The sequence below is a fragment of the Bradyrhizobium sp. BRP22 genome, from assembly GCF_020194175.1.
Lineage (GTDB): Bacteria > Pseudomonadota > Alphaproteobacteria > Rhizobiales > Xanthobacteraceae > Bradyrhizobium.
This window is the reverse complement of the sequence record NZ_JADYVX010000008.1, coordinates 1-57,671: the sequence shown is the minus strand read 5'-3', so window position 1 is coordinate 57,671 and position 57,671 is coordinate 1. Positions and strand designations below refer to the sequence as shown.

Sequence of the window (57,671 nt, the reverse complement as noted above, 5' to 3'; positions counted from 1 at the left end):
CACGTGCCCGACCCGCCTGTGAATACTCGGCCCAGCGCGCAGGTTCGTCAACGAGGCTACGGATAGCGTGCACCCATTGCCTAGGATCCGTTGCAGCGGCGAACATAGCGGCCTCCCCCGCAACTTCAGTAAGCGCACCGCAAGGCGCGAGAATTGCCGGACAGCCAAGGGTCATCCCTTCCAGGGGCGGCAGTCCAAAACCCTCCGTTGTCGATGGACATGCAGTACACAAGGCCCACTCAAGCAACGCACGCAACTCGCCATCCGTTATGCGGCCGGCGAAAACAACGTTCGGTGAGACAACATGACCTAACTGCTCGAACTCCTCCCGGCGACAAGCTCCTACCAGCACGAGTTTAAGACCGCTGAGCTCCGAAGCAGCAAACGCCTTGAGCAATAAGCCGATATTCTTATGCGGTTGAACGTTTGCAAGTCCAACAACGAACCGTCGTGATCCCAGAGCGAGCCTACCGAGGATTTGCGGCTGTGACGTATGATCAAGTAGATGGTCGACGCCATTGGGGATCACCGAAATGTGGTCGCGCCGAGCAACGCCGAAGCGCGCGAGCTCATCCGCCGAAAATTCCGACACTGTCAATATACGCGCGTGTCTCCTTCCTAGCACAGGCAGGATGTTGCGGTACCATCTCACAAATCCCCACCGGTATGAGTCGGGTGTGACGAACACTTGGGCATCATGTACCATCGTGATTGCGGCCGCGCTTGCCATTGGCCCCAAGTTACATAGGTTCAGGAGTAGATCCTGCCGCGTCAGCCTTGGCAGATCGAGCTGTTCCCAAAGCTGCCCCCGGAATACGCCACCACATTCCACGTCAAAAGAACCGAATGAACGAAGGTGCAGATTGGGCGGTCCTATCAGCGTCGGCGGATTTTTAAACAAGTCCGAGAAGTCGTCATCCCGTCCTTCCAATTGATGTATAAGTTGCTCCGCGACACGGTGAACGCCCGTCGGTCCCGCGGTGAGAAATTTGCCGTTGATGGCCAAGCGGCGAAAGGTCAAGGATCCCTCTAGTCATTGTGCCCTGGCGCTCAACGCTTACTCGAGCGCCGCGCGAAGGGCTGCAATTGTAAAATCATGATCGGACACGCCGGCAACGCTTCGCAGCTTCGGCCAAGATGACAATGCAGCGCATTTCTGATATCCGTAATTCGGCGACCCCCTGCGCGCCGTATCTTTGCATGAGGCGCACTATGGAAACACTTTTCCGTAGCATCGTATCGGCCCCACATGGCCACAATTTGGTAACGTGGGCACCCCGAGATCGAAGAACTCGACGGCACCTTATGCGCCTGCTGGCGCTTCTTGTGCTCGGCCTGACCCTGCAAGCTCAGATCTTGTCCTCCGCGAATGCCCAAGCCTCCCCCGATAGGATCCGGGCGACCGACGATCCGCGGGTTGATGTCAGTCCTTGGGGCATTGCTTCCGGCGCCGAGTGGCTCTTTGATTTTCCAAAATTCAATCCCTTGCTTCGAACGGCCGGCGTGCAATGGCTGCGCGCTTTCTATGAATGGCAGGCCATACAGCCAGCGCCTGGACAATTTAGTTGGGCGGAGACGGACCGGCTCGTCGCGAATGCTCAGGCGAACGGGCTTCATCTTACTCACGTGTTCGCCTATCTCGCATCCTGGGCCTCGGCGGATGGAGGAACACGAAAGTTTCCAATTAAGGATATGCAGTTTTGGAGGGACTACGTCAGCGCTGTCGTCACGCGCTACCACAAGGATGTCAAATATTGGGAGGTGTGGAACGAATTTAACGGAAGCTTCGCCGAAAATGGCAATGCTGCTCTCTACGCTGAACTCGTCAAAGAAGCTTCCGTTGCAGCAAAGAAAATCGACCCTACGGCGCAGATCGGTATGAGCGTCGCCAATTTCGACGTAACTTTCTTGGACGCAGCGATCAAGGCCGGAGCGGCCGGCTATTTCGATTACATTTGCGTGCATCCGTACGAGAAACTGGGCGCGATCGCAAACAACGGCGAGGTTGATTTCCTCGCGATGGTCCCGACGCTACGGCACATGCTCGCTGCAAACAACTTGCGGAACGATATGCCACTCTGGATCACGGAGATTGGCGCGCGAGCGCCGACGAAACCGCAAAGACGAGCCGACATGCGACAAGCGGTGACGTTGGCCAAGGCGTATCTGCTCTCGCTCGCTTCAGGTTTTCAACGCGTATTCTGGTTTGAAGCGCGCGGCCCCACCTACGGTGATCAAACTGATCATGGGATTATTCGCGCCGATTTCACGCTGCGACCGTCATATCACGCGTTGAAGACGATCACGAGCCTGCTCGGTCCGAAGCCAGCGAGGATCGGCTGGCTGAAGTTGGGATCCGGCGGCTACGGCTTCATGTTCTCCGGAAGAGATCAGGCGGTATTGGCTGCATGGGCTCCGGCGGCAACATCAGTCAAATTCGATGCTGCCGTCCAGGTCGTCGGCTTGTCAGGAAATACGACACTGCTCCCCGCTGGTCAGGCGATGACGCTCACGGATGTGCCTCAGTTCGTCCTCAACGTTCCAAACGCACTGGTACAGAATGCCGCAGCCAATCAGGATCGACTGTCGCTCTGGGGGGATAACTATGCGGTAGCGGATCAGGTCACTGCACGTTTACAATCTACCAACGTCGAGAATGGGCTCCGGCAAATCAATCCTGATACAACAATCCCGATTGAGATTGGTAACGCGTCGTGGCGCCGCACGAACTTCGCGAAACCTGGCTCCGAGGGGCACTACGTCTATTTCGCCGTAACGCCGCAGTTTGTGCCGTTTGGTACCCGCGAACTGGAGATTACTGCAGTTGTTAAGCGCACAGAACCGGCGAGAGAGGCTGGCATGAGTTTGGATTATGAATCCAAAAGCGGCTACGTCAACGCCGGTTTCTTGACCGTTACGCAAAGCGACGAATGGCAAGAGCTGAGATGGAAAATTGCGGACGTCAACTTCGTCGGCCAATGGGGATGGCATTTTCGTCTAAACGCTATCGCCTCACCAAATGAATTCCTGGTCAAGGAAGTCAGAGTAAAAAAGAACGCATCGCGCTGATTTCGCTGAGCGAGAGCGTAAGATCTAGTAAGCAGCTTCGCGCGAAGCTAGCGGACCCTCGAAACTGTGCTGAATCTCGCGCCTTCAGCTTGCAAAGCGGAGGCGTGGGACCGTTGTCCAGGGCTCATTGCACCAAGCGGCTCTATGCTCCGCGAGCAGGCCAAGGCAGCAAAGGCGAAAAATGGCAAACCGAGATCGACGAGCGCGCCGGAAACCGTTGCCGCAACTAGCCATCCGAGGCAGGCGTACTTCGCCGCTTTTCGATATCCACTCCGGACGCGATCCTCACCTGTCGAGCGGCTCAAGAAAACAGAGACAAGAAACAGCGTCATCGTAACTGCACCAATGACACCCAGGCTCGCGAGGACACTAATGGGAAAACTGGAGGCCCGCATACTCCCATTCCCGACCCCAGCTCCAAACGTATCAACGAAATTTTGCACCCCCTGCGCGTTCCATAACGATCGCTCGACGCCCGAGGCGGTGGACATTTTGTTGAACACGAGCTCGTCGAACATTCCGCTCACATAGGCAGACGACGTCTCGTTCAGCGCAATGGCGATCACCACAATTGGGACCACAATCGGCATGGTGGCAAGAAGCCACATGCTTTGTCGCGTCGTAGCCCGCCGCGCCGCGTCGAATACCACATGAAGGAAGGCAATGATCATGAAGCCGGCCAGCCCGACATACGCAGTTGAAGACGTGGAAAGCAACAGAGCAAGAAATGAAAGACCCGCGAGTACCAATGTCAACGGGCTACGAATGTTCTCGAGCCAGAGCTTGCCTGCGAAGGCGAAGTACCCAAGCGTTGCAGCGCCGAAGGAAGACGCCTCAGTGAACGATCCGACGATACGCTTGATCCCCACCATCTCCGTGTCATTAAGCAATCCATAGTTGGCGTTGCGAATAATTGACATCAGCTCGGTTGCATTTGCGTAATAGGTCAGCAGGTCGAGAGCGGCGAACGCCAGATTCAACACGACGCACAATAGCGCCGCATTTTCCATTGCTCGTCGACCGCCGCACGTCGTTGCGTACGCATACAGTAAGATGAAACATCCAAAGTCACCGATGAGATAAATTGATTGTGTCAAGTTTGATGTCCCAGGCGCAAGCGGCAGACTGTAACCGGACGTTCGCGTCGGGAACACAAACGTTTGCCCTGCAAATAGTCTTGGCAAAAAGTAAGCGGAGATAGCGCTCCAAATGACAGCCAACATCAACCAAAGGCCCGGTCGGCCCATCACGAGTGCAGCGAGCACTCTCTTCTGATCCCCATTGCTAATCAGCTTGGCGGCCATAAATCCGAGCAATAGGTGAGCAGGCTGGATATTCGTGTCACCCAACGCTGGAAGAGTTAAAGCAGCAGCCGATCCGAGCAGGGTTGAGCAAAAGAAGGCCGTAACGATAAAGGCGGATGGACAGAAGATACCCACGAGTCCGGCGAGTAGCGTGATAATTCCGATCAATTCGACGGTCATAGGTCTCGCTCTCGCTGGTACCGAGTCCGTTTTCTACCTTTTCAAGACTTAACGCACGATCGCCGTTGGCGGGCCCAATCTTAGCCTAGCCTCAGCGCGCTGGATACAGTTCGCAGATCAGCCTGTTGGCCGCATCGAAAGTTGCCCGATCGATATCTCGGCACGAGCTTGGTTCAGGACAGGTACGAAATGGTGTACAATCCTCCTTGCCGTTTGTAATACAACTATTCAAGGTCCCTACACTTCAGCTGCCGAGCTGCGTAAATTTGGAGGGGGGCGCTTATCCATTGAATGGTCCCGACAATATCGCGCATTATATTGGACCAGGATTACCTATGAAAGTCGCTATTGTTCATTATTGGTTGGTCGGCATGCGCGGTGGCGAGAAGGTCCTCGAAGCGCTTTGCGAGATGTATCCGGACGCCGATATTTTCACCCATGTTTGCGTTCCGGAGATGATTTCCGAGAAGATTCGCCGGCACCGCATTACTCCAACGTTCATTAGTTCGTTGCCGCGCGCGTCACGTATGTACAAGATCTATCTTCCGTTGATGCCGCTTGCGCTGGAGCAACTCGATCTCCGTGGCTACGATCTTATCCTCAGCAGCGAATCCGGACCATCCAAGGGCGTTATTTCGCCGCCAGGCGCCCTCCACGTCTGCTATTGTCATACGCCGATGCGCTACATCTGGAACATGTATCACCACTATCGGAGCCGTGCCGGCCCATTGACGCGCCTTATGATGCCGCCATTAGCGCATTATCTGCGGATCTGGGACTTGGCGTCCGCTGCGCGCGTGGACAGTTTCGTTGCGAACTCAGCGACCGTCGCAAGGCGCATCCGCCAGTATTATGGAGTCGAGTCCGTCGTTATTCACCCACCTGTCGACACGGCCGCATTTGCGATAGCAGCTCCTTCCGAACTTGAAGACTACTATTTGATGGCCGGGGAGCTGGTGCCCTACAAACGACCTGACCTCGCAGTTCACGCCTTCAACAAGATGAAACTAAAGCTAGTCGTGATCGGCGGCGGCGAGATGCTCGAAGAGATTCGGCGGATCGCCGGCCCCACCGTTACGGTGATGGGTTCACAGCCATTTCAGGTCCTCAAGCGGCATTACGCGCGGTGCCGCGCCTTGATCTTTCCAGGCGAGGAAGACTTTGGAATGGTGCCGGTTGAGGCGATGGCGAGCGGGCGTCCTGTGATCGCCTTTGGCCGGGGCGGCGCTACCGAGACGGTGGCAGAGGGCTTGTCAGGTATCTTCTTTGCCGAACAGTCAGTTGAGGCGATCGCGTCGGCGGTCCGAAATCTCTCGCATCTACGAGTTGACCCGCAGAAGATCGCGGCGCACGCAAGGCAGTTCGGCCGCGAGAAATTTTTTGAAAAGATGAGCAAACACGTCGACGGTCTTCTCGCGAATAGTACGAACACGCCCTGATTAGAGTCCGCGGACTGACTGATGGCATTGATACAACGACGAGGCATCGATTACAGCCTGAATCGATGCTGGTCAGGCAGGAAGAAATTCTATCGTCAACTCGGCCTGGCACACGAGGCGGCAAGGCCCGCAGCTGGTTCCACATCCGCTATCTGTCAGCAATGCTCCCACAGCGCAGTTGCTACCTTGGACTGCGTAAGCTAGTCTATAAGGGCAATCAGAAACAATTAATCGGAGAATAGGCGCACCCGATTTTTCGGGGCATTAAATGCGTGTGTGGGTTTTGCTTGGCATCTCAGTGCCGGGGCAAGGGAGTTTTGTTTCATTCGTCAGCCAGCTCCCGCGGAGACGCAGGCAAGTTTCACCCAACCCAGATAGCTGTTCCTGGCACTTTCAGGACAAATACAACTGATACGTCAGTAAATTGGGCCAAACAGTATCAGTAAATTGGGCCAAACAGTAAGTGAGATCCGCTAAAGTAACTTCCTTATCGTCTTAAAAACCTGCGCGAGGTGGGCCGATTTGTTTGAGGCATGTGCATGAATATTGCTGGCCAATTCCGCCCCGACCAGACTTCCCAGGTCGACAACTCGGAAAACGGAACACAGCCGTTGCTGGAGATCCGTAACTTTCTCAGCCGGCAGTGGCGTCTTATTGCCGCAGTCACCGGTTGTGCGACGATCCTTGGGGCCACCTACATCGTCCTGACTCCTGTGAAGTATACCGCCCAGGCGGACATGATCATCGACACGAAACGGGTAACCTGGACCCAATCGGAAATGTCGACTGACAACCGCTCGATCGAAGATGCGGCCGTCGAGAGTGAAATCGAGACGACAAAATCGGATAAGGTTGCTCTCAGTGTTATCCAGCGATTGCACCTGGACGAAGATCCGGAATTCGTGGATACGGGAGCAGGACTTAAAGACCGGCTATTCTCTCTGCTCGGGTTCGTCGATCCGAAACAGGAGTTGTCGAAACAAGAATTAATTCGCCAGGCTCTGTCCAAGGTCAAAGCAAATCTGCGCGTCACCCGGCTCGGGCGCAGCTATCTCGAACAAATTTTTTATACTTCCCTCGATCCGGACAAAGCTGCGAAAATAGCCAACGCGTTCGCCGATGCGTACATCGAAGATCAGACGCAGGCTAGAATTGACGCAACCCGCCGCGCTAGCACCTGGCTACAGGAAGGCATAGGGGGGCTCCGGCAGCAGGCGAGTGATGGGTTTCAAGCAGTTCAGGACTTCAAGTCCCAAAACAGCATCATCATCGGCGTAGACGGCAAGTTGGCGAGCGAACTCGAACTCAATCAGCTCGGGATTGCCTTAGCTAAGGCGCGTGCGGATACAAGCCAGGCACGAGCCAGGCTCGATCGCATACACGGGGTTCTCGATCAACGGCGCGACACGGGAAACATTGATATTACCAGTCCCGTGGTCACGGACGCACTCAACAGTCAGGTCATAACCAAGCTCCGGCAACAATTTCTTGAAGATCAGAGCAAAGAATCAGAGGTGGCTCGGCGTTTCGGGGCGGATCACCAAACTGCCCGAAATCTGCGTGCCGAAATGGCAGCGCTGCAACGCGCAATTTGGGACGAGGTAGCGCGCATCGCCGAAAGCTACAAGAGCGAGCTGCAAATCACGAAAACGCAAGAAGATTCCATTGAAAGGCGTATGGCGGAGGTCTTCCAGCAGTCCAATGCGACGCGGCAGGCGCAGGTCCGTTTGCGGGAATTGGAAACTGCTGCGAACACATATCGCAATATCTACGAGACATTCCTGTCGCGGTTTACTCAAACCGTGAAGCAACAGTCGTTTCCGTCAACCGAGGCTCGTGTTGTTACGCCGGCGCTGCCTCCCGCACTGCCAAGCTGGCCCAAAGTCAGCTTAACGCTCGCGCTGGCGGGGCTGTGTGGACTAGGTTTGGGCACCATGCTGGCATTTGTCAGGGAGCAGATGAACCGCCAAATCCATACCCGAGCGCAAATCGGAAATCTCCTGGGAACGAACTGTCTTGCAGTTTTACCGATGTTTCCGAAGAAGATCGCTCTCGGTACGTCACGTGCTAAGCAGGAGGTGACAGCATTTCGGCAGATTAGCGAAGTCGCACCGTTTTCCGCCACTGCCGAAGCGCTACGCTACATAAAGGTAGCGATCGACCTTCACCCTGGAGATGGCAAGATCGTTGGAATCGTTTCTGCTCTGCCTGGGGAGGGAAAAACGACCGTCGCAGCAGGCTTTGCAGCCTTCGTGGCAAAAGCCGGTGGCCGCGTCCTGTTGATCGACGCGGATCTGCGGAATCCAGCGATGAGTAGGTCGCTTGGCTATGCGGACAGGCCTAACCTGCTCAATCTAGTCGCAGACGACCGCGCCCTCAAGGATCTGGTGATCACGGATCCCAGATACAAGTTCGACTTCTTACCGTGCTCGACGCAATTCGGACCTTTGAACAGCTCGGACCTCCTGAACTCGTATTCAATAAAGGCAATGCTCGAATCTGCGAAGAACACGTATGACTACGTGCTCGTCGATCTACCGCCGATTCTGCCAGTAGTAGATGTACAAGCGGTGGCTCATTTGTTCGATGCATTCGTTATGGTTGTGGAGTGGGGCAGCACGTCGGCCGACGAGATCCGCAAGGCGGTGACATCCTCTTCGGTTGTATCGGAGCGCTTGCTCGGTGCCGTTCTCAACAAGGCTGATGAGGCCAAGATGCGTCGCTTCGAGAATTATTCGGACCGGCGATATCTCTATTACAGGAAGGATAAAACCTCGGCGGAAACCGCGTAGATCTTGGCCGCATACTCCTATTCGTACCATTGGCAGAGGTGCTGCTTCTGGGAGAAGCCGGTTGGCATTCCTGGATCGGCGCTTAGGCGTGAGGGGTGGCAGCAGTGCGTGGAGAATGCGAGCCGCCCCTCCGACGAAATTCGCGTCCAGCGGGAAGCAACTGTGTTGTTAGACCGGCGATCGGCCGGAGGACCGCGCGCGCTCCGTCAGCTCATGGCAGAGAACGTCGGATCCCACGTCCGCCGGCGCGCAATCATGGTGTTGAGGATGACAATCAGCTTGCGCATGCAGGCGGTGAGCGCGACCTTCGGCTCCTTGCCCCTGGCGATCAGCCGATCATAGAAGGCCTTGAGCACGGGATTGTGCCGGGTCGCGGCCCCGAGACAGGCCATGTAGAAGAGATTGCGGACCTTGCGGCGTCCGCCCTTGATGTGGCGGTTGCCCCGCCGTTTTCCGCTATCGTCATCGTAAGGGGCCACATCCAGCAAGGCGGCGGCGACGACATTGTCGCTCACCTGGCCCAGTTCCGGCATTGCCGCGATCAGGCCGGCGGATGTGATCTTGCCAAGTCCCGGCACGCTCTCGATGATCTCGGCGAGTTCGGCAAAATGCGCCGTCGCCTTGACCATGGCTGCGATCGCGCTCTCGAGCTTGGCAACTTCACTGGCGATCTTCTTCAAAAGCCGCGCTTGCATTTTCTGCACGACCTCTGGTGCGGCGTGCTCGCTCCTGTTTTGCAGGCTGGTCTGCAGGTCGAGCAGGCTTTGACGCGCATTCACGATCTGCGCCAGCTGCTCGCGGGCTGCATCGCCGGCTTGGCCCGGCGCGTCGGTGAAGGTCTCGGCGAACCAGGCGATCATCTCCGCATCGATCGGATCATTCTTGGCGAACCGTCCCGCCGATCGGGCGAAGCTGCGCACCCGCTTCGGGTCGACGATCCGGACGTCGATGCCGGCCGCGCGCAGCGCCTTGACCCAGTCCCGCTCGTAGCCGCCGGAGGCCTCCATGGCGGCCTTGCCGACCTTGTGCTTGCGCAGCCAGCGGATCAGCGCGCGCCGTCCCTCCGCGGTGCTCGCAAACGTCTGCCGTTGAGACAACGCGCGAAGGCACGCGTCCACCTTGTCCTTGGCCACATCGATGCCGGCGATACCAACCTCATTCTGTGCCATCATCCACGCCCTTCCTCGCTCGGTCCGGGCTCGCAGCCCATACAACTGTTCGGGTTGAGGAAGACACCGGATCTGTCCCACGCTCCCCGACAGGCTCTCAGGGCCTTTGAGCACGATCGGGCTCAGATCCAGCGACGGGCGGTTGGTCGGAACCGCCCGTTCGCACATTCTGGCAGATTCTGCGGACACAAGAGCAGAAATTAGCTCCTGTCCCTTCCGAGAACAGGAAGGCGAAGCTGCCGTTCCGCGAGATGCATGACTCGACCTTCAGCAAGACTCGATCTTCAGTAAGGAGTTATCGTTTAAACAGAAGGCTTCGCTCGTTGGAGGCGGTGAGGAACATCGCGAGTTTTCTGCGGTGATGAAACTGAGCAATCGTGCAGGCCTCACTGCTTCACAGTCATCTACTAACTTGATTTTTCATAGGGATTCAGCGCGTCCCGTCTTCATTCACGCAGCGTAGTTCCGGCAACGGAGGAAGGTTTGGCGAACTGGGTGAATGCCTGCCTACCGAGAGCTTGCAGAATTGTACAACCGCCAAGACGCTGCTAAGATTAATAGACAGTTAAAGTTGGAAGGTCTCTGTTTTAAGGTTGGAAGGTCTCTGTTCCGGATATTAATTCTTGGAGTACCAAGATGAACAGCTTGGCCGACACGCGTAACAAGTTGCAATTTGCTTCAGTGCGTTCAGCAGGTCCCGTCGGATTAATTCCCAAAAGGATAGTCGATATTGTCTTAGCGCTTTTGGGAATCGTCTTGCTGGCGCCTCTGCTGATCATCTGCTTCGTCGCGGTTCATCTCAGTTCATCTGGGCCGGCGCTGTTTCGTCATCGACGCGTCGGATACAACGGTAGGCATTTCGAGTGTCTGAAATTCCGCACGATGGTCACCGATGCTCCGGAGCGGCTGCGCCAGCTACTCATATCTGATCCAATGACCGCTGCAGAGTGGGCAACCAATCACAAGCTGCGATTCGATCCACGCGTAACCGCCGTCGGGACGATATTGCGCAAATCCAGCCTCGATGAGTTACCTCAGTTGTTCAATGTGCTGAAAGGCGACATGAGCATTGTCGGACCCCGTCCTGTCACGGACGAGGAATTGATCCTATACTCGAGCCGCATGGAGGATTACATTGCATGCCGGCCGGGAATTACCGGCCTGTGGCAAGTTAGCGGTCGGAGTACGACGAGTTACAACAAACGCATCATGTGCGATGCGTTCTATGCGCGAAATTGGTCGATGACACTCGACGCCAAGATATTGGTAGTAACGATCCCATCGCTCCTATTGGCCCATAGCGCTTATTGAACAGGTGAGGAGCTGACCACTCACGGCGCAGGCGGACTAAACATGCGAGTCGGCGCCTCCTGCGTCGCCCGTCGGGATGAAGGTGCCCGAAGTCTGCGACCGGCTGGCCTCGCCCCTTCTCGCATCTCTGCACCCGTCCGCTCAGCTCCGCACGCGACATCCGCTGCTCCGACGTGACGAACGTCGATTTCCAGCGCATGATTTGCAGGTTTCGCGATATCCTGCCGCTCTCAGGCACGATTGCTGCACACCCGAAAACGTGAACTGCGCATTACAGGTCAGTTGGTCTTTCTCGTTGCCGGTAGTGCGCAATCCGTGAAACGCCTATAGATCCAACGGCGCCCGTCGTGGCGACGCCACACCAGGCCGCTCACCAACTCGCCCGTAGTTGATCGACGAGGGAGTAGAGCAAAACACAAATGCCAAATCTCGGCCCACGCCGGGACGGTCCCGCCACTCAAAAGATCGCGCTCATCTGGATCAAGTATCATCCAACCAAAAAGATCCCACCGAACGGAGTATGACCCGGCGGCAGGTTCGCCAGCTAAAAGCCCGACGAAAGGCAATCTCTAATCCGTTTCATGTTAGCACGTCGACGCGTGGCGGCAACGGCAACTTGCGGTAAGCTCCGGGTGACTTTCAAGCCAGCAACTAAGCGCGACGTCAACGGCCACGACAGCAGTATCGGATTCGACGACGATGACGAAGAAGCGCGTCATCTCGATGCGCGCGATGAGCATGTGGGCTACGGTACGGGAGCAGAGCAGCGTAATATGCGACGTCTTCGAGACGGTGTATGCGGTCCTTCACATCTCGAAGTTCGCCGGGCACGTCAGAAGGTTTGAGCTGCAAGGTCCGCCCGATGCCTGCAGCTACCAAGGGTGGCCGTCTTGACTATTAATGTTTAATAATCGAATTAGCCGGGCGACGGCGATGGCGAAAATTAAATGTATTAAATGGGATGTTTCCTTCCACAGCGCACCATGTTCGGACGCCCGGAGCGGCTCGGGTGTCCACCGCGCGTCCGCATCCAGGTGCCTTGGCAGCAAGGGTGCTATTTGCTGTCTCGGAAGAGCGGCGCGCGACTTGGTGTGTCCGAACTCGCGTGCGCCTCGAGCTAGATCTTCTCGCTGGAGATGATGCGCGTCGGCGGCGCGGACGCGCAACTAGGGAGCGGCTGCCCCGATAACCGGTTGGGGTGTCGTGGTAATCGGTGTCGTGGTAATCGGTTGGGGCGTCGTGATGATCGTGGTTGATCCGGTGCCCGCAGTGGCGGCCTTGAGTGCGTAGGCGTTGGTCGCGTAGATGATCGGATCGTTTACCGTGGCCATGATCGTTCGCAGGAAATTCAGGAACTTGGTGGTCTCGACCGCAGCAGAGTTGGATGTGTAGATGACATCCTTGTTCCGCATCTCAAAGGTTTGAGCGAGGAAATAACCCGAGGGATCGCGGAAATTGATCAGATAGATGATCGGAATGATCGGGCCCTTAAACGGCGTGCAGTCGACGCCCAGTTGCTTGGCCACTTCGCGCGTCTCGCCCCGATACAGGAACACCGACGACGGATCGGCCAATCCATCGTTCATGCCACCCTGTTTGCCGACCGCCTCGGCCAGCGAGATGCGCCACGCATCGAACTTGAATTGCCCCTGAAGGCCGGATGCACCGAACGCGACGAAGGTCTGCGGCTGGCTGTAAAGATAGATGACGTCGTTCGGCAGTACGTAGATGTTGTTGGAAGGCTCGTACATCAATGCGCCGAACGGGACGCTCGCGCGGAGCCCCTTGCGCTCGAGCGACACCCAGATGTCATAGCCGTGCGTGATAGGTCCGCCGGCGCGGGCGATGGCGTCGATGATGCGCTCGGGGGCCGGGCTCGCACGAAAGCGGCCGGCCGCGCGCACGTCGCCGAGGACGCTGACCAGGGACGTGTTCTGCTCGGCCACGGCCACGACGACCTGCGGTTCGAGGGCTCGGCCCTTGAGCCGGTCCACGATGTCATCCCGGATCTCCGAGGGGGTGCGGCCCAGCGCCCGGAGCGTGCCGGCGTACGGAACGGCGATATAGCCCTTGTCGTCCACCGCCTGGTTTGGAACCGTGACGAAGTTGCCAGCGCGGACGCCCGCGTCCGATGTAAACAGGCCGCCGGCTGCGGACTCGAATATGGTGATGCTGACCGTGTCGCCTATGCCGAAGCGGAACGCCTTCGTCGGCGCCCTGTCGGCAAAGGCCGACGACAGCCTCGGCGTATAGCGACCGAGGACTTCGACAACCTCCGGCGTCAGCTTGACCAGAGCATAGGGGAGAGCGGCAGGCTCAAGTCCTTCCGACGCCGTTCGAACATCTGTCGCTAACGGGCCGGATCCAGGCGTGATAATGCACCCGGCACAAGAGAGTGCCAGGAGACCAACAACGATCCTCCCGCATGTTTGCTGCGCGATAATGATTAATGTCCCCAAATCGTCCAGCATAGGTAAGGTACATTAATGCGCGATCCAGGCCACCGAATCATCGCATTAACCTGAACGCAACTGGTGCTTGTTGCCTATATGCAACACGGCGAAGTGGGACCCGCCAGGCGCCGATCCTGGACGGGCATCGAATCCGCTTCAGTTGGGGGCTGTGTGTACCGAAAACCTTGTCCGAGTTGATGATGTGACGGATTCGGCTAAGCGGGATGATCGGGCTTCTTGGTTTCGTGCTGGCCGTCGTGACCTCGCCGTTCAAGTCGAGGTTGCAGCGTGAAGCTGAGAACGCGGCGCTGCGACATCAGTTGATGGTCTTGCGGCGGAGACTGCAGGGTCGCGTCCGGCTCACGAACCATGACCGCTGGTTCTTTGTCCAGCTGTATCGTTGGTTTCCATCAATCTCGTCCGTCCTCACGATCGTCCGCCCCGAGACCCTCGGGCGTTGGCACAGGACTGGTTTTCGCTGCTACTGGCGTTGGAAGTCACGGTCTTCGGGAGGCCGACCGCAGATCGACACCGAACTGCGCGTGTTGATCCGGCGGATCAACATCGAAAATCCGCTTTGGGGCGCGCCGCGCATCCACGGCGAACTGCTGAAGCTCGGGTTTGAGGTCGCGCAGTCGAGCGTCGCTAAGTACATGGTCAGGCGACGCGGGCCGCCCAGCCAGGGATGGCGGACCTTTGCGCAGCCACGCGCCGGACATTGCCGCCATGGACTTGTTCGTCGTTCCAACGATCGTTTCGAGCTGCTCTATGCTCTCGTCATCGTCCGGCTCGATCGCAGAGCCCTCGTTTGGATCAACGTCACAGCACATCCGACGGCCGAATGGGTTGCACGTCAAATCACGGAGGCATTTCCCTGGGATGACGCTCCGCGCTACCTCATCCGGGATCACGACCGGATCTATAGCAGCGTCGTCACGCGCCGAATGCGCTCCATGGGCATCCGCGACAGGCCTACTGCACCGGCCTCGCCGTGGCAGAATGGAGTTGCCGAACGGTTGATCGGATCGATCCGCCGCGAGTGCTTAGATCACATCATCGTCTTTGGTGAGACGCATCTACGACGGATTTTGCGATCCCACGCACGCTATTACAACGACATCCGAACGCACCGGTCGTTGGACAAAGACGCGCCGGTTGCTCGCCCGGTTCAGCGGACCGGAAGCATTAAATCACACGCCATCCTTGGCGGACTTCACCACCACTACGCTCGAGCTTAGGTTTTCGGTATAGACACACCTTTGAATGGGTCAATGGCACTCCCTCCTGGTTGCCTGATATATCCGTCGCGTTCCGATAACGATCGAAGCGTAGCCCACTGATGACGAGGTACTAAGCACAAGGATGAGGGCACTTCTTCGTTGCGACCGCATGTCAGCCCGCATTCGGATCATTCTCGTATTCATAGGCGTCGCAGAAAAGATTGCCGTTGCGACCCCAATCTTCGCGCGAGACTTCCGTGAAGATGAAGTTGATTGTCTCGGGCCTGCACTTCGCGATGCGCGCGAATTCACGGGTCAAGACCTCCGCAAGCTCGCGCTTCTGTTCGATAGTCCGCCCCGGAAACCAGTCGATACGAATGAAAGGCATATCTTCTCCTACGTGTTGGTGGATGGATTTTACCGAGGGATCGCTGAACCAGACGCCAACACAATGAGCATATCGTGCGGTTTGGGATGGCCGAGCGCGACCCACGAGTGCGTTCGGATACCAGAGTGAGCCGCGCTCATGCGGAGCCGACCAGCATGCGATAGCGGAACTGGTCGATGATCACCGCCAGGATGAGCAACCCACCGAGCAGCACCATCTGCAGGTACGAGCCGATCTGGGCGATGTTCATGCCGTTCTGGACGAGGGAGATGAAGAACGCGCCGAGCACGACGCTGTCGACGCGGCCGATGCCCCCGCGGAGCGATACGCCGGCGATGACGCAAGCGGCAATCGACTCCAGCGCCATCGACCCACCCAAGTTGTTCTCTCCGGACTCGACGCGGGCTGTCAGCAGTAGACCGGTAATCGACGCGAGCATTGCGCTGAATACGTAAGCTAGGAACAACACCTTCTTAGTGTCGACGCCCGACAGATGGGCAGCCTTGATGTTGCCGCCGACCGCGTAGATGTGCGCACCAAGCCGGGTGCGGTTCATCATGACCCAGGTCACAAGAATAGCCGTCAACGCGACGACGACCGGAACCGGCACACCTACGATGCGGCCGAAGCCGAACGTGTTGCCGAATGCGACAGGCAGGCGCGACACCGGCACGCCGCCGGTCAGATAGAGCGCCAGCCCGGCGCCGACGGACTGTACGCCAAGCGTCATGATGAACGGCGAGACATTGAACTGCGCGATGCCGAGGCCATTGATACAGCCGATCGCCTGCGCGGCGCCCATTCCTGCGAGACTACCAAGGACGATCACCAGCCAGATGTGATCCGGCATCATTCCAGCCATCGCCACCATGGCGAGCGCACTAACGACGGAGGTGAGTGCGATGGCCGTACCAACCGCGAGATCGAACCCACCGGTGATCAGCACCACCATTTGTCCGAGTGATACCAAGATCAGATAGACCGATTGCCGCGCCACATTGGTCATATTGTTGACGGTCAGGAAATGACCCGAAACAAGCGAAAACACAATCAAGGCGACGGCCAAAAAGAACGGCAGCACGCCGACTCTGAGAAACAGAGTTCTTAAGGCCCCGATCGCGGACAGACCGGTCGCTGCGCTATTCACTGCGTCAGGCGCGTTCATTAGCTTGGCCCTTGAAATTCGTGAAAAAATGAGGAAGCACGACCTCCTCGACGAGGTCTCCTCCCTCGAGCTCGGCCGAAATCTTTCCGTTCGAAAACACGAGAAGCCGGTGCGCCAGATGCATCACCTCCGGCAGATCAGAGGAGATGACGACTACCGCCTTGCCGGCTTCGGCGAGATCGCGGATCAGGAGCTAGAGCTGGTGGCGCGTGCCCATATCGACGCCGATGGTCGGCTCATCGAATATGTAGATTCTGCGGTCCCGGCCGAGTCCCTTTCCGAACAGAACCTTCTGCTGATTGCTGTTCGCCCTCAAACGTGAGATCAACGGTCTGGCGTAGCAAGAGCGTCGGCGCGTGCGCCAGGACCGTAGTCGCCCCTTGATCACCGAGCTGCAGAGCTGGCTATGCGAGCAGCGCGCCCAACGACACGATCAAGGCGACCAATTACTGCCTCCGCCGCTGGGATGCATTCCTCCGCTTCCTCGATGCCGAGCGCCCTTGCATGTCGAACAATGCCGCCGAACGCGAGCTACGGACGGTCGCCATAGGAAGAAGAAACTGGAGCCTCGCCGGTTTTGATGAGGGCGGCCGGCCCTCCGAACGTCCGTCACGCTACTTAAGGACAACCAACCATCCGCCTAAGGCACCTAACCGGCGCCGTCGTCCGATGCATACGGCGAAGGTGAAGATTGAGCTGGCCGCCGATTGCTTCGTATTGCGGCAGCTCCGATCGAAGATACAGTGGGGCCCCAGGTTCAGCTGTCGTCGCACAGGATCGTCGGGTGACATCTGGCATCGCGTACTTGAATTGTTGTCAGCGCGTGGGCGGATCTGCCGGACATTCGCGAGCCATATCTACGCACCGCCAAGATAAGCGGCGACGATTTGCGGTGACTTCAGCAGGTCACCTGCCTTGCCTTCCGAATTGATCCTGCCGGACTCGAGTACATAGCCGTAGCTGGCGATCGAGAGCGCTTTGCGTGCGTTCTGCTCCACCAGCAGCACTGTCGTGCCGGCCGCGTTGATCTCGCGAATGGTACGAAAGATGTCGTTAACAATCTGCGGCGCGAGGCCCATTGACGGCTCGTCCAGCAGCAACAATCTCGGGCGCGCCATCAGCGCACGGCCGATCGCCAGCATCTGCTGCTCACCGCCGGACATCTGGCCGGCGAATTGCTTGCGCCGTTCACGCAGGCGGCCGAAGCGACGATACACGCTTTCGAGATCGACGCCGATCTTGTCGTCCCGTCGCGTATAGGCCCCAACCAGCAGATTGTCCTCGACACTCATGTTCGACACCACCCGGCGGCCTTCCGGCACCAGACTGACGCCCCGTCGGACAATGACGTCGGCGGCGACGCAGTGGATCGGCTGGCCTTCGAACAGGATGTCGCCCGATGATGCTGCGACCAGCCCACAGATCGCCGACAAGGTGGTGGTCTTGCCCGCGCCGTTGGCACCGATCAGGCAGACGCAGGATCCGGTGGGGACGGACAGCGAAATGCCTTTCAGGACGTCGATCGGGCCGTAGCCGACACAGAGCTTGCGAAGCTCAAGCATCCTCGTCGCGCCCCAGATAAGCTTCGATGACAGCCGGACTGCTGCGGACCTCCGCGGGGGTCCCCTCGGCGATCTCACGGCCGAAGTTCAGGCAGACGATGTGATCGCTCACCCTGGAAACGAGGTCGATGTCGTGTTCGATCAGCAGAACCGTGACGCCGGATGCGCTGATCTGCAGGATCAGATCACCGAGTTGTTCCTTCTCGGAATGATTCATGCCGGCCGCCGGCTCGTCGAGCAACAGCAGCCGCGGCCGTGCTGCCAGCGCGCGAGAGATCTCGACGCGGCGCCGGTCGCCATAGGAAAGAGCCCCGGCGGGCACCCTGGCAAGATGGCCAATGCCGACCTCATCGAGCAGCGAGAGGCAGCGGCCCTCCGCCTCTCTCTCCTCGCGCGCGACGCCCGGAAGGCGCGCCAGCACCGCCAGAATGCCCTGGCGATGACCGAGATGCGTTCCGAGCATCACATTGGCGAGCACCGACTGCCCGGCAAGGAGCCGGATGTTCTGAAACGTGCGCGCCACGCCGCGCGCGGCCACCTGATGCGGCGGCCGGCCGTTCAGCGGAACACCATCGAGCACAATCCGGCCTGCATCGGCCGGATACAGCCCGGTGATCATGTTCATCGTGGTGGTCTTGCCGGAGCCGTTCGGTCCGATCAGGCCGGTGACCCGCCCTGCTCCGGCGACAAAAGAGATGCTGTCGACCGCCACGATCCCCTGGAAGCGCTTCGCGATTTGCCAGACTTCGAGTTTGGCGCCGATCATGACTGCGCCTGCTCGGTCGCTGCCGCGAGCTTTGTCTCCCGCGCCGTCGCTCCGGGCCAGCGCAGCTTCAGGATCGACATCGCACCGCCCGGCAGATAGAGCACGATTGCTACGACCAGCGCACCCATCAGGATCTCGCGCAATTGATTCGAGAACCGCAGCACCTCCGGCAGCAGAGTCGTGAAGATGGCGCCGACCAGCGGACCGGCGAGCGCATTGACTCCACCGAGGATCGGATAGGTCAACGCATCAACGCTGCGCGCCAAACCGAAATCGCCCGGCCCAATAAAATAATTGAGGTGCGCGGCCAGCGCGCCTCCCGCACCGCAGATGAAGCCGCTGGCAATGAACAGGGCAAGGCGATGCGCGAACACGTTGACGCCCATTGACTGGGCGACCACGTCGTCCTGCTTGATGGCGGCGATCGCCCGGCCGAAATAGGAACGTCGCAGGGTGTGAGCGATGTAAACGACGACAGCGACTGCAAGCACGAGGTGCCACGTCTCGGTGTAGCGCGGAATGCTGAAGATGCCGATGGCGCCTCCCGTGACGCTTTCCCAATTCAATGCGACGACGCGTGTCACTTCGGTGAACGCGAATGTCGCCAGCATGAAGTAGTCGCCGCGCAGACGAAGTACTGGCACTCCGATCGCTGCGGCTGCGAGGGCAGCAAGCAGTGCGCCGGCGAACACCGCCGGTGCGAACGAGAGGCCGAGCACCATCGTGCAATAGACACTGCAATAGGCTCCCAATGCCATGAAGCCGCCAGTCGCCAGCGAGAACATGTTGGCACTCAGCGCCAGAAACAGGCCATAAGCGATCAGCGAATTGAGCAGGCAAAGATCGATGATATTCGAATAGCTCGCGAAAAACTGGGTGATCCAGGCATTCATGCGCGACGCTCTTCGAATCCGGAGAACAGTCCGTTTGGCTTGACCAGCAAGATGAAGAAGATCAACCCGAATCCGATCGCATCCCGGAAAGAGGACGACACATAGGCAACGCTGAACACCTCGATCAGTCCGAGCATGAAGCCGCCGGCGACTGCGCCCGGTACATTGCCGAGACCGCCGATAATGATGACGGTGAGGCCCTTCACCAGCATCTGCTCGCCCATGAACGGTGAAACCACGTTGAACAGATTGCCGAGCAGCATGCCCGCCGCACCGGCGAGCGCTCCGGCAAGAAAGAAGGTCGCCAGAATTGTTCGGCCGACCGGAACGCCGACGATCCGTGCGACATCCTCACTGAACGCCACGGTGCGGATCGCCCGCCCAGTTGAGCTCCGCTGCAATACGAACGCTAGCAACGCCATCAGCAGCAGCGAAACGACCAGGATCACGACCTGCAGCAACTGAATCCTGACATCGGCGATTTCCCAGGAGATCTGTAGAAGACCGTTCGCTGGATAACGCTGAACCTGGGTGCCGAAAATCTCCTGCGCCAATCCGACCATCATGCGCGCGAGAGCGAGACTGGCGACCAACCCCATCCATCGATGTCCGCCGCGCGCCCGCAACGTGCGGAAGATCACGAGCTCGCTCAGCATCCCGAGCAAACCGCCACCAAGCAGCGCAACCACCAGCGCCAGCGGCGTCGGCAGGCCCAGCCGTGCAGCCTCGAGGCCGAAATACGCTCCGGCCATGAAGAACGCGCCCTGCGCCATGTTAACGATGTTCAGCACGCCGAAAATCAGCGTGCATCCCATCGCGAACACGGCATAGGTGGATCCGAGCGAGATGCCGTTGACGAGCTGCTGGAAGAAGGTCGACATCGCAGATCGCGGCGGATCAGTCGGCGGCCAGGATGAACTTGCCGCCCTTCATCACCAGGACCTTCGGCGCCACCGCCGGCTCCCGATGGTCATCGAACGAGAAGCTACCGTTGTTGGCTTCGAGGTCCTTTGTCGCGGCGATGGCATCGCGCAGCTTCTTGAGGTCCGACACGCCGCCGGCACGCTTGAGCGCATCGGCAACGATATAGACCGATGTATAGGCCTGGGCCGCGAAGTTGTCGGGATCGGAATTGTACTTCTTGCGATAGGCCGCGACGAAGGCCTTGTTCTTCGGGCTGTCGTACTGAATGAACCAGCCGGAACCGACGGTGAAGCCGTCCGCCGCATCACCGGCGAGCTCGGCGAGCTTGTTGGAAATCGCAGCGTTGGCGCCAAGAATGCCTGTCGACGGCGGAATGCCGAGTTGCCGGGCCTGGCGGACGATGTTTGCGGTTTCCTCGGCGAGGCCGCCGATGACCAGAATGTCGGGGTTGGCGGCCTTAATCTTGGTGAGTTGCGCCGAATAGTCGACATCGCCCTTCTGGAAGGTCTCGGTCGCGACGATCTTGATGCCCTCGGACTCCAGCGCCTTCTTGTGGACTGCGTAGGCGGACTTCATCAGCGTGTCATCGATGCCGTAGATCTGCGCGGCCGTCTTCGGCGCGTACTTCCTCTTCACGTAAGCCAGCACGCCGGGGAACACCATCGATTCCGGCGGGCTGGTGCGGAAGATGTAGTCCCCCATGTCGGTGATGCCCGGTGCCGTGTTGGAGCTAGCGATGACGGGCACGCCGGCCTTTTGCGCCAGCGGATCGGCAGCGAACGCGGAGGTCGCAAGAGTCGGTCCGAGGATCACCGCGACCTTCTCCTGATTGATCAGGCGCTGAAAGATATTTACCGACTGACCGCGGTCTCCAGCGTCGTCCTGATGAATGCCGATGAGCTTGTAGTCACCCAACCTGCCTGACGCATTGATCTCCTCGATCGCAAGTTCCGCACCGTTCTTCTGCATCACGCCGTACAGCGCGGCCGAGCCACCCGATGTCGCTTGCACGATGCCGATATTGACCAGCGTTTCCGACATCGCCGCGCTGGAAAATGCCATCGCACCAACCGCGGAAAGCAACAACGCAAACACCGACCTCTTCATCGACACATCCCTTCAAGTATTGTCTTTCGCGGCAACGACGCGCGATCGACTACAAAACAAGCTACATGACTTTTGTTCGAGAGCGAGAACAAAGATCAGACATTCTCTGCTCACTTAATGGACCAATTTTCTATGCATCGCGCACGCAGCGCGCTGTTGTTTCCGCACTCGTGCTTGAATTGCAGGTCATCCAGAAACGCCGCGAGATTTGTCACGACGACATCGATGTGATTCGAGACGTAGCCCACGCTTAAGGGATCGCGATGAAGGATCGGATCGACGACGAGCACGGTCTTCATGCCGAGCTCGTGGGGGATGACGAGATTGCCTGGACGATCTTCGAACATCGCCGACGCTGCCGGATCGATCTCGTGGCTGATGAACAGCTTTTCAAAGGCACTCGGGTGCGGCTTTCCGACAAAACCGTTGTCTTCGATGCTGGCCACGACATCAAAAACGTCTGACAGACCCATCGCAGCGAGCGCCGCCAATGCGTGGTCACGTGATGCGTTCGTGAAGACGATGCGTTTTCCCGGTAGCGCTGCGAGCCGCGAGATCAGGCGCTCGTTTGGCACCAGCGCCGACAGGTCGATATCGTGCACGAACGCCAGGAATTCGTGCGGTGCCGCCCCGTGCCGCTCGGCCATCCCCTGAAGCGTCGAGCCGAAGCGCTCGTAATAGGCGAGGTGTATGGCCTCGGCAGCGACGGGGTCAACCTTTACATGATCGGCGATGAAGGCCACCACGCGCCGCTTGAGCTGCTCGTGCAGGCCGAGCGAGCGCGGATACAGTGTGTCGTCGAGGTCAAAGATCCAGTTCTCGACATGCGCGAAGGCCCCGCGCCTGTCGTCGTTTCGTTCAACCTCCCTCGTACTTGCCGAGACGATCATGAAATCACTCAGTGCAGGAAGTCGACGTGATCGCTGGTCCCCTCCCCTCAGGATACGACTTCTTTGAGCCGTTTGATCGTGCGATGGGCGCTCGGCTTGATGTCCTTGACATCAAGGCTGATATCCAGCGCGCGGATCGAATGGGTGAGATCACCCACCGAAATGATGTCGACGCCGGTCTCGGCGATCGGGACGATCGTCTGCTCGTTGATGCCCCCCGAGGCCTCAGTCATGGCGCGACCGTTGACGAGCTTCAGTCCATCGCGCATTTCGTCGATATCCATGTTGTCGAACATGATGATCTCGACGCCACATGACAGCGCTTCCTCGACCATCTCAAGCGTTTCGCATTCGACTTCGATCTTGAATGTGTGCTGGGCAGTGGCGCGCAGCGTCTCGATCGTGTTGGTGATCGAGCCGGCGATCTTGATGTGATTGTCCTTGACCAGGATGCAGTTGGCGAGGCTAAAGATGTGGTTGTGCGCGCCGCCGACGCGGACGGCGTATTTCATGATCATCCGCAGCCCTGGCCATCCCTTGCGCGTATCGGTCAGGCGGACCTTGGTGTGCTTGACCAGGTCGACGTAGCGGCGGGTCTTGGTCGCGATACCTGACATCTGCTGCAGCCAGTCGAGCGAATTGCGCTCGATGATGAAGAACGTTGAGGCTCGTGCCTGGATGCGCATCAACACGGTACCAGGGCTTACGCTGTCACCGTCCTGAACGACGTGTTCAACCCGCGCATCGGGATCGATCTGCTTGATCGTCTCATCGGCCAACAGCAGGCCGCAGACGATACCGTGGCCCTTGGCGTAGATCTGGGCGGTCTGGATCGGGTCTTCGCCGACCAGGAAGCCGCCGGTGGTGTCACCCGGCCCGAGCTCTTCGCGCAGCGCCTGCTCGACAAGCGGCCGGATCATAAAGCGGTTCAGTTTCATCGGATCGCCCCTCTGACTAGGAAGAAAGCTTGTTGGTGAAGGCCTTTCCGGCCTTCATGACGAGGTGCAGCCGCGAGCGATCCTCCATCACGCGGATGTCCGCGAGCGGATCGCCATCGACGACGAGGACATCGGCTATCCTGCCGGGAGCAAGCGCTCCAAGCTCGGGCCGCTCGATGCATTCCGCGGCCTTGCTGGTCGATGCGACGATCACGTCCATCGGGGCCATGCCAAGCCAGTCCACCATGAATTTCAGTTCCATCATGTTCTCGCCAACCAGCAGGCGATGCGACTGATCGGTACCCATGGCCACTTTGACGCCGCGCCGGACCGCTTCCTTCCAGATCGGGATCTGGTCCTGCATCAGGTTGTGGATCTCTTTGTCCTTCACGTCTTCCTGGCCCATCTGGTGCCCGGCCCAGGATTTGTCGTCGGCCCGCTTCTTGATCGACAGCGGCACCAGCGCCAGCGTCGGCACCCACCACGTGTCCATTTTGATCATCTCGTCGGCGGATTCTTCGTCGAGGAACCAGCCATGTTCGAGCGTGTGGATGCCGGCCTTCACCGCATTGCGGATGCCGTCGATGCCTTCGGCATGCACCGCAACGCGTCGCCGCTTGGCGGCCGCTTCCTGGACCGCCGTGCGGATTTCCTCGATGGTGAACTGCGGCTCATCCCAGCTATCGGTGACCGAGGTGATGCCGCCGGTCGCGCAGATCTTGATGAAGTCTGCGCCGCGCATCAGCAGCTCGCGAACCAGCCGCCGGATATCCTCGACGCCGTCGGCGACCGTATCGGGCAGCCAGGCGCGCTTCTTGATGCGCATGTCGGCCGGCACCCAATAGTCGCCGTGACCGCCGGTCTGCGAGATCATGCCGAGCGAGATCAAGAGGCGGGGACCGTCGATCAACCCTTCTTCGATCGCGGCACGGAATCCGGCATCAGCTCCGCCCATGTCGCGCGCGGTCGTAATTCCACAGGCCAGGGTCTCCCGAAAGATTTCGATCGAGCGTAGGACGTTGTAGGTCGGTGTGTTGAGCAGATGCTGGCGCATGTCGCGTGCGCGATATGTGCCGTGCACGTGACAATCAATGAAGCCAGGAAGAATAGTACGTCCTGACGCGTCGAGCCGCTGTGCGCCGAAAGGAACCGCTATTTTGTCCGCGGAGCCCGCAGCAATTATTCTCCCGTTCTCGATCAGCACGGTGCCGGACTTGATCGGATCACCTCCGAGTCCATCGATCAAGGTGCCACCGACAATCGCAGACAGCATCAGAAACGTCCTTCGTTCTCTAAAAGAAAGGCTAACAGGGCCGAAACCGGGGCGAAGTACCAAGTGCCGTTCAATCCATGGGTCCACCGGACTGGTCCCGTGCGACAGTCTGTCCCGTCAGGTCAGGTCGACGGTGACGGTCTTCGTCTCGGTGTAGAAGGACAGCGCGCTCATCCCCAATTCGCGGCCAAGTCCGGAGCGCTTGTAGCCGCCGAACGGCGCGAAGACGCTGATGGAGCTGGCACTCGGCAATCCATTGACGGCTATCATCCCAGTCCGTACGGCCTTCGCCACGCGCAGTGCCTGGCCGATGTCACGCGACCAGACCGAGCCGTTCAATCCGTAGGCAGAAGCATTTGCCATGCCAATTGCGTCAGCTTCGGTGTCGAACGGCGTGATGCTGCAGACCGGGCCGAAGACCTCGTCGCGATAGAGCCCGAGTTCCGGCGCCACATGCGCGAAGATCGTGGGAAGGTAGAAGTTGCCGTTCGGCAGACCAGCGGGGCGGCAACCACCGGTCACCAGCCGGGCGCCATCCTGTTCGGCCTTACGGACGCACTGGTCGACACGGTGCCAATGGGCCGCGGAGATCAACGGTCCCAGCGTGGTTGCGGGATCCAATGGCGAACCGAGCTTCAGGCCGGCGACCTCGTCCACCAGCGCCTTTGTGAGCGCTTCAACGGCCGGCCTCTGGACAAGCAAGCGGGACCGGGCCGAGCAGGACTGGCCGGCATTGCCGAAGACGGCGCCGACCGCACTCCGGGCCGCCTTGCCGATGTCCGCATCGGCGAACACAATGCATGCGTTCTTGCCGCCAAGCTCCAGTGCAACACGCTTGATGGTGCTGGCGGCCGCTCGCATCACCGCAATGCCGACGGCCGTCGACCCGGTGAAGGAAATGCCGTCAATGGCCTCATGCTCGGCGAGCAATTGCCCGATCTCTGCGCCGCCGGGGAGAACGTTGACGACGCCGGGCGGCACGCCGCAATCGGCGATGACCTCCGCCAGCAGCAGTGTTGACAGCGGCGTCAGCGGCGACGGCTTCAGCAGGCAGGCGCAGCCTGCGGCGAGCGCCGGTGCCAGCTTCCATGCCGCCGCGAGCAACGGAAAGTTCCATGGCGTGATTTGCGCGACCACACCGAGCGGCTCGCGCAGGGTGAAGTTCAGCAGGCTATCAGCGACCGGTATGGTGTCGCCGAAGAACTTGTCCATCGCGCCGGCGTAGTAGCTGAACACGCGGGCGGCGCCGGCGACCTCGCGCCGGGCCCCGCTGATCGGCTTGCCGGCGTTCACGGCCTCCAGCAGCGCAAAATCCTCGGCTCTCGCCATGATGCCGTCGGCGATTGCGCGCAACACTTGCCCACGCTCGAACACCGGCATCCGCGGCCAGCCGCCTTCATCGAAGGCATGGCGAGCTGCAGCGATCGCTTCGACGACCTGTCCCGAGCTGGCTGGCGCGACACGGGCGAGGAGGTCGCCAGTCGCTGGATCCAGGATCGCCTCTTCGCTCTCGTCGGACTTTTGAAAGCCACCGCCGATGAATGGCGTGAACCGGACCGGCGGGAGTGCAGCGATCATCTTGATGCCAGCGCCCTGGTGGCCTGCATCTGCTCGAACATCCGTGCCGCTGCATCGCCCGGGACCTTGGCGCCGGTGATCAGACGGCCGACGATGGCGAAACGCCGCGGACAAGCCTCCGCGGCCACGAACGAGGTCTCGATGCTGCCGCCGAGCGCACCGAAGCCGGTCAGCAACACAACGGACGACTGGACGTTCGCGGCAATCCACCTGGACCAGCGCGTGATCTTGCCGACGTCGTGCGCCGGCAACACAAAATGGTTCGCCTTGATGGCCACGGCGCGCGCCAGGATGCGATCGAGCACGTCGTCCAGCATGTATCCGCCTCCGGATACGCCATAGTCCGACACCGGGATTTCCCCGCCCACCACCGGCACGATGCCAGCATGGATCGCTTTGCCCACGAAGGCGTCGACCGCGGTCGGCCCAGCCACCGGGAACAGAATCAATCCGTCGACACCGGCGTCCTTGCACATCGCGGTGTACTTGGTCGCCATGTCCGGCATGTCCGGACCGGCCTTTTGGTGGTCGTAGAGAATCGGCAGATCCGTGAGATCGCGCAACCGGCGCATCGATTCCTTCAGTCCAAACCGCATCACCGAAGTCAGGCCGAGCTTGTAGCCGGCAACACCCTCGCGCTTCGAGGTTTCGCGCACCACCAGTTCGAGTTGGTCGTGGGAATCGATGTCGAGCGCCGGCACGATGCCCACCTCGCCCTTCAACATTTTTGCCATGTGATCCTCTCGATGACGTATCGGAGGACGCTAGGCCGCTGTCTCGCCGCCCCCAAGGTCCGCTGCATGACTCGTTCTTGGTACCAGCGCGCAGTCTGGCTCCATGAGTTGAGGAGCCACTGGCGCTGAAATTGCCCGTCTCGAACGGATAGGTGAAAGTGATCGGGAGACGACGCCGCCTCATGATGATCCTCGCCTGCAACGCCAACCGGACCCTTGCCAACAGGATTTGCGATCACCTCAAACTTTCTCCGGTCAAGGCGGACGTGCGGCGCTTCGCCGACGCCGAGATCTATGTCGAGGTGCTCGACAACGTTCGTGGCGCCGACATCTTTGTCGTCCAGCCGACCGCCGCACCGACGAACGATCACCTGATGGAACTGCTGATCGGCATCGACGCGCTGCGCCGCGGATCGGCGCGGCGTATCACCGCGGTAATCCCCTATTTCGGATATGCCAGGCAGGATCGGAAGAGCGGCCCACGGACGCCGATTTCGGCCAAGCTCGTCGCCAATCTGCTCACCATCGCGGGCGCCAATCGAATCCTGACGCTTGATCTTCATGCCGGCCAGATTCAGGGCTTCTTCGATATTCCGACCGACAATCTGTTCGCAGCGCCACTGTTCGCGCGGGACATTGCCGACCGCTTTGTGCCCGGCAATACGGTGGTGGTCTCGCCCGACATCGGCGGCGTCGTGCGTGCCCGGCTGCTTGCGCAACGGATCGGCGCTCCCCTCGCGATCATCGACAAGCGACGGCCGCAGGCCGGCCTTTCCGAAGTGATGAACGTGATCGGCGAAGTCGAAGGAAAGGTCTGTATCCTGGTCGACGACATCGTCGATTCCGGCGGTACGCTGTGCAACGCGGCCGATGCGCTGCTCGATCGCGGCGCCACCGCGGTCTGCGCATATGCGTCCCACGGCGTGCTGTCCGGCGCCGCGGAGAATAGAATCGAGGCTTCGCGTCTCACGTCGTTGACGGTGACCGACAGCATCGAGGAAACGAATGGACACGGCCCGAAACTCCGCCACGTCTCGGCCGCCCCGCTGATCGGCGAGGCAATACTCCGGATCAGTGAACAGCGCTCGGTATCCTCCCTGTTTGCCTGATGGTTTCTTGCAGCCGCGCCAGCGCATCGACGAGTATCTGCTCCTCGACATCACGTCCGATCAGCACGATCCTGTTGCGTTGCTCCGAGACCGGCCATTCCGTAAGGTCGACCGGCTGGTGCAGCAAGCCCTGCACGACGTGGAGAACCGTCGGACCGGGTGCGCCTTCGATATCCAGCATCGCCTTCATCCGCAGCAACATCGATCCCAACAATCCAATCGTGTGATCGAGCCAGGCTTCCAGCAGGTCGGGCGCGATCGCGCCATCGAACGTGAGCGAGGCCGTCGCGAGTGGCGCAGGCTCGGCCGAACACATCGCCCCCAAGGGCTGCATCAACGACCGCGGCAGGTCCAGCGCGCTCGGCCAGAACATGTCCATGGTCATTGCTCGTGGGTGCATCACCGACTGTCGGGCATGCGGATTGATGGCGGTCAGAACCTGCTGGACGGCGGTCATATCGTCGGCATCAGCGATATCGGCCTTCGAAATCAACAGCCGGTCGGCCAGCGCCACCTGCATCCGTGCCTCGATGTGCGCCTCGACCGTACGCAGAAACGCACGGCCGTCGACGACGGTGACGACTCCGGACAGCGAGATGCGATGGTTGAAGAAGGCATCCAAAATCAGACCCTCCAGCACGGTTGCTGGATCCGACAGCCCGCTGGTTTCGACGACAACCCGTTTGAACGGCGGGAGGCACCCGTCGCGGCTGCGCCGCAGCAGGCCTTCCAGCGTCGGCGCGAGGCTGCCCCTGGCGCGACAGCACAGGCAGCCTCCCTCGAGCAGCATTACCGTATCCGCGCCCTGCTCGACGAGCAGATGGTCGAGGCCGACTTCACCGAACTCGTTGATCACGACCGCAGTCTCGCGGAACTCATCGCTCGCCAGCAGCGCATTCAGCATCGTCGTCTTGCCCGACCCGAGAAAGCCCGTCAGCAGGACCAGCGGGATGCGGTTCATGCCTCGATCTGTTTCTGCAGGAGACGGATGGCGGCAGCGACCGCCGACAGACGCACGTTGTCGCGGCTTCCTGAAAATACGTGGCGTTCCGCCATGATCGGCGCATTCTTGCGGGCCGCTGCGATATAGATCGTGCCCACCGGATTCCTCGCATTGCCCCCGCCAGGACCGGCGTAGCCTGTAACGGCAACCGTGACAGCCGCACCGGAGTTTGACAACAGGCCTTCAGCCAGTCCCTGTGTCACCTCGGCGCTGACAGCGCCATGCTGGGCTGAAACCTCTTGCGCGACCCCGAGGCCGGTTGCCTTCGCACTCTCGTGATACAGGATATAGCCCCGATCGAATATCTGCGACGCGCCCGAGACCGACGTCAGACAGGAACTTACGAGACCGGCGGTCACCGTTTCAGCGGCGGCGAGGCGGACGCCCCTTCGCTTTGCGGCGTCGAGCGCGGCGGCGGCCGCATCGAGCAGCGCCGGAGGAAAAATCGTCTGCCCTTCGTTCAAGAACAACTGGTTCATCGGCATTACAGGCTCACATGTAGTTGGTTCTTCCAACGATGAATGTCGGCGGCCTTTGAAGTCAACGAGCGGCTGCGGGTGGTTCTAGAACATCATTACGAACTGGACCTGCGCGGAGTGACTTGAACTTGGCGCTGGGCCGACTATGGTTTCGCCATGCTCGACGCAATGAATGGGGACTGAGGTGCTGATTACGCTCGACCGCAATGGTGCGGAGAGCTTGCAGGAACAGATCTATCAGCGGATCCGCGAGCAGATCGTGGCTGGCACGCTCCGGGCCGGCGCATCCGTGCCGTCGTCGAGGCTGCTCGCTGCCCAGCTAAAGGTGTCACGTAATTCCGTGATCTTCGGCTACGAGCGCCTGATCAACGAAGGTTACCTCGTCGCCAAGCCGATGGTTGGCACCTTCGTCGCCGATGTCCTGCCGGATCGCACCGTCTCGACGGACAAGACCGGCGATACCGTCACTGAAGCCTTCGACGCCCGCACCGCTCCTGTCTTCACCGGACGGCCGCACGCGATCCTCAACAATTCGAACATTCCGATCGATTTCTGGACCCAGCGAACGGACCCGCGCGCTTTTCCTCTGAAAACCTGGCGACGCCTCATCATGCAGTCGCTAGCTGCGGCCGGATACAACCTGACCGAATATGGCGATCCATGCGGATTGATGCCGCTGCGTATCGAGATCGCCGAGCACGTCGGAACGACGCGCGGGTTCCGGGTGCGCCCCGAGCAGGTCGTGATCGTTGCCGGCGCACAGCTTGCACTCAATTTGGTGCTGCGCCTTCTTGCGTCTCCCGATGACGAGATCGCCGTCGAGAACCCGTGCAACCAGGGCGCGGCCTACCTGTTCGAAAGCTATCGCATGCGGCTGCTGCCGATCGCGGTCGATCGCGCCGGCATCGACGCCCAAAAGGTTGTCCAAACCAATGCCAAGCTCGCTTACCTGACGCCGTCGCACCAGTTTCCAACGGGCGCGACGCTGTCGCTGGAGCGGCGACGGGCGATCGCTCGCTGGGCGCAGCAGAGCGGCGCTCATCTGATCGAGGACGATTACGACAGCGAGTTTCGCTACGACGGCGCTCCGCTCCCGGCGATGAAGGCGCTGGCACCGGACCATGTCATCTATCTCGGTACGTTCTCGAAGTCGCTCGGCGCCGGGCTGCGCACGGGCTTTGCGATTTTTCCGGAGCATCTCGTCGATGCCGCGGCGACCGCCAAGGCACTGCTCGACAATGGCCAGGTCTGGCTCGAACAGGCCGCCCTGGCGCGCTTCATGCAGGGCGGCGGGTTCGTGCGGCATCTGCGGCGTTGCCAGCAGCACTACTATGCGCGACGCAATGCACTGATCGCGCGGATGCGCGAACGGTTCGGCGACGCCGATTTGATGGGAACGGAGGCCGGTACGCACGTGGCTTGGCGGCTGCCGGCCTCACTGGCGCCGGCTCACAACATAAAGGCCATCGCCCGCACCCGCAATATCGGGGTTTACACCGTGCAATCAGGCGGCGGCCACGAATACGATGGGGACCACTTCGAGACGAACTGGCTTCTGCTCGGCTACGCGTCACTTACTGAAGATCAGATACGCGCCGGAATCGATCGCCTCGCGGAGGTTCTGGCGGTCAACGACATGCTGCAGCCCGGCGCGCGGAGCTTCCGCACACTGCTTGCACCGATCTAGGCACACTGTCAGCCTGGATTGATTGCACGATACAATCGCCAAACCGGATGCGAGTATAAGCCCGGCGATTTCTACGCCGGGCTACGCCGCTACCCTCTCGCGAGCAAACAGAGATTTTCTTTCGCGGGCATTGGTTCAAATGAAGGCGCGGGCGGCGCGCGGAATGCGCGACATGACAGTGCCGCTTGCATTCTATGCATTTGCACCTGCCGAATGGTCGACAAAGGATGGTAGCGCCTGGGACCTAACCCACGCGAGGGCATGGAGTCCGATCATCCGGACGGCCGCATCGTGCTGGTCGCGAAGCGGGATTTTTTTGTGCGTGGCCGCACCTTGCTGAGGGAGTATCCCGCGGCTACAGCTCAACCGTGTCACGCTCCACGCACCTTCCGCCGCGATCGGATACTACTGAGTAGCAATGTCCGGCTGGCGATCCCGGATTGGCTCACACGGCTCCAGGGCTTGCAGCCCCTCTCTCGCCAAGAGCAAGCTTGCGCCAGCGTTTTCCCGACTAACACCTGGCTATGAGCGAACAACGGTGGAACCCACCGCCGGGGCCCAGGGGCGTCCTCGTGCCTCGCCACGTGACCCGGCATCAAAGGAACGTGATGCTCCGCGAGTCGGAGCTTCACCACTTACAGTTTCCCCGCGCCGAGAAAATGGCGGACGCCTCCCAGATCAGAAGCAGGCTGCCGGCCGACCTCGAGCAAAGCGCGGGCGCTGTCGGTCATGATGAGCCAGCCGCCGGCCAACAACATGACGTCCTTTATCACCAGCCGACCGGCGCCCGAGAGCCAAGGGAAGCCATGTGGCGTATCGCCGAGCGCCGAGACCCAGACCTCAGGCGTCGTGATCAGGAACGACAACGTCACGAACGGCGTGAGGAAGGCCAATATCGCTCCCAACATTCCGTATCGACGCGAAAAAAGCCCGACCAATGTTAGCAGGCCAATTATGATCTCAACTGAGCCCAATCCGTTCGAGAATCGGTAGGTATTGTTTTCGGTCTGCCAGGCTCTATCAGCCGGCTTCAACTCTCCTTCCCTCGTGAGGTGGGCCTTGTACTGATCGGGATGCTTGTAAAAAAATGACAAGAACGGGCTGTTTGCAACGAACGGCGTGATACTGTCGGCTTCGTAGGGGGCGAACTTGAGCGCGCCGATCCACAGGAAGACGATAGCAATCGCAACGCGCGTCACCTGCATACCTGCCTTGTCGGAGTTCGCGATCCATTCAAGCAGGAAACGGAGAGAGCCGATCATGACGTTTTCCTCATCCATTACATCGAGCATGATCAGGTTGCGGCACCCGGCCTGTGTCGTATTTCAACAACCTGAATGTTCTTTTCAAATCACACGGCTTGCTGCGCGTACCCAAAAAACGAGGATATCGGGTGCAGCTTCCATGGTTGTGACCCGCGGCATTCGGCATCTCTAACGCTGCTTGCATACGCCGCTTTCACAAGCAGGCCCTGTGGCTTGCAGCTGAGGCGAGATACACAGGGCTCTGGCGACCGCAACTGTGGGCCGCCAGAGCCCTGCTTCACTGTCGGCGCCGGACGAGTGCGCCGCGATGCATTCCGACATAGGCGGTTATTCCGGCACGACCAGAGCCTTGGTCTTGCGCAGCCTATTCATCACTTGTGGATCCAGGTTTAGATGCGCCTGCACCAGTTCCGGCGGTGTCGCCGCCATCCACGTGTCCAGAGAAAAGTCGACAAAGCGGTCGCTCTTGAACGTTTCGAGGAATCGCAGCGTGTTCGACCCCGTGTTCTCGAGGTAGTGGCCCATCGCCACCGGCACGTAGCCGACATCGCCGGCCTGCAGATCGAACGTTCGGGCCTGCCCCTGGCCGGCAAACACGCCCGCGTGTTGCGCGGGAATGGTGTCGATGAACAAGCCCTCTATGACGACGCGGAGCAATACAACCCCGGAGGCAGAGTTTTCAGTTCAGGGTGCTTCGCAAACGGATCCACCAGATCCTGATCGGCGCAAAAAGGGATCGGTCGAAAGGCGGCACCTGCTTTCGACGCGGTCTTTAAAGGCGCTTCCTGTGAACGCAACGACCTTGTGGCCTTCGTCAATCAGAATGTGCGCAATTCCAAGCACTGGATTGACATGACCTGGTGCAGGCGTTCTAGCGATGACGATTTTCATATGATGCTCTGTACCTCATTACAGACGACACGCCCGCTTCTCTCCAAACCGATGCTCGCGATCCGAGTTGGCAGCTCACCACGCCGCCTGCGTTCTCGTCGCCTGGCGCAGTTCTCACTGCAAACGCTGATGAGCTGGCACGCCGAGAACAACTTGAGCCAACGCTTGGCGGTCAATCTTCCCGAGCGGGTCGCGCGGCACAGCATCAAGCGCCACCAGCAGCTCCGGCACTTTGTAATCCGGAAGCTGCTCCCTGGTGGCGCCCAGAATGTTATCGATTGCCGCGTAGTCAACATCGGCTTCAAGCTCCACCACGGCCGCCACACGCTGGCCTAGCACGGGATCCGGCGCTCCAAAGACCGCCGCATCGCGCACCAGTGGATGGCTCAGCAACGCCCTTTCGATCTCGATCGGTGAAATAGCGGATCCGCCGCGGATTATGACATCTTTCTCGCGACCAGCGGCCGGCATCGCGTTCCGATAATTCATGCGTTGCGTCATCCTGGAATTTCTCACAAGATTTTGAGTTGTCGGCGTCGCGCTAACAGGATTGCGATCATCTTGATCACGCTTCCGGCTTTGCTCGTCTGCTCATTTCTTAGAAGAGATGTGCTCATCCGACTCATTTAAACAGGACCAAGATTGGTAATTCTGATTGCACCGTGCCCTGTTGCACCAGCTTGATGCATGCTGCCGTTCGATGGCTTGAGCACAAAGGACGGCAGCATTAGGGGGCTTGCCGCCCGCATTGCATGATCCGTCACGCCAGAACGCCATTTCAGGAGATGCAGCGTCGAACAGACCAGACGAGCCGCTAAGGCTGCATGCGGTCGGTCAGTCAGGAAGCTTAAGCGATCGTTGAATAGCCTGAACGACAGCGCGATCTGAGCAGCTCAAACCTACCGACTTAGCGCCGAGCCGCTCTTCTCGGCCTCAGCCGGCGGGATCCGGTCTGCCTCGCTGAGGTCTCGTATCTGAAGGACAAGCCGACGTAATTTGCTCTCTGCAAATATCACCGCCTGTGACCCTTCCGGACATGCGCCGCAGGAGCCGTCTTTGATAGACAGCCTCGCGCCGGCAGGAAAAAGAGAGAGGGTGTCGTCCTGCACGAGTTCCTGCCCCAGCCCCGAGGCCGATCGCGAATTCCTCCGCGACGAGAGTCCGTAGGCCGGCCCCTCGGTGCCGTGCGAGATGCCGAGCTGAGCAGATCGCGCCAAGAGGCCAACCGCGCGCTATCGCGCGATGGTACAGGCAAAATTGGCGTTCTTAGTACTGTTTTATAATCAACCGGAGCGCATCTAGCACTGTACCAGCAATAGAGATACTGAGATTGGGCTCCGACGATGGCCGATGTTGTTTCTGGCAACAAAAATCCCGATAGCAGCATGGCGCGCGAGGCCGCCGGATCCGTGCAAAAACACGAAAGCCGGACGTTGTTCAACCACTCGGTTCGGCTGATTGTGTTCGGTGCGTTGAAGGGAATCCGCCAGAACCTAGAGTTCGATGACGAGCTACTCTATGTCTCGGCGTTGTTGCATGACCTGCACGACGCTCCGTGGAGCAGTTGAGCGTTTTGCGACGGCTGTCAATCCGCTCCGACGACGGTGATAGGGATCCTCGCTTGGATGCGTCGGGCGCCTACAAAACACAAGTCTCAAAGGGTCTAGGTGACAATGCGGAGTGCTGCCCTACTCAAGACGCCGGAGTTGAATTACGAACAGTGGCGGGATCTGTTGCGCCCGAACTTTGGGCTGTACGCGGTAGACGATCCTAGAATCTTTGCCGGCAGAGTTCGCTCCCGTAGCATCTTCGGACTTAATGCGTCGGAAATCAGCAACAATATTCGCCATTGCCAACGGACACACCGTTGCGAACGGACACAAAAGGATATTCGCCTTGATGGCGTTGATCACTGCTACGCCGTATTTCAAGTCGATGGACGATCAACGATCGTTCAGAATGATCAGGCCGTAGAGCTAGCGGTGGGAGATGTCGCATTCATAGATTCGACCCGCCCGGTGACGTACCTTAGTGATGGTCATGAAGAGTGGCTTTCTCTGCAGTTACCTCGTCAGTCTCTGATCTTCGCCCTTGGGTTCGAGCCACGCGGCGGCTTTCCTGGCCACTCTGGAACGCGTGCATCACGCCTGCTGTTCCAATTCGTTCTGGACGCCGTCGACGACGAGCAGCCTATGCCGACGTCGGCTGCCAACTATATGCAGTTAGCGGTTTACGATCTGCTCGGAGCGGTATTCGCGCCGGCGGATCCAGCACCAGGCTCGCTTCATTCGGATAGGTTGTTTAAGCGCATCTGCGATGTCATCAAGGAGCGCTTTGCCGACCCGGATCTCGGTCCGTGTGAGATTGCTGCCGAGCTCGGTATTTCGCTACGTTACCTTCAAAAACTGTTCACGAACCGCGGCTGTACGTGCCGCGGCTTCATTCAATCAGTGCGCCTGGATCAAGCTGCGCGCACTATTAAGCGCCGCGGGGCGACGAAGTCGGGCCAGCCTCTGAGCACGATAGCCTACGCTTGCGGGTATCGCGATTACACTAGTTTCGCCCGTGCATTCCGCCAACGGTTCGGTCACGCACCCGGCGTTCATGAGCAGGGCGAAGACGTCAACCCGGTGCGTGACGCAAGGCACGAAAGGGCGCGTTAGGCCCACGACGTCGGCCGCTCAGTCGCCTAGCCTCGATGGCACGCCGCCGACGGTGGCGTGGAGGGATTTGTCGTCAGCGCGGGCAAATTCGATTCAGGTCAGTTCACGGTCCCGTGCGCATCATCGTCTAGGAGAAGCAATGCAGAACATCGTTGGGCTGGCGGCTTTGACGGCCACCGCCGCCTTGTTGGCCTGGTCTGGTTTCCGCACCTGGCGTGTCAAAAACCGCATCGTCAAATGGGGTGGCGCAGGTCTGTTGGCGCTGCTGTCCCTTGCGATGTTGTGCGCCAGCGGGCTCACGTCGCTCGGGATGATCAAGCAGCACAGCCGCTCGGCTCCCATCCCGGATATCAAGGTTGCAGCTACGCCGGAACTCATTGCGCGTGGCAAGGACATCGCCGACGGTCTTTGTGGCGCCTGCCATTCACACACGGGCACGCTCACCGGCGGCTACGATCTGGCCGTAGAACTGCAGGTTCCAATCGGGTCGTTCGTGGCCGCAAATCTTACTCCGGCCGGGCCATTGAAGCACTGGTCGGATGGCGAGATCTTCCGTGCCATTCGCAACGGCGTTGATGCCGAGGGCCGATGGCTGACAATGATGTCCTACGTCAGGGCCGGCCGACTGAGCGACGACGACATCAAGGCTGTGATCGCGTATATTCGTAGCGTAGCTGCGGCAGGAAACCCGACGCCGGATCCGCCCGATCACATGAATATGCTCGGCCTTGCCATGCTCGGTGCTGGCATGCTGCCAAGCGGCCAGCCGATCATCACCGGACATATCTCAGGGCCGTTGAAAGGGCCGACGTTTGAGTTTGGCGAGTACATCCTGGCGTATCAGGACTGCCGTGCCTGCCACGGCGAGAACCTGACCGGCGGCGTGCCCGGGCAGTTGGCGCCCCTCGGACCAGACCTGAATCTGGTCAAGGACTGGACGCTGGCCGGGTTCATTGCAGCCATGCGCACGGGCATCGATCCCAACGGTCACCAGATCAGCGAGCAAATGCCGTGGCGTTCCGTCGGAAAAATGGATGATGACGAACTGGCCGCGATCTATCAGTATCTGACGCATATGCCCAACTCGTAATGCCGGTGGTATTTGCGAGCATCAGCACAATGGAGCCGGCCGACAGAGTCGTCGGCGTGCGATCGCGCGGGCCGGCGCATTCATAAACGTCGTACTCGACCTGCGTCGCTGCATCGCGGCCGCGAGCGATTCTGCCCGTGCTACTGACGACGGACGAGGAACGGGTCGCGCGCCGTGGTAAGAAGGCCTTTTCCGGATGCTGATTTGATGATCGTCGCGAGATGTGCAGATAAAGAGGATCGCGCCGCGGCGGTATCCACGTATCTTCTCGAACCCTCGATAAGAGTTCCTGCAAGTGCTACTTATGGTCGGCGAGTCCTGTTAATCGCGCATAGCCGCCAACGATGTCAGCGAGCTCTGCGGATGTGATCACGTCCTCCAGGCAGTTAAAGCCTTCCGGCGCGCGCTCGGCCACCAGATCGAGCACGCGCTCGGGCCCGCCTCTGCGATTATTGCGCACGACCTCGGCAGTCTTGGGCAGTCTCTCGGCCTCATAGGCGCTGAGCGCCGCCTCAGGTGCGAGTTCGGATAAGAGGCTCGCCAGGCACTTCGCATCGAGAATGGCCTGGGCTGACCCGTTTGAGCCGGTGGGATACATGGGATGCGCCGCATCGCCCAGCAGTGTTACGCGCCCCTGAGTCCACCAGGGAAGCGGATCGCGATCGCACTCCGGGTACTCAAAAAACTGCGGCGTGGCCCGGATCAGCGCCTCGACATCGAGGAAGGGTATCCGCAGGCGCTTCGCGAACGGCAGCACCTCCTCGAGCTTGCCGGGGCGAGACCAGTTTTCACGCCGGGGCGGCGGCAATTCGCCGTTCGCCACCTTCCCGTTCATCACCCAGTTGGTCAGTTGCGTTCCCGCCGATCTGCCTTCGGCGATCGGATAGACGGTCAGCTTGGCCATCGAATCGGCGGCGATCAGCATGACATTGCCGCCCTCGAAAACAGGCCAATCCACGGCTCCTCGCCACAGCTGACTGCCTTGCCAGCGGATGCCGCCGTCCGCAGGATGCAGCAGGGCCCGCAGTACTGAGTGGATGCCATCAGCACCTACCAGCACATCGCCATGCTCCTCCACTTCGGTGCCGTCGGCCAGCGTGAAGCGTGCCATGACGCCGTCGCTATCCTGAGTGAAATCCTGCAAGCGGTGGCCTTTGCGCAAGCTGCCGGCTGGCAAACGCTCCTGCGCCGCTCCCCACAGAACGCGGTGCAACCTGCCACGATGGATTGAGAGCTGAGGCATATCGTGCCCGCCCCAGAGGCCACACTCACCAACCCATATCTGCTGTCCAAGGTGATTCACATATCGCAGTTCGCGCGTGCGGATGGCGATATCGTCGAGCTCGCCCAACAGGCCGAGCGACATGAGCACTCGGGCGCTGTGTGGCAGGACATTTATGCCCACGCCGAGCTCCCGGAGTTCCGTGGCGGCCTCGAAGACGGTGCAAGGAACGCCCAACTGGTGCAGCGACAATGCCAGTGTCAGCCCGCCGATTCCCCCTCCCGCAATAAGAACGCGGCGCTTACGCGGCACGCTGTTGGTCGGTGGCTCATGCTCCTTGTTCATCCGGGTCGTCTTTCGTCACGGAATTTGCCGAGCTGTTGCGGTTCGGCCGCTGGCAGCGTCCTCCCGGAAGCGACAAACTCGATTACGAGATTGACATCTGGCTTAGTCGCGGCCGGCCTCTACGATAGCCCTCGCTATCCGTTCCGGATGTGTGAAGCTTATTTCATGAGACCCCGGAATCTGGATGAGGCGGAAAAGTCCAAGCTTCTCCGAAAGTCGCGGATGCCAGGGATGACTATGCGAGGCCACTGTGTCCTCGGTGCAGTTGATATAGGATTTTCCAACTTTCATGTCAGCCGGATTGGTGGATAGACAGATCTTGTCCCTGAAGGTCTGCATTGGGTGCGGATTGAGCCTATTGTAGGCTTTTTGCGCTGTCTCAAGGTCACCGTCATTGATGAAAGTTTCACGAAAGAAGAGGAACGGCAATACGACCGAGCCGTCGTTCCGTTCTGCTGCGAGGGCCTCTATCGCCGCGACTTGATGTGGCGAAGTCATGTCTTGGATCGACTCTCCATCGTTGGGAACGTAGGCGTTCCAATAGACGAGGCGCCGGATCCGGCGCAGAATGCGATCGGCCACACCCGTAATGACCATTCCACCGTAGCTGTGCCCGACCAGTATTGCATCCTCACTGCCGGTCTCTTCCAGATATTCGACGATGGATTCTATCGCTTCTGACAGCCCGACCGTTTTCAAGTCACCACGTCGATTGCCCTTTATCGTAGGTGTATGGACGTCATGCCCCATGGCCCGAATTAGGGAGGCCACACCTTCGAGGTCGGCACCGGCGTGCCAGGCGCCGTGTACAAGCACGTAGTTGGCCATGCACTCTACCTTTGTTCAATATTGCTATTTGTTTCTGCCACACGCCGTCGGGCGTGAAGTCGCGATTGGGCAGATCCAGAGTGAAACGATTGCGGACCTGGGGCGAATACGCAGAGGATATCGCCACAACGTCCTGCACCGGTGACTGTGGATCGGAGTCAGCCGGTGCTAACGATCAGAGGTAGGGGGCAGTCCGATCGGGAACAGTACCAAGATCGGCAACTCTCAATGTACCATCGCGAGACTTGGCGTTGACGTTCAGTTGCCGTGCAAGCGCGCCAATTCCAGTAACCGATGACAGTCCGCCGGCAGCCGCCGTTCATCGAGGTTGGTCACGCCGAGCAGCAATCCCTGCTGTCGGGAAGGCTGCATGTACCAGGGTGACAGCGGTGCCGGCGCCAGGCCGAACTGTAGCGCGCGCGAAGCGATGGCCACGTCTGCCGCAAACTCGGGAAGCAAGAGAACCACTGCCAGACCGGCGGTTGCTTGCACCTTGATCGCGTCGGGCGCCATCTCTCCCAGGTAACGGAGCAGGGTCTCCCGTCGGGCGGCGTAGAGCCGCTTCATGCGGCGCAGATGGCGAAGATAGTGCCCGTCCCGCAGGAATTCCGCGACGGCGCGCTGCACGGCCGCAGCCGGCGCCGGCGCCAAACAAGCAGCGAGCTCACCGAACCGACGACCGAGTTCCGGCGGAACGACCACAAATCCAAGGCGCAGGCCCGGGCTGATCGTTTTGCTGAAACTGCCGATGTGCAGCACCCGGCCTCCATGATCCAGAGATGCAAGGGCCGGGGCCGCGCGTCCTTTCAGCTGCAGCTCGCTCAGGTAGTCGTCCTCGATGATCCAGGCGTCGTTCTGTCGAGCCCAGGCGATCAGTGCAAGCCGGCGCGGCAGCGACATCGTCATCCCAAGCGGCGCCTGCTGGCCTGGTGTTACAACGGCCAACGCCGCTCCTCCGGCGGTCTTGACCCCAGCGGCAACATCAAGTCCTTCTGCATCGACCCGAACAGCTGTCACGCCAATGCCGGCGAGACCAAGGGCGGTGCGAGTGAGCGGAAAGCCTGGATCCTCGATCCAAGCTCCCATCCTTTCAAGCTGAAGACCGCGAATCGCCAAACCGAGTGCGCCGGAGAATCCGGCTGTTATAAGCACCTGAGAGGGGCTGCACCGAATGCCGCGGGCCAGCCCCAAGTACGCCGCGACCTCCCTTCGCAGCTCCGGATCGCCGCGCGGATCCGGATACGTCACCGGCGCTGCCGCAGCCAGCCGGGTCTGACGCGTCAGGATGCGCGACCATAGCTTGAACGGGAAGGCGTCCTGAGAGGGCACGCCCATCTGAAATGCCCGCGGCGCGCTGCCGAACTCGTAGAAGAGGTCGGGTAGAGGCGGCGCTTCCGGCGACCAGTCGGGCACTGAGGATCGGGACGGCCGCTCGGCGACGCGAGTGCCTGCCGGCCCGAGACCGACCGCGAATTGCTCCGTGATGAGACGTTCGTAGGCCAAGCGCACCGTGCCGCGGGAGACGCCGAGCTGAGCGGCCAGATCGCGCCAAGAGGGCAACCGCGCGCCGGAGGCGAGCCGCCCGTTCTCGATGCCCTCCCGGATCGCGCAATAGATCTGCGCAGCCAGTGGGGTCCGTCTGGCACGATCAAGGTGGATGGGGAGGACGGCCATCGCGCGATGGTACAGTCAAAATTGGCAATCTTGGTACTGTTTTATGATCAGGGCGAACCGATCTGTTCGTCATGACCAACGGTCTGAGCGGCTCCGATGCAACTCAATCTTTTGTGGCAGGGCTGTCCAAAGCAGAAGCCCTTTTTAGCCGAGGCTTGATGCCTTTAAGGAGAACGCGGTGAATCAAACCATGGATTGGTGCAATTTCGAGAACTCACTCAAGACCGAGGCGCGCTTTTTCAACCGGACGGCAGCAAATCATCTCACATCGATCTTCCATGGTATAAGCGAGCTGCAAACGCGCGACGGCCGTCCGCTCGTGGTGGATGCGGGTCCGGGAACAGATCTTCATACCCTCTATCGTGCTCGGGTCTTTCAGTCTGACGAGAGACTCGAAGCTGCCCTCGCCAGGCCGGACCTCTACCTCGGCGCGCCGCCAGCACCCTTTGCGGCGGCAGGTCGCGTGAATGCGCGCGGCATCTCGGTTTTCTACGGTGCAAACAATCGGAGAGCGGCTATTGCTGAAGTGCGCCCACCTCTTGGTAGTCAGATCGCGGTGGCCCAATTCGAGATCATCAGAAAGCTGCGACTGCTCCATTTGACCGCCCTGTCTGACGTTCGCGTCACTGAAAGCCTATCTGATTTCGGATTAGCTGGGAGGATAGAGGGCGCCGTGTTCCTGCGGTTGCTGAGTGGGCGTATCATGCGGCCGGTGATGCCCGATGATGATCCGTTTGAATGCCTCGCAACGCAGGCCATAGCCGATTTTCTGGCGACGGAGGCTTCGGTCCCGATCGACGGCATCATTTCTCCATCGTTGGAGTCAGGGGGAGCCGATGCTTACGTCGCCCTTTTTCACAAGGCTGCCCGTGTCGAGGCCCTGAACGTTCCGGAGGGAACAGAGATTAGCGCCAGTACGGGGTATTGGGCAGAGGATGGGTGGGTGGAAGATTACGAGGTAGTTGAGAAAATTGCACCGTTAGACAAGGACGTTCATGAGAATGAGCAAGAGCCGGAAAGCTTGGACTTCACTGCAATTGCGAAAGCAATGCCTCTTGACCCGCGGGATGTCGATTGGCGCGAAGCCAGCCTTCGCATCGTCCCCCAAAACATAGAAGTGCATCGCGTCAAGCGCGCCGAATTCGCGACGGACGGATTCACGGTGAAACGGCACCGTCGGGAAAAACGAGCCGGCATCGATCGTTAGGCGAGTCCGCGCAAGCGCACCAAGTGCATGGAAAAGGCAGCAATCCCACAATGGTACAGTCCGAATCGGCAATCTTGGTCCTGTTCTTAGACAAGGCGCAACGCATCTATTCGCCAGCACCAGTGACCGGAGCGATGCCGATGATGCATCAGGTTCGGGGGAGTCGGTCACTGCCGGCAGCGCAGATCGCAGACACGGAGACAGGAATTCGACAATGGCCGATATTATTTCTGGCATCAAGATCCCCGACAGCAGGATCGCGCGCGAAGCCGCCGAACTCGTACGGCAACATGAGAACGAAATGTTATTCAACCACTCGGTTCGCGTGTTTGTATTCGGTGGGATGAAGGGAATCCGCCAAAACCTAAAGTTCGACTCTGAACTGCTGTACGTCGCCGCGCTGTTTCATGACTTGGGTCTTGTCGATGCTTATCACACCCAGGAAAGGCGGTTTGAAGTCGACGGCGCCGATGCGGCGCGCGAATTTCTCCGGAGCCATGGCATCCCCGAACCGAAAGCGGATCTGGTGTGGGAGGCGATCGCCCTCCATACGACGCCCGGCATCCCCCAATACATGCGACCAGAAATCGCTCTTACCAATGCTGGCGTCCTCATGGACGTCGTCGGGAGAGGATATGACGAGTACACGCCAGAGCAACGCGACCAAGTGATCGCCGCCTTTCCTCGGAGTGATTTCAAGAGAAAGTTTATTGAAGTTCAGACTTGCTCGGCCTTGAAGAAGCCTCAGACGACGTTCGGCACGGTCAACGTGGAATATATTGAACATCATGATCCTACATTCCGTAAGCCTAACGTATGCGCCCGTATTCATGACGCTCCCTGGAACAGTTGAGCCACTTAAGACTTCATGTGCTTCAACTCTCGGTAAATGGCGCCGGTACAGCGTCAAATCCTCGCGCCGCATATCGATGGATGAAAAGGCTGCTGGCGCCTGAGAGGCGATCGTCCCGGCGCTCCGAAGACCACCGGCTTGGCAGAGGCGATCGTCGGGGCTTGGTTAGGCTTCAGACCCGCTCGGGCATAAAGAAGCGCGTCAGAGAAGGTGTGGACGTCCAATGTCGAATATATCGAGCGTAGCAAACCCACCTTCGGCCGCCAAACGTTTGCACGCGTATTCACAACTGCTTGGCCTCGCAGAGCCGTTGTGGGCGTTCATCGCCGTCGAATTTCGACTAGCCGCGCTTCCTTCAGCAGAATGACCCGTCTCATCTGGCTCAGCCTCGGGGCGTTCGCGATCGGCACGGAGGGTTTCATGATCGCCGGCCTCTTGCCCGCCATGGCGCGAGACCTGAATGTCGGCCTGCCCGCGGCAGGCCACCTGGTTACCGCCTTCTCCCTCGCTTATGCGAGCGGCGCTCCCGTCATGGCAGTGCTGACCGCGAGGCTAGAGCGTCGCAGCGTGCTCGCCGTGGCAATGGCTGGATTCAGCCTCGCCAATCTGCTCGCGGCCTTGGCACCGGGGTATGCCGGCGTGCTGGCGGCCCGCCTGCTGCTGGCCCTGTCTGCGTCCAGCTTCATGCCAGCGGCCAGCGGATATGCCGCTGCAGTGGGCGGCCCGGAGCGGCGCGGCCGCGCTCTGTCTATGGTCACCAACGGGCTAACGTTGGCAATCGTCGCCGGCGTTCCACTTGGGGTGCTGCTCGGTCAGAGCTTCGGCTGGCGCGCCACTTTTCTCGGCGTGGCGGGGCTGGCGGCGCTCTCACTGATTGGAATCCTCGCTTGGCTGCCGCGCCAAGCGCCCACCACCACCGCTAGCCTGGGTGAACGCCTGGTGCTTGCGAAGCGCTCTGACATGCTGGCGGTCTTGGCAACTAGTGTGCTGACGGTGGCTGGCACCTTCACCATGTACACATATCTGGGCGCCTTCCTGGCCGACGTCGCCGGGGTCGGACCACAGAGGCTGGCGCTGGTACTACTCGGCTTCGGCATTGCTAGTGCGGCTGGCGCTCGGCTTGGCGGCACCATGGCGGACAACTGGGGTGCGGGCGATACCGTGATGATTGGTTGCTGTCTTACTCTTCTCGCATACCTTGTCTTCTCGCTGAGCGCTGCGCTCAGGCCGGCGCAGGTCATGCTGGCCCTCGTACCGGCCATCCTGCTTTGGGGGCTCGCCAGCTGGGGCTTGATGACGGCGCAGCAGGCGCGACTGGTCTCGCTCGCTCCAGCTCTGGCCGCCGTCAGCCTTTCACTGAACTCATCGGCCATCTATCTCGGCAGCGCCGCGGGCGCGGCAGTCGGCGCCCTGGTGATCGCCGATGGTGGCGTGGCGCGACTCGGCTGGGTAGCCGCGGGATTCAGCGTTGCCGCGCTGCTGCCACTGGCGGCCAGCAGCCGCACTGCGTCAGAGCGGTTTGATGAATGGTGAAGGCGATAGATGTGGCAACACTCACGTAGCTCCAAACGTTCACCCGCCGTGATGCTTACCACCTCGAAAAGTGTTGATCTAACTGGAAGAGCGGATTGAGAGATGCCAAGTGGCGTGAAGGTCTCGATAATACCGGAGGAGATCGGGCTTCCGTACGAAGTGCATCTGGTTGACTTCAATAAGGGCGACCAGCACACGCCGGAATTCCTTTCATTGAACCCGAATGACAGGATCCCTGCGATCCCGGACCTCAACGGTCGAGATGATGAGCCGCTGCCCTTGCTCGCATCCGGAGGAATTCTGCAACATCTTGCAGAGAAGACTGGCAAGCTTTTGCCGAATAGCGCAGCTCGCCATTACCCGACGATCCAGTTGGTGAATTTCCAGATGAGAGGGATCGGACCGATGTTCAGCCAGCTTGCCTTCTTTAACAAATTCGCGGGCCGTACTTACGAGGACAAGCGCCCACTTCAGCGACATGTCAACGAATCAAGGCGCCTGCTAGGCGTCAGGGAAACGCATCTCGCCGGACGACGGTGGATCATGGACGATGAATATACCGTTGCCGACACTTCTATGCCTGGGTGGGTACGCAACTTGACCGGCTTTTACGAGGCTCGCGAACTCGTCGAATACGACAGCCTTCAAGAAGAAGTACCAGCTTGGCTGGACCCCGGCCTAGCGCGGCCCGCAGTGCAGCGGCATTGAGCATCCCGCCGACGCCATGAGATGCGAAGGTGCACTGTTAGGACCATGCACCGCGTCGCAAGACGCTGCTGAAACCCGCGTTCCTGGCGAAATTCAAGGCTCTGAAATTGTCACGCCGATGGCCAAGCTGCCCGGTCAGGAAACGCTTATCACCGAATATCTTGCCTATCGGCTCGCGCAAGCAAATCGGGACATCAACCGGCAGCTTAAAGCGCGCTTTGCCACCGAAGGAGTGGGGGTCGAGCGATGGCGGATTCTGAAGGTACTGTCGGACGGAAACGGACGCTCTATGGGCGATCTCGCTGAATTGGTACTGCTCAATCATCCAACGCTGACAAAAATCATCGGCGGCATGGTGTCGGATGCCCTGGTTTATCGGGCCTGGGATCCTAAGGATCGTCGAAAGGTGCTGATGTTCTGTTCCGACCGCGGCAGGATCCTGTGCCACCGGCTCGACCTGCTGGCAATGAGCCAGGAAGCGCACATCGTGCGGAGTTGCGGCAGCAGGTCAGTAAGCGAGCTTAAGCGATTACTAAAGAGTCTGATCGACAGCGCGATCTGAGCGATCCACCGAACTGGTACGGAGCCGGTAATGCCGCAGCCTGCGGGATTCGGCTCTTGCGCTGTTGGAGTCAAAGAATTGTACTGCCGTAGGTCTAGCTGTCAGTGATTCAGTTGCAGATTTCGAGCGACCGGCTCAGACTCATTTGTTAGGAGGAACGAACGTTTCAGCCGTATATGGAGTACGCCCCAAACAGTTTGCGCGCAGCACGCGACTGGAGAAGGTTGTGGCTGCGACGAGACGTGGACCAGAATAGGCTGTGATGCGTACGGCTGTGGATTTTCCGGAGCAGGCGCATAACCAGCTTCAACGCAGTTCTTGGCATCCCGCCCCGAGCAGGCGCTGTTATTAGCGTCACTGGAGCAATTTTGCGGAGCGTAACTCTTTAAACGTTGGTCCAGTGTGGCACGATTACCCGGTGTGGTGAGCCGTCCCGCGTGAGATGATCGAGCGCTGCGAAGGAGATCGCGGTGGCCCTCGCGTCGTCGTCGATCGTGACGTTGCACTGCCGTCCAAAGCGCCTTGGGTAGCCGTGGAGAAGCCCTCCGCAACGCGTTCTCCCGCGTAAATGCGCGCCGACACATCGCTGTGAAAGACGCCGCAGAGATCTCTCGCGAACATGTTCGTTTTCCAGACAACAAACATGTACCAAAACCTGATGACGCGCGGCTTGATCATAGCGAGCAGCGCAACCGCCAGGCGTCACTCTCGCCATTCTACTCATTCAAAGGCGGCTCCAACTCACGCACGGCGCGGTTGCCATCCGAGTAGGCCCCACACGTGCAGAGGCACAACCGTCAACTGACCACAGCAATATTCAGGAGGTTCACATGGTCACGAGGACCCCGTCGCCAAACGCAGGAGAGGCATCCGGTGCGGCTGCGGTCCAGCCTGACATTCCCTCATCGATCCCGGAACTGGACATCGATCCGTTCTCACTCGATTTTTTCGCCGATCCGCACCCGGCCCATGAGGTGCTTCGCGAAGCCGGTCCGGTGGTCCAGCTCCGTCGCTGGGATGTTTACGCCGTGGCTCGCTACGCCGAGGTCCATGCTGTTCTCAATGACCCCGCGACGTTCTGTTCCAGTCGAGGCATCGGTTTGAGCGACTTCGCCAAGGAGAAGCCCTGGCGTCCCGCGAGCCTGATCCTCGAGGCCGACCCACCGGCACATACGCGTGCCCGTGCCGTGCTGAGCCGCGTGTTGTCGCCAGCCGCGATGAAACAGATTCGCGACGGCTTCGCGGCGGCCGCGGAAGCCAAGGCCGACGCGCTTCTCGCCAAACGCAGCTTCGATGCGATCACCGAGCTAGCTGAGGCCTACCCGCTTTCAGTGTTCCCCGATGCGCTGGGCCTCAAGCCAGAGGGGCGCGAGCATTTGCTGCCTTATGCCGGCGTTGTCTTCAATGCATTCGGGCCGCCCAACGAGCTGCGGCAAACCGCGATCGAACGCTCCGCTCCACACCAGGCCTATGTGCAGGAGCAATGCCAGCGCGAGAACCTGACGCCCGGCGGCTTCGGAGCCCGCATCTATGCACGTGCCGATGCCGGCGAGATCACGGCAGCCGAAGCGCCGCTCCTGGTGCGCGCGCTGCTGAGCGCAGGGCTCGACACCACCATCAATGGCCTTGGTGCCGCGATTTACTGCTTGGCGCGCTTTCCCGATCAGTGGGCGCGGCTTCGCAGCGACCCGAGTCTGGCTCGCAACGCGTTCGAGGAGGCCATCAGGTTCGAGAGCCCCGTCCAGACGTTCTTCCGGACCGCTACGCGCGATGTCGATATCAGCGGTCATCGCATCAGAGAAGGTAAAAAAGTTCTGATGTTCCTTGGCGCGGCCAATCGCGACCCGCGCCGTTGGGAACTGCCCGACCAGTACGACGTAACGCGCCGGACCAGCGGTCATGTCGGCTTTGGCTCCGGCATCCACATGTGCGTCGGGCAACTCGTGGCGCGGCTCGAAGGCGAGATGATGCTCTCGGCGCTGGCGCGGAAGGCTGCATCGATCGAGATCAGTGAGCCAGTTAAGCGTCTCTACAATAACACCCTGCGGGGTCTCGACAGTCTTCCCGTCACCCTCAAACCAGCCTGAGCCAGGACCACCATGCCGACTATCAATTTCATTCACCCCGACGGACGCCCTGACGCTGTCGATGCGCATGCCGGAGAAAGTGCCATGCAGGCTGCGGCCCGTCACGGCATCGCCGAGATCGCGGCCGAGTGCGGCGGCAACGCCATGTGTGCCACTTGCCATGTCTATGTCGATGACGGCTGGATCAACCGCCTGACGAAAATGACCGAAGACGAAGATGCTCTCCTTGATGGCGCCGCCGCAGAGCGACAGCCGACTAGCCGGCTGTCGTGCCAGATCGCCATTGTATCGGAGCTCGATGGCCTCGTTCTTCGCCTGCCGGTAGGCGGCGGCAGGCGAGGCGATGATGAGACGGCGGGACCGGGACCAGCGGCAGCTCTCTTACGAGTTTTAGCCTGGACGAGATGATCCCCTGATCACCTGTTGCGGCGGATCTTGATCTCGCGCAGGATGTCTTCTGCCGACACCGAGCTGTCCTCGACCTTGATGTTCTTGAACATCAGGTCAGCAAAGCCGAGCTTCTTAGCGAGCATATACATGTCGTGGTCGGTTTTGGATACGAAGACCGGCTCGACGATCTTCTCGCCCCATTGTAGCGAGCGATTGAAGGCGGTGCGCGAGCCGTCCATCTCGAAGCTCGTGCAGGCCGGCAGAAGATAGGTGCCGTTCTTGCGCTCGGAGATCACCGACCACGCCGTCGGATAGGGGTCGCACACCACCAGCAGCTCGAGCTTCTCGATGCCGCGTACCGCGTCCGGCATCCGGGTGATGGTGTTGACGCCATGCCCCATGACGAACATCGCCTGCACCGGATTGGGCTGGCTGATCTGGTCCTTCGGCAGCAAGGTCGCATCGAACCAGCGCGTGCTCGGAATGCCCGGCGTTTCCATGAGCTGCTTGGTCGGGAAGCGCGACTTCATCCAGTCGTAATCGACCTCCCAGACCCGGCACCAATGCCGCCAGGCCTCCCGGCGAGGCCGTAATAGAGCGGCAACGTCGTCACATCGAGGCCGAGATCGGTTGCGCCCTGCACGTTGGTGTGGCCGCGGAAGATATTGGCGCCGGCGCCGGGCCGGCCGACATTGCCGGTGGCAAGCAGCAACAGGCAACTGGCGCGCACATTGGCGGTGCCGGTGGTGAACTGGGTCTGCCCCATCGCCCAGATCAGCGTCGCCGGCTTCTGCTTGGCGAACAGTTCGGCGATACGCTTGACCTGCGCCTCCGGCAGGCCGGTGACACGCTCGACCTCCTTCGGATTCCACTTCGCCGCCCGCTTGCGGATCTCGTTAACGCCGTAGACGAGCTGGCTGAAGCATTCCTTGTCCTCCCAGCCATTTTCGAAAATGTGCCACAGCATGCCGTAGATCGTGGCGATGTGAGTGCCCCGGGCGTAGCCGAACGCGGATTGGAGATTACCTCGTCAGCCCACCGGAGATAGACCGCTCGCGGCTCAGCGGGTCATCAAATGCGCTTGTGACCCAGCAGCACCATCAAGGGCGAAGCCTCACAAACGCGTTGAACCGGATGCGCAGAGCCAGATCAGCGGGAACAGCGGCATCTAGATTGAGCGCCATGAGCGAATCGTCATGGCCGGGGCTCCGCCATCCAGTCCGCTGCCACGTCAACATAGGCCTAGATCATCGTGATCGGCCACAGCACGAACCGATCAGCGTGATCAGCCGGCGACACCCACGCCGAGGCCCAGGAGTGTCCTCGTGCCTCGCCACGTGACCGGCCTCAAGCCCATCAACCTGATCACTGGCCCGATCACCAAAACAAGCATGTTCAAAGGAACGTGATGCTCCGCGAGTCGGAGCTTCACCACTTACAGTTTCCCCGCGCCGAGAAAATGGCGGACGCCTCCCAGATCAGAAGCAGGCTGCCGGCCGACCTCGAGCAAAGCGCGGGCGCTGTCGGTCATGATGAGCCAGCCGCCGGCCAACAACATGACGTCCTTTATCACCAGCCGACCACGGCGCCCGAGAGCCAAGGGAAGCCATGTGGCGTATCGCCGAGCGCCGAGACCCGGACCTCAGGGCGTCGTGATCAGGAACGACAACGTCACGAACGGCGTGAGGAAGGCCAATATCGCTCCCAACATTCCGTATCGACGCGAAAAAAGCCCGACCAATGTTAACAAGCCAATTATGATCTCAACTGAGCCCAATCCGTTCGAGAATCGGTAGGTATTGTTTTCGGTCTGCCAGGCTCTATCAGCCGGCTTCAACTCTCCTTCCCGCCGATCATGACGTTTTCCTCATCCATTACATCGAGCATGATCAGGTTGCGGCACCCGGCCTGTGTCGTATTTCAACAGCCTGAATGTTCTTTTCAAATCACACGGCTTGCTGCGCGTACCGAAAAAAGGAGGATATCGGGTGCAGCTTCCATGGTTGTGACCCGCGGCATTCGGCATCTCGAACGCTGCTTGCATACGCCGCTTTCACAAGCAGGCCCTGTGGCTTGCAGCTGAGGCGAAATACACAGGGCTCTGGCGACCGCAACTGTGGTCCGCCAGAGCCCTGCTTCACTGTCGGCGCCGGCCGCGATGCATTCCGACATAGGCGGTTATTCCGGCACGACCAGAGCCTTGGTCTTGCGCAGCCTATTCATCACTTGTGGATCGAGGTTTAGATGCGCCTGCACCAGTTCCGGCGGCGTCGCTGCCATCCACGTGTCTAGAGAAAAGTCGACAAAGCGGTCGCTCTTGAACGTTTCGAGGAATCGCAGCGTGTTCGACCCCGTGTTCTCGAGGTAGTGGCCCATCGCCACCGGCACGTAGCCGACATCGCCGGCCTGCAGATCGAACGTTCGGGCCTGCCCCTGGCCGGCAAACACGCCCATGCGCGTCTGCCCCTCGATGACGTAAAGCCACTCATCGCCATTGGGGTGCCAGTGCGCCTCGCGCAATCCGCCCGGCTCAACTTCGACCAGCGCCGCGGCGATCGTGGTGCTGATCGGGAACAGACGGGAATCGGTGATCCGCACCGATCCGCTTCTGGTCTTGATCGGCACCTGCTCCATCATCCTCCACGTGTAGCTCGTCTCCGCCGCCTGCGCGCCCGGTATGACTTCCGAGCCGAGCGGCCCCGGTATCGGCGCGTTGAAAATATAGCGTTCGCTTTCCTCAGGGGTATGGCCGAACAGCGCGGCAGGCACGCCGAAATTTTTACCCAGCACGTCGGGCGGCACGCGCCTGAACCAGTCGTTGAGCAGGAAAGTGTTGTCCTCGTCGAAGTCGCCGTCGTCGAAGACGAGAAGGAATTCACAGCCGTCGGGACCAAGGCCCTGGATCGAGTGCGGGGTCCCGCCCGGGAAGAACCAGAGGTCGCCGACGCCAACGTCGTCGACGAAATAGCGCCCCTCAGAATCGACGGCCGTCACGCGCGCCTTGCCATACAGCATGTAGGCCCATTCCGATGCCTTGTGCCAATGCAGCTCGCGTACCCCACCGGCGTTCAGGCGCATGTTCACGCCGGCGATGGACTTCGCAACGCCGAGCTCGCGCTGCGTGACCTGGCGGGTCCAGCCGCCAGGCTCGAGCCGCACATGCGCATCGGAAAACGAGAAGCGCAGGTTCGGCAACGTGCCATGATCGGTCGATGGCGGGACCAACAGATCCGGGTTCTGCTGATCCCGCATCAGATTGCGCGGGCCGGGATCGGTGCCGCCGCGACCAGGCCGCTGTGGCTGTGGAGTAGCGGCGCCTCCGGTTTGCGCATGCGCGAGACCCGCAGTCGTAAGAAGACCACCGGCGGCTGTTGCCGCCAATAGATGCCGACGGGAAATGGAATCCATGCTTGGTTCTCCTATGATTCGAGACTGCTGCTGCGCACGACGCGGTGCTTGACTTCTCCGTGCGTCGTCCGACGGAAGCGGTTAACGCTATCAATGCGGTAGGCGATCCAACCGCGAAAGAGGAATTGGGAGTACCCTGCTTTCTCCGCAAGCTTTAGCCAGCGTCGATATTTCTCGTTAGCACGATTTCCAGCAGTTTCCGGCAGGCGCACTAACATTGGCACTGGCAGCCTCGATACCAATGAACTGAAGTTTCGCGGCCGATTGACCGCTCACGCCGACGCTCTCCCGCGATCAACCCGCGGATGCTGAAGCGGTCAGTAACTGGCTGCTCCGCGCGCCGAACAATTAACTTTCGGCGAGACCGTGTAGCGTGCTTCGTTCAGCGCCAAGCTGTTCTGCCTTCGTCCTTGGCCCGACTGCCGAAGTCCTGCAACATGAATGCAACCTCAAAGGGCTGCGCATAGAACCGTTGCAGAAGCCACGATCGTTTCGGCCAAGAAGTCAGCGCCCAAGTCGAAAAGCTGATAGAGCGCGCCAAGGCGCAACCAACGGCGTTAACTGCCCCGGGCACGCCGCCGCTCAGGTTCTCGCCGTGGCACTTACGGCACTCCTATACGTCAGGATGTACTCGCCAAACTGACGGGTCGCCCTTTCATCATGCGCACGAAAAAGCGAACTGAGCAGAATGGAATCTGCCGACGGTTCACGCGGACAACACATCTCGCGACGCGGCCGTAGGTAGCTGCCATCTCAGATAGGCGACCGCGCGGCCGGCGTCGTGGGTCTAACGCACCCTTGCGGGCATTACGCCACGCACTAGGTTGGCGTCGTTCCCTGTAGGTGAACGCTAGGTGCGTGACCGAACCGTTGGCGGAACGCACGGGCGAAATTGTTGTAATCGCGATACCCGCAAGCGTAGGCTATCTCGCTCAGACTCTGGCCCGACTTCATCGATGCCCGACGATTAATACTGCGCGCAGCTTGATCCAGGCGCACTGATTGAATGAAGCCGCTGCAGCTACAACCGCGGTTCGTGAACAGTTTTTGGAGGTAACGTAGCGAAATACCGACCTCGGCCGCAATCTCAGATGGACCGAAATCCGGGTCGGCAAAGCGATCTTTCACGACAAAGCAGATGCGCCTGAACAATCGATCCGAATGAAGCGACCTCGGTGCTGGATCTTCCGGCGCTAATAGTGCTCCGAGCAGATCAAAAATCGCCAATTGCATATAGTTGCCAGCCGACGTAGGCGTAGATTTCTCTTCGTTGACGGCGTCCAGAACGAGTTGGAACAGCAGGCGTGATGCAGGCGTTCCAGAGTAGCCAGTAAGGCCGCCGCGCGGCTCGAATCCAACGCCACGAATCAGACGCTGGCGAGGCAACTGCAGAGTGATCCACTGTTCGTGGCCATCATTAAGATACGTCACTGGGCGCGCACAATTTACGAACGCGACATCTCCCACCGCCAGTGCTACGGGCTGATCATCTTGAATGATCGTTGATCGTCCAGCGATCTGAAATACGGCAAAGCAGTGATCAAGGCCGTCAACGCGAATATCCCTTTGTGTCCGTTCGCAACGGCATTTATTGTTCCTAATCTCCGACGCATTAAGTCCGAAGATGTCCCGGGGGCGAACCCTGCCGGCAAAGGTTTCAGGATTGTCTATCGTGTGCAGCCCACAAATCGGGCGCAATAGATCCCTCCACTGTTCGTAATTCAACTCGGGCGTCTGCAGAAGGTCAGCACTGCGCATCAGAAGGTCAGCAGTCGGCATTGTCACCGAGATCCCTTAAGGCCGTGGTTTGAAGCTCCTAGAAGAGGGCTCCGATCCGACTCTTCAACGGCACGCGCAATCAAATGTTGGAGAAGCGCGCGATCGTGACAGCCGGGGTCATCGAGCAGTGATGGGCTGAACAGCGCTGAGATGATCGGGTCGCCAGCTTAAAGATGAAGGCGCCAGTCCCAGGTAAATGAAGCCACGCCGAGAGGCCGATCGGCACCGCAAGCAGAAACGCGAACCCTGGCTAGAGGGTTGTGAGGCGCCGGCAATAGGTTAGTTGTTAGCGCGTATTATTCGTTGATCTCCCGGCAGACCCGACAAAATGCTCCGCATCCAACATTCCTATTACGTCCGGTTCTCACCTGGTACTATGTTTGGTTCTGGGATAACTTGATGATCCCTTCAGATTCCTTTACCGGCCTGCTCTTCGTCACCCTGTTCTTCCACAAACCCGTCGATAGCGGATCACCGCGGCTTACGCGGTCTTGTCCGCGGCGACCTTCACCTCGACGAGATCGACGGAGGATCACGCTCTCGCCCTGCTTGCCCCCCGAGACCGGGCCGCAGCGATCTTGCGCAGGCGAGCGACACCATTCTGGACCGGCGCCATGCATGCCGCTGGCATACTCCAGTCATCGTCGAATTCGTCACGCGACGCCAGTGCGTGACGCGAGGTACGAAAGGGCGCGTTAGACCCACGACGCGGCCCCGCTCGGCGGCCTATGGCTTACGATGGCAAGCTGGATCGAGAGAGCCTTGCCAAAATCAAGATGCTAATCGAGATGGCTTCGTGCCAGATCCGGAGTTCGATCCAGCAAAACTGTTCAGGAAAGAAGAGATGCGAATCGCAAAAGCGTTCATCTTCGGAACCGCACTAAATCAGTCCCCACCACCACAGCCGTAATCACGAATGGCCGAGGAGAACAACAGAGGCTTTTCGAATCGTCCACGCGTCTTGGCTTGGGTATGGCACTAGAAAAAGGGATGTATGTCATGGTTTTTAACGATGCGTCGCTGCCGCCGGTATCGCCGGAAGATGCCGCGCCCCTGCTGGCCACGGTCGCGGGTTCGGTTCTACTGCCGGGCGAGGCGGGATACGACGACGAACGCGCCGTCTGGAATCTGAATCATGAGCTGGTGCCTGCGGTGATCGTGGTGCCGGAGAGCGCGCGCGATGTCCAGGCCGCCGTTACTTTCGCGGCGGGGCAGCACCGGCCGGTCCTGGTGAAGACCACCGGCCACCAGATTGTCGGCCAGGCGCACGGCGCCGTGGTGATCGCGACCCATCGAATGAACGATATAACGATCGACGTGGCCGGCCGCACGGCCCGGGTCGGCGCCGGAGTCCTGTGGTCGGAGGTCATCGCGAAGGCGGCCAAGGCCGGGCTGGCCCCGCTGAACGGGTCGAACCCCACCGTGGGAGTCTCCGGTTACACGCTCGGCGGTGGCCTCAGCCCGACCCTCGGCCGCTCCCACGGCTACGCCGCCGACCACGTGCGCTCGCTTGACGTGGTCACCGCGGATGGCGAACTGCGGCATGTCAACGCGGAATCCGAACCCGACCTGTTCTGGGCGCTGCGCGGCGGCAAAGGCAACTTCGGAGTGGTCACCGCCCTGGAATTCGACCTGTTCCCGGTATCCCGCCTCTACGGCGGCGGCATCTACTTCCCCGGCGAGCGCACGGCCGACGTGTTGCGAGCCTGGACCGACTGGCACCCGAGCACCCCGGAGACCATGGTCACGTCGATCGCCGTGATGCGGATGCCATCGGTGCCCGGAGTGCCCGAGCCTGTACGCGGGAAGTTTCTGGTGTCGGTGCGGATCGCCTACAACGGCACGACCGCGGACGGCGAGCGGATGATAGCGCCGCTGCGGGCGGTAGCTCCGGCAGTCCTGGACACGGTGCGGGACATGCCCTACACCGAGGTCGCGTCGATCCACAGCGAGCCGACTGACCCGCTGCCCTACTACGAACGGGGCATCATGCTACGAGAGTTCCCCGCGCAGGCGCAGGACAAACTGATCGAACTGGTCGGCCCGGACGCCGAGACCGCCCTGGTCATCGCCGAGCTTCGTGCCCTGGGCGGGGCGTGGGACCGGGAGCCGGCGGTACCCAACGCCGTAGCTACAAGGGGCCTCCCGTACAGCCTGCTCGGCGTCTCGGCGGGTCCGCTGTCGCAGGAGCAGCAACTCAAGAGGTCGGTCGCCGAGCTGCTCGACGGCATGAAGCCCTGGCAGGGCGACCGGCGTTTCGTGAACAACCTCGCGCCGGATGAGGCGGCCGACGGCGTGGAGATTTACGGGCCGGAGCGCTACGAGCGCTTAGCGTCTATCAAGAAGACCTACGACCCGGCCAACATGTTCCGGCTCAACCACAATGTGATACCGGCCACCTGATTGGACAAAGCCGCCCGGCATCGCGGTGAGCTGGCGATCTTGGCTGCTACTGAATAGGCGGTCCCACGACTCTCAATTCGGTGGGCTCGATTTAATTCCGCGCGCCCGCCCAATTCTTGCTCGTGCTGTATTGAATCAATATAGAGAGAAGGCAGAGCGACTCGCTGGAGTTACAGGCGGGCGATTTTCTTTTCAGGCGGACACCGAGGGCGCGCTCGAAGGCGCGGGCGATGATCAAGACGGTCATCCTGACGACGAACGAGGAGCGCGAAGCATGCTGAAATACCTACAGCGACCGTGCGTCAGCGTTCGATTCTGCAATCCCGATTCTTTTCGAAAGATGGTTGCGGGAGATTTCTTCATGCTCCCGCAAGAGCTTACCAAGCAGCGAACGCACCATCTCATCTCAGAGGTCCTCCCGCAGGCCCTTAAAGAAGGGGTGCCGCACCTTGCCCTCGGCTGACTTGGCACGGTACTCGATCTCGGCGAGCAGCTTCGGCTCGACCCATAACTTCTCCCGTCACATCCAGATCATCGCTGCAAAGATCCTCGAGCGCGACGTCAACATCGTGATGGTACTGCCGAAGCAGTTCGTCCATTAAGTGCGCGCGCCGCGGGAAGCTTACGGAGTATTATCGCCGCGCGTCCGACCGTCGCCGCCTCTGCATATTGGTCAATGGCCACGATGATCGCCTGAACGTGCTGATAGCACCACCCTTCGAGCGTCGCTAAGCGACAGGCCTCGTTCAGAGCTTTGAAAAATGGCGTCAGGTTCTCGCCATCGCTGAAATATTTCACCATTTTCGGCCTCCAAGCACTTTACCTGCGGTCGCTCCTGGTAATTCTCTCTTGAGCCTATCGCGCTCGGTGCAAAGACCTTCGATCTTCGCAAGCATTCTTTGGAGGAGCAGTTCAGCTGAGGCGGTGGAGATCCCCGCCCGTTGAAGCTTCAGAATGTCTTTCCGTTGACGTCCAACCTGGACGCGCATGTATTCGATTTCCCCGCGGACGAACTCGAGATCCGGCATAGAGGCTCCCTTGTGTAGAGCCCCTAAAGAGAACAAAATAGGAACGAAGTTTCAAGTTACAAGTTGGGACCGGTGCAAGATTTTGAGAGGTTCACTATAGCCGACAACACCCAAAAGGACCCGGATGAGCGACTATCTGGATTGTCAAGTTGCATTGGCGTATTGGGCTCGCGCATCGCGAGCTTTTGCATTGAGTCTGACGAGGAGCTTGCGCGCCAAGGCAATGCGAATGACCATTTTCTCTTTGCCGGCCCTGAGCAGCCTGTCACGGAACTCTCCGAGGCTTTTGTCGTATCGGGCGG

The 57,671-nt window shown here is 59.9% G+C and carries 46 protein-coding genes and 5 pseudogenes (1 of these 51 running past the window's edge); 20 read left to right on the top strand and 31 right to left on the bottom strand.

The window, feature by feature from the left end; genetic code table 11:
* Positions 1-1,021, bottom strand: the 5' portion of a protein-coding gene (locus I6F35_RS13135; RefSeq protein WP_225118088.1) for a glycosyltransferase family 1 protein. 89 nt of this gene lie to the left of the window's left edge; the window shows 1,021 of its 1,110 coding nt (coding positions 1-1,021); the start codon lies at positions 1,019-1,021; the stop codon falls past the left edge of the window.
* A gap of 284 nt (positions 1,022-1,305) precedes the next feature.
* On the opposite strand from I6F35_RS13135, the gene I6F35_RS13130 reads away from it, so the two are divergent.
* Positions 1,306-3,069 carry an endo-1,4-beta-xylanase gene (locus I6F35_RS13130; RefSeq protein ID WP_225118087.1) on the top strand — a complete coding sequence of 588 codons (1,764 nt, stop codon included), beginning with the start codon at positions 1,306-1,308 and terminating at the stop codon, positions 3,067-3,069.
* Positions 3,070-3,116: 47 nt separating this feature from the next.
* On the opposite strand, the gene I6F35_RS13125 is transcribed toward I6F35_RS13130, so the two are convergent.
* Entirely contained in the window at positions 3,117-4,553 is a 1,437-nt protein-coding gene (locus I6F35_RS13125; protein ID WP_225118086.1) for a hypothetical protein, read from the bottom strand.
* A 335-nt stretch (positions 4,554-4,888) separates the two neighbouring features.
* Here I6F35_RS13125 and I6F35_RS13120 point away from each other — a divergent pair, with 335 nt between their 5' ends.
* Together I6F35_RS13120 and I6F35_RS13115 are read left to right on the top strand one after the other, a co-directional pair.
* Positions 4,889-5,992 (top strand): glycosyltransferase, encoded by a 1,104-nt coding sequence (locus I6F35_RS13120; RefSeq protein ID WP_225118085.1) that lies wholly within the window; start codon positions 4,889-4,891, stop codon positions 5,990-5,992.
* A 539-nt stretch (positions 5,993-6,531) separates the two neighbouring features.
* Positions 6,532-8,784: a polysaccharide biosynthesis tyrosine autokinase gene (locus I6F35_RS13115; RefSeq protein ID WP_225118084.1), complete on the top strand. Its 2,253-nt coding sequence runs from the start codon at positions 6,532-6,534 to the stop codon at positions 8,782-8,784.
* Positions 8,785-8,990: 206 nt separating this feature from the next.
* Here the strand turns inward: I6F35_RS13115 and I6F35_RS13110 are convergent, their stop codons facing one another.
* Positions 8,991-9,956, bottom strand: coding sequence for an IS110 family transposase (locus I6F35_RS13110; RefSeq protein ID WP_225118083.1), 966 nt, complete (start codon positions 9,954-9,956; stop codon positions 8,991-8,993).
* A gap of 633 nt (positions 9,957-10,589) precedes the next feature.
* Here I6F35_RS13110 and I6F35_RS13105 point away from each other — a divergent pair.
* Positions 10,590-11,264, top strand: coding sequence for a sugar transferase (locus tag I6F35_RS13105; protein ID WP_225118082.1), 675 nt, complete (start codon positions 10,590-10,592; stop codon positions 11,262-11,264).
* A 1,166-nt stretch (positions 11,265-12,430) separates the two neighbouring features.
* Here the strand turns inward: I6F35_RS13105 and I6F35_RS13100 are convergent.
* Positions 12,431-13,735, bottom strand: coding sequence for a polysaccharide biosynthesis/export family protein (locus tag I6F35_RS13100; RefSeq protein ID WP_225118081.1), 1,305 nt, complete (start codon positions 13,733-13,735; stop codon positions 12,431-12,433).
* Between the two features lie 206 nt (positions 13,736-13,941).
* On the opposite strand from I6F35_RS13100, the gene I6F35_RS13095 reads away from it, so the two are divergent.
* Positions 13,942-14,955 carry an integrase core domain-containing protein gene (locus tag I6F35_RS13095; protein WP_225118080.1) on the top strand — a complete coding sequence of 338 codons (1,014 nt, stop codon included), beginning with the start codon at positions 13,942-13,944 and terminating at the stop codon, positions 14,953-14,955.
* Between the two features lie 154 nt (positions 14,956-15,109).
* On the opposite strand, the gene I6F35_RS13090 is transcribed toward I6F35_RS13095, so the two are convergent.
* Positions 15,110-15,325, bottom strand: a complete 216-nt coding sequence (locus I6F35_RS13090) for a tautomerase family protein (RefSeq protein ID WP_225118079.1) — start codon at positions 15,323-15,325, stop codon at positions 15,110-15,112.
* A gap of 136 nt (positions 15,326-15,461) precedes the next feature.
* On the bottom strand, positions 15,462-16,490 hold the full coding sequence (locus I6F35_RS13085) for an ABC transporter permease (RefSeq protein ID WP_225118078.1): 1,029 nt from the start codon (positions 16,488-16,490) through the stop codon (positions 15,462-15,464).
* A 4-nt stretch (positions 16,491-16,494) separates the two neighbouring features.
* Here I6F35_RS13085 and I6F35_RS40480 point away from each other — a divergent pair, with 4 nt between their 5' ends.
* Both I6F35_RS40480 and I6F35_RS13075 read left to right on the top strand, forming a co-directional pair.
* Positions 16,495-16,812: a hypothetical protein gene (locus I6F35_RS40480; RefSeq protein WP_346283160.1), complete on the top strand. Its 318-nt coding sequence runs from the start codon at positions 16,495-16,497 to the stop codon at positions 16,810-16,812.
* A gap of 110 nt (positions 16,813-16,922) precedes the next feature.
* Positions 16,923-17,366, top strand: coding sequence for an IS66 family transposase (locus tag I6F35_RS13075; RefSeq protein ID WP_225118262.1), 444 nt, complete (start codon positions 16,923-16,925; stop codon positions 17,364-17,366).
* On the opposite strand, the gene I6F35_RS13070 is transcribed toward I6F35_RS13075, so the two are convergent.
* From I6F35_RS13070 to I6F35_RS13025, 10 genes are all read right to left on the bottom strand, one after another.
* Positions 17,348-18,052, bottom strand: a complete 705-nt coding sequence (locus I6F35_RS13070) for an ABC transporter ATP-binding protein (RefSeq protein WP_225118077.1) — start codon at positions 18,050-18,052, stop codon at positions 17,348-17,350. The two genes, I6F35_RS13075 and I6F35_RS13070, sit on opposite strands and share 19 nt — an antisense overlap.
* Complete coding sequence (locus tag I6F35_RS13065; protein ID WP_225118076.1) at positions 18,045-18,818, bottom strand: ABC transporter ATP-binding protein; 774 nt, start codon at positions 18,816-18,818, stop codon at positions 18,045-18,047. The genes I6F35_RS13070 and I6F35_RS13065 overlap by 8 nt, the downstream gene beginning before the upstream one ends.
* Entirely contained in the window at positions 18,815-19,711 is an 897-nt protein-coding gene (locus I6F35_RS13060; protein ID WP_225118075.1) for a branched-chain amino acid ABC transporter permease, read from the bottom strand. The genes I6F35_RS13065 and I6F35_RS13060 overlap by 4 nt, the downstream gene beginning before the upstream one ends.
* Complete coding sequence (locus I6F35_RS13055) at positions 19,708-20,592, bottom strand: branched-chain amino acid ABC transporter permease (protein WP_225118074.1); 885 nt, start codon at positions 20,590-20,592, stop codon at positions 19,708-19,710. The genes I6F35_RS13060 and I6F35_RS13055 overlap by 4 nt, the downstream gene beginning before the upstream one ends.
* Before the next feature lie 16 nt (positions 20,593-20,608).
* Positions 20,609-21,742, bottom strand: a complete 1,134-nt coding sequence (locus tag I6F35_RS13050; RefSeq protein ID WP_225118073.1) for an ABC transporter substrate-binding protein — start codon at positions 21,740-21,742, stop codon at positions 20,609-20,611.
* 110 nt (positions 21,743-21,852) lie between these two features.
* Positions 21,853-22,632 carry a pyrimidine 5'-nucleotidase gene (locus I6F35_RS13045; RefSeq protein WP_225118072.1) on the bottom strand — a complete coding sequence of 260 codons (780 nt, stop codon included), beginning with the start codon at positions 22,630-22,632 and terminating at the stop codon, positions 21,853-21,855.
* A 47-nt stretch (positions 22,633-22,679) separates the two neighbouring features.
* Complete coding sequence (gene nadC, locus I6F35_RS13040) at positions 22,680-23,570, bottom strand: carboxylating nicotinate-nucleotide diphosphorylase (RefSeq protein WP_225118071.1); 891 nt, start codon at positions 23,568-23,570, stop codon at positions 22,680-22,682.
* Between the two features lie 16 nt (positions 23,571-23,586).
* Positions 23,587-24,843, bottom strand: a complete 1,257-nt coding sequence (locus tag I6F35_RS13035) for an amidohydrolase family protein (RefSeq protein ID WP_225118070.1) — start codon at positions 24,841-24,843, stop codon at positions 23,587-23,589.
* 117 nt (positions 24,844-24,960) lie between these two features.
* Positions 24,961-26,421 carry an aldehyde dehydrogenase family protein gene (locus I6F35_RS13030; protein ID WP_225118069.1) on the bottom strand — a complete coding sequence of 487 codons (1,461 nt, stop codon included), beginning with the start codon at positions 26,419-26,421 and terminating at the stop codon, positions 24,961-24,963.
* Positions 26,418-27,155, bottom strand: a complete 738-nt coding sequence (locus I6F35_RS13025; RefSeq protein ID WP_225118068.1) for an orotidine 5'-phosphate decarboxylase / HUMPS family protein — start codon at positions 27,153-27,155, stop codon at positions 26,418-26,420. The genes I6F35_RS13030 and I6F35_RS13025 overlap by 4 nt, the downstream gene beginning before the upstream one ends.
* A gap of 182 nt (positions 27,156-27,337) precedes the next feature.
* Between I6F35_RS13025 and I6F35_RS13020 the strand changes: the two genes are divergently transcribed.
* The gene (locus I6F35_RS13020) at positions 27,338-28,264 is read left to right on the top strand and encodes a ribose-phosphate pyrophosphokinase (RefSeq protein ID WP_225118261.1); all 927 of its coding nucleotides are present in this window, start codon (positions 27,338-27,340) and stop codon (positions 28,262-28,264) included.
* Here the strand turns inward: I6F35_RS13020 and I6F35_RS13015 are convergent.
* Together I6F35_RS13015 and I6F35_RS13010 are read right to left on the bottom strand one after the other, a co-directional pair.
* Complete coding sequence (locus I6F35_RS13015) at positions 28,227-29,225, bottom strand: GTP-binding protein (protein ID WP_225118067.1); 999 nt, start codon at positions 29,223-29,225, stop codon at positions 28,227-28,229. The two genes, I6F35_RS13020 and I6F35_RS13015, sit on opposite strands and share 38 nt — an antisense overlap.
* A complete protein-coding gene (locus I6F35_RS13010; RefSeq protein WP_225118066.1) occupies positions 29,222-29,746 on the bottom strand; it encodes a CinA family protein in 525 nt (174 codons plus the stop codon). Before I6F35_RS13010 ends, I6F35_RS13015 begins: the two co-directional genes overlap by 4 nt.
* 184 nt (positions 29,747-29,930) lie before the next feature.
* Here I6F35_RS13010 and I6F35_RS13005 point away from each other — a divergent pair, with 184 nt between their 5' ends.
* Positions 29,931-31,433 carry a PLP-dependent aminotransferase family protein gene (locus I6F35_RS13005; protein WP_225118065.1) on the top strand — a complete coding sequence of 501 codons (1,503 nt, stop codon included), beginning with the start codon at positions 29,931-29,933 and terminating at the stop codon, positions 31,431-31,433.
* A gap of 635 nt (positions 31,434-32,068) precedes the next feature.
* On the opposite strand, the gene rclC is transcribed toward I6F35_RS13005, so the two are convergent.
* The 3 genes from rclC to I6F35_RS12990 all read right to left on the bottom strand — a co-directional run bounded on the left by rclC (position 32,069) and on the right by I6F35_RS12990 (position 34,090).
* Positions 32,069-32,695, bottom strand: coding sequence for a reactive chlorine resistance membrane protein RclC (gene rclC, locus I6F35_RS13000; RefSeq protein ID WP_225118064.1), 627 nt, complete (start codon positions 32,693-32,695; stop codon positions 32,069-32,071).
* Positions 32,696-33,025: 330 nt separating this feature from the next.
* Positions 33,026-33,331, bottom strand: coding sequence for a cupin domain-containing protein (locus I6F35_RS12995; RefSeq protein WP_275945454.1), 306 nt, complete (start codon positions 33,329-33,331; stop codon positions 33,026-33,028).
* A gap of 372 nt (positions 33,332-33,703) precedes the next feature.
* A complete protein-coding gene (locus I6F35_RS12990) occupies positions 33,704-34,090 on the bottom strand; it encodes a hypothetical protein (RefSeq protein WP_225118063.1) in 387 nt (128 codons plus the stop codon).
* Positions 34,091-34,932: 842 nt separating this feature from the next.
* Here I6F35_RS12990 and I6F35_RS12985 point away from each other — a divergent pair.
* From I6F35_RS12985 to I6F35_RS12975, 3 genes are all read left to right on the top strand, one after another.
* A complete protein-coding gene (locus I6F35_RS12985) occupies positions 34,933-35,157 on the top strand; it encodes a hypothetical protein (protein ID WP_225118062.1) in 225 nt (74 codons plus the stop codon).
* Positions 35,158-35,295: 138 nt separating this feature from the next.
* Positions 35,296-36,252 (top strand): helix-turn-helix domain-containing protein, encoded by a 957-nt coding sequence (locus I6F35_RS12980; protein ID WP_225118061.1) that lies wholly within the window; start codon positions 35,296-35,298, stop codon positions 36,250-36,252.
* 139 nt (positions 36,253-36,391) lie between these two features.
* A complete protein-coding gene (locus tag I6F35_RS12975) occupies positions 36,392-37,342 on the top strand; it encodes a c-type cytochrome (RefSeq protein ID WP_225118060.1) in 951 nt (316 codons plus the stop codon).
* A 298-nt stretch (positions 37,343-37,640) separates the two neighbouring features.
* On the opposite strand, the gene I6F35_RS12970 is transcribed toward I6F35_RS12975, so the two are convergent.
* The 3 genes from I6F35_RS12970 to I6F35_RS12960 all read right to left on the bottom strand — a co-directional run bounded on the left by I6F35_RS12970 (position 37,641) and on the right by I6F35_RS12960 (position 41,411).
* Positions 37,641-38,909, bottom strand: a complete 1,269-nt coding sequence (locus I6F35_RS12970; protein WP_225118059.1) for a flavin-dependent oxidoreductase — start codon at positions 38,907-38,909, stop codon at positions 37,641-37,643.
* A 102-nt stretch (positions 38,910-39,011) separates the two neighbouring features.
* The gene (locus tag I6F35_RS12965) at positions 39,012-39,737 is read right to left on the bottom strand and encodes an alpha/beta hydrolase (RefSeq protein WP_225118058.1); all 726 of its coding nucleotides are present in this window, start codon (positions 39,735-39,737) and stop codon (positions 39,012-39,014) included.
* A gap of 258 nt (positions 39,738-39,995) precedes the next feature.
* Positions 39,996-41,411: a PLP-dependent aminotransferase family protein gene (locus tag I6F35_RS12960; RefSeq protein WP_225118057.1), complete on the bottom strand. Its 1,416-nt coding sequence runs from the start codon at positions 41,409-41,411 to the stop codon at positions 39,996-39,998.
* Between the two features lie 178 nt (positions 41,412-41,589).
* Between I6F35_RS12960 and I6F35_RS12955 the strand changes: the two genes are divergently transcribed.
* The 7 genes and pseudogenes from I6F35_RS12955 to I6F35_RS12925 form a co-directional block, all read left to right on the top strand.
* Positions 41,590-42,618, top strand: coding sequence for an RES family NAD+ phosphorylase (locus I6F35_RS12955; RefSeq protein ID WP_225118056.1), 1,029 nt, complete (start codon positions 41,590-41,592; stop codon positions 42,616-42,618).
* Positions 42,619-42,832: 214 nt separating this feature from the next.
* Entirely contained in the window at positions 42,833-43,471 is a 639-nt protein-coding gene (locus tag I6F35_RS12950) for an HD domain-containing protein (RefSeq protein WP_225118055.1), read from the top strand.
* A gap of 363 nt (positions 43,472-43,834) precedes the next feature.
* The gene (locus tag I6F35_RS12945) at positions 43,835-45,004 is read left to right on the top strand and encodes an MFS transporter (protein WP_225118054.1); all 1,170 of its coding nucleotides are present in this window, start codon (positions 43,835-43,837) and stop codon (positions 45,002-45,004) included.
* Positions 45,005-45,106: 102 nt separating this feature from the next.
* Positions 45,107-45,712: a glutathione S-transferase gene (locus tag I6F35_RS12940; RefSeq protein ID WP_225118053.1), complete on the top strand. Its 606-nt coding sequence runs from the start codon at positions 45,107-45,109 to the stop codon at positions 45,710-45,712.
* Between the two features lie 118 nt (positions 45,713-45,830).
* Positions 45,831-46,274: a MarR family transcriptional regulator gene (locus I6F35_RS12935; RefSeq protein ID WP_225118052.1), complete on the top strand. Its 444-nt coding sequence runs from the start codon at positions 45,831-45,833 to the stop codon at positions 46,272-46,274.
* Positions 46,275-47,248: 974 nt separating this feature from the next.
* A complete protein-coding gene (locus I6F35_RS12930; RefSeq protein ID WP_225118051.1) occupies positions 47,249-48,361 on the top strand; it encodes a cytochrome P450 in 1,113 nt (370 codons plus the stop codon).
* A 12-nt stretch (positions 48,362-48,373) separates the two neighbouring features.
* A pseudogene (locus I6F35_RS12925) lies at positions 48,374-48,682 on the top strand (2Fe-2S iron-sulfur cluster-binding protein); the annotation flags it as partial.
* Between the two features lie 119 nt (positions 48,683-48,801).
* On the opposite strand, the pseudogene I6F35_RS12920 reads toward I6F35_RS12925, so the two are convergent.
* From I6F35_RS12920 to I6F35_RS12905, 4 genes and pseudogenes are all read right to left on the bottom strand, one after another.
* Positions 48,802-49,745: pseudogene (locus I6F35_RS12920) on the bottom strand (molybdopterin-dependent oxidoreductase); the annotation flags it as partial.
* Positions 49,746-50,393: 648 nt separating this feature from the next.
* A pseudogene (locus tag I6F35_RS40155) lies at positions 50,394-50,594 on the bottom strand (DUF417 family protein); the annotation flags it as partial.
* Positions 50,595-50,929: 335 nt separating this feature from the next.
* Positions 50,930-52,159: a cupin domain-containing protein gene (locus tag I6F35_RS12910; protein ID WP_225118050.1), complete on the bottom strand. Its 1,230-nt coding sequence runs from the start codon at positions 52,157-52,159 to the stop codon at positions 50,930-50,932.
* Between the two features lie 819 nt (positions 52,160-52,978).
* Entirely contained in the window at positions 52,979-53,938 is a 960-nt protein-coding gene (locus I6F35_RS12905) for a helix-turn-helix domain-containing protein (RefSeq protein ID WP_225118049.1), read from the bottom strand.
* A gap of 999 nt (positions 53,939-54,937) precedes the next feature.
* On the opposite strand from I6F35_RS12905, the gene I6F35_RS12900 reads away from it, so the two are divergent.
* Complete coding sequence (locus tag I6F35_RS12900; protein ID WP_225118048.1) at positions 54,938-56,341, top strand: FAD-binding oxidoreductase; 1,404 nt, start codon at positions 54,938-54,940, stop codon at positions 56,339-56,341.
* Positions 56,342-56,747: 406 nt separating this feature from the next.
* Here I6F35_RS12900 and I6F35_RS12895 read toward each other — a convergent pair.
* From I6F35_RS12895 to I6F35_RS12885, 3 genes and pseudogenes are all read right to left on the bottom strand, one after another.
* A pseudogene (locus I6F35_RS12895) lies at positions 56,748-56,858 on the bottom strand (DNA ligase); the annotation flags it as partial.
* 277 nt (positions 56,859-57,135) lie between these two features.
* Positions 57,136-57,369 carry a hypothetical protein gene (locus tag I6F35_RS12890; RefSeq protein ID WP_225118047.1) on the bottom strand — a complete coding sequence of 78 codons (234 nt, stop codon included), beginning with the start codon at positions 57,367-57,369 and terminating at the stop codon, positions 57,136-57,138.
* Between the two features lie 144 nt (positions 57,370-57,513).
* Positions 57,514-57,671, bottom strand: a pseudogene (locus tag I6F35_RS12885) (IS110 family transposase); the annotation flags it as partial.

Excerpts from the sequence above, each read along its gene's own strand:
- I6F35_RS13125 (WP_225118086.1), bottom strand. The coding sequence starts at position 4,553 with ATGACCGTCGAATTGATCGGAATTATCACGCTACTCGCCGGACTCGTG.
- I6F35_RS12950 (WP_225118055.1), top strand. The coding sequence starts at position 42,833 with ATGGCCGATATTATTTCTGGCATCAAGATCCCCGACAGCAGGATCGCG.
- I6F35_RS13065 (WP_225118076.1), bottom strand. The coding sequence starts at position 18,818 with ATGATCGGCGCCAAACTCGAAGTCTGGCAAATCGCGAAGCGCTTCCAG.
- I6F35_RS13120 (WP_225118085.1), top strand. The coding sequence starts at position 4,889 with ATGAAAGTCGCTATTGTTCATTATTGGTTGGTCGGCATGCGCGGTGGC.
- I6F35_RS12935 (WP_225118052.1), top strand. The coding sequence starts at position 45,831 with ATGGCCAAGCTGCCCGGTCAGGAAACGCTTATCACCGAATATCTTGCC.
- I6F35_RS12975 (WP_225118060.1), top strand. The coding sequence starts at position 36,392 with ATGCAGAACATCGTTGGGCTGGCGGCTTTGACGGCCACCGCCGCCTTG.
- I6F35_RS13100 (WP_225118081.1), bottom strand. The coding sequence starts at position 13,735 with ATGCTGGACGATTTGGGGACATTAATCATTATCGCGCAGCAAACATGC.
- I6F35_RS12890 (WP_225118047.1), bottom strand. The coding sequence starts at position 57,369 with ATGCCGGATCTCGAGTTCGTCCGCGGGGAAATCGAATACATGCGCGTC.
- I6F35_RS13060 (WP_225118075.1), bottom strand. The coding sequence starts at position 19,711 with ATGAATGCCTGGATCACCCAGTTTTTCGCGAGCTATTCGAATATCATC.
- I6F35_RS12965 (WP_225118058.1), bottom strand. The coding sequence starts at position 39,737 with ATGGCCAACTACGTGCTTGTACACGGCGCCTGGCACGCCGGTGCCGAC.
- I6F35_RS13090 (WP_225118079.1), bottom strand. The coding sequence starts at position 15,325 with ATGCCTTTCATTCGTATCGACTGGTTTCCGGGGCGGACTATCGAACAG.
- I6F35_RS12990 (WP_225118063.1), bottom strand. The coding sequence starts at position 34,090 with ATGACGCAACGCATGAATTATCGGAACGCGATGCCGGCCGCTGGTCGC.
- nadC (WP_225118071.1), bottom strand. The coding sequence starts at position 23,570 with ATGAAACTGAACCGCTTTATGATCCGGCCGCTTGTCGAGCAGGCGCTG.
- rclC (WP_225118064.1), bottom strand. The coding sequence starts at position 32,695 with ATGATCGGCTCTCTCCGTTTCCTGCTTGAATGGATCGCGAACTCCGAC.
- I6F35_RS13035 (WP_225118070.1), bottom strand. The coding sequence starts at position 24,843 with ATGCTGTCTGCGATTGTCGGTGGCACCTTGATCGATGGACTCGGAGGT.
- I6F35_RS12905 (WP_225118049.1), bottom strand. The coding sequence starts at position 53,938 with ATGCCGACTGCTGACCTTCTGATGCGCAGTGCTGACCTTCTGCAGACG.
- I6F35_RS12910 (WP_225118050.1), bottom strand. The coding sequence starts at position 52,159 with ATGGATTCCATTTCCCGTCGGCATCTATTGGCGGCAACAGCCGCCGGT.
- I6F35_RS12970 (WP_225118059.1), bottom strand. The coding sequence starts at position 38,909 with ATGAACAAGGAGCATGAGCCACCGACCAACAGCGTGCCGCGTAAGCGC.
- I6F35_RS13030 (WP_225118069.1), bottom strand. The coding sequence starts at position 26,421 with ATGATCGCTGCACTCCCGCCGGTCCGGTTCACGCCATTCATCGGCGGT.
- I6F35_RS12945 (WP_225118054.1), top strand. The coding sequence starts at position 43,835 with ATGACCCGTCTCATCTGGCTCAGCCTCGGGGCGTTCGCGATCGGCACG.
- I6F35_RS13085 (WP_225118078.1), bottom strand. The coding sequence starts at position 16,490 with ATGAACGCGCCTGACGCAGTGAATAGCGCAGCGACCGGTCTGTCCGCG.
- I6F35_RS12900 (WP_225118048.1), top strand. The coding sequence starts at position 54,938 with ATGGTTTTTAACGATGCGTCGCTGCCGCCGGTATCGCCGGAAGATGCC.
- I6F35_RS13025 (WP_225118068.1), bottom strand. The coding sequence starts at position 27,155 with ATGGCAAAAATGTTGAAGGGCGAGGTGGGCATCGTGCCGGCGCTCGAC.
- I6F35_RS13015 (WP_225118067.1), bottom strand. The coding sequence starts at position 29,225 with ATGAACCGCATCCCGCTGGTCCTGCTGACGGGCTTTCTCGGGTCGGGC.
- I6F35_RS13095 (WP_225118080.1), top strand. The coding sequence starts at position 13,942 with ATGATCGGGCTTCTTGGTTTCGTGCTGGCCGTCGTGACCTCGCCGTTC.
- I6F35_RS12985 (WP_225118062.1), top strand. The coding sequence starts at position 34,933 with ATGGCCGATGTTGTTTCTGGCAACAAAAATCCCGATAGCAGCATGGCG.
- I6F35_RS13010 (WP_225118066.1), bottom strand. The coding sequence starts at position 29,746 with ATGAACCAGTTGTTCTTGAACGAAGGGCAGACGATTTTTCCTCCGGCG.
- I6F35_RS13070 (WP_225118077.1), bottom strand. The coding sequence starts at position 18,052 with ATGCTTGAGCTTCGCAAGCTCTGTGTCGGCTACGGCCCGATCGACGTC.
- I6F35_RS13050 (WP_225118073.1), bottom strand. The coding sequence starts at position 21,742 with ATGAAGAGGTCGGTGTTTGCGTTGTTGCTTTCCGCGGTTGGTGCGATG.
- I6F35_RS13055 (WP_225118074.1), bottom strand. The coding sequence starts at position 20,592 with ATGTCGACCTTCTTCCAGCAGCTCGTCAACGGCATCTCGCTCGGATCC.
- I6F35_RS12960 (WP_225118057.1), bottom strand. The coding sequence starts at position 41,411 with ATGGCCGTCCTCCCCATCCACCTTGATCGTGCCAGACGGACCCCACTG.
- I6F35_RS13115 (WP_225118084.1), top strand. The coding sequence starts at position 6,532 with ATGAATATTGCTGGCCAATTCCGCCCCGACCAGACTTCCCAGGTCGAC.
- I6F35_RS13110 (WP_225118083.1), bottom strand. The coding sequence starts at position 9,956 with ATGATGGCACAGAATGAGGTTGGTATCGCCGGCATCGATGTGGCCAAG.
- I6F35_RS13105 (WP_225118082.1), top strand. The coding sequence starts at position 10,590 with ATGAACAGCTTGGCCGACACGCGTAACAAGTTGCAATTTGCTTCAGTG.
- I6F35_RS13130 (WP_225118087.1), top strand. The coding sequence starts at position 1,306 with ATGCGCCTGCTGGCGCTTCTTGTGCTCGGCCTGACCCTGCAAGCTCAG.
- I6F35_RS12940 (WP_225118053.1), top strand. The coding sequence starts at position 45,107 with ATGCCAAGTGGCGTGAAGGTCTCGATAATACCGGAGGAGATCGGGCTT.
- I6F35_RS13045 (WP_225118072.1), bottom strand. The coding sequence starts at position 22,632 with ATGATCGTCTCGGCAAGTACGAGGGAGGTTGAACGAAACGACGACAGG.
- I6F35_RS13020 (WP_225118261.1), top strand. The coding sequence starts at position 27,338 with ATGATGATCCTCGCCTGCAACGCCAACCGGACCCTTGCCAACAGGATT.